At 56.9% G+C, this 57671-nt stretch carries 45 protein-coding genes and 11 pseudogenes (2 of these 56 cut by a window edge); 29 read left to right on the top strand and 27 right to left on the bottom strand.

Annotated elements, in window-relative coordinates; all coding sequences use genetic code 11:
* Positions 1–444: the 3' portion of an amidohydrolase family protein gene (locus tag NO363_RS00905; protein ID WP_256686174.1), read on the top strand. Its footprint begins 351 nt before the window's first position; the window shows 444 of its 795 coding nt (coding positions 352–795); its start codon lies off the left edge, out of view; the stop codon is at positions 442–444.
* Between the two features lie 213 nt (positions 445–657).
* On the opposite strand, the gene NO363_RS00900 is transcribed toward NO363_RS00905, so the two are convergent.
* Positions 658–1275 (bottom strand): class I SAM-dependent methyltransferase, encoded by a 618-nt coding sequence (locus tag NO363_RS00900; protein WP_256686173.1) that lies wholly within the window; start codon positions 1273–1275, stop codon positions 658–660.
* A 404-nt stretch (positions 1276–1679) separates the two neighbouring features.
* Between NO363_RS00900 and NO363_RS00895 the strand changes: the two genes are divergently transcribed.
* Positions 1680–2564, top strand: a complete 885-nt coding sequence (locus NO363_RS00895; RefSeq protein ID WP_256686171.1) for a mechanosensitive ion channel family protein — start codon at positions 1680–1682, stop codon at positions 2562–2564.
* Between the two features lie 264 nt (positions 2565–2828).
* Here NO363_RS00895 and ddh read toward each other — a convergent pair whose 3' ends face one another.
* On the bottom strand, positions 2829–3761 hold the full coding sequence (ddh, locus tag NO363_RS00890; RefSeq protein ID WP_256686170.1) for a D-2-hydroxyacid dehydrogenase: 933 nt from the start codon (positions 3759–3761) through the stop codon (positions 2829–2831).
* Between the two features lie 354 nt (positions 3762–4115).
* Here ddh and NO363_RS00885 point away from each other — a divergent pair, with 354 nt between their 5' ends.
* Together NO363_RS00885 and NO363_RS00880 are read left to right on the top strand one after the other, a co-directional pair.
* Entirely contained in the window at positions 4116–4925 is an 810-nt protein-coding gene (locus NO363_RS00885; protein WP_256686169.1) for an aldo/keto reductase, read from the top strand.
* A gap of 163 nt (positions 4926–5088) precedes the next feature.
* Entirely contained in the window at positions 5089–6276 is a 1188-nt protein-coding gene (locus NO363_RS00880) for an orc1/cdc6 family replication initiation protein (protein WP_256686168.1), read from the top strand.
* Positions 6277–6541: 265 nt separating this feature from the next.
* Here the strand turns inward: NO363_RS00880 and NO363_RS00875 are convergent, their stop codons facing one another.
* Positions 6542–8722, bottom strand: a complete 2181-nt coding sequence (locus NO363_RS00875) for a carboxypeptidase-like regulatory domain-containing protein (protein WP_256686167.1) — start codon at positions 8720–8722, stop codon at positions 6542–6544.
* 89 nt (positions 8723–8811) lie between these two features.
* Between NO363_RS00875 and NO363_RS00870 the strand changes: the two genes are divergently transcribed.
* Positions 8812–9495: a hypothetical protein gene (locus NO363_RS00870; protein WP_256686166.1), complete on the top strand. Its 684-nt coding sequence runs from the start codon at positions 8812–8814 to the stop codon at positions 9493–9495.
* Positions 9496–9606: 111 nt separating this feature from the next.
* On the opposite strand, the gene NO363_RS00865 is transcribed toward NO363_RS00870, so the two are convergent.
* From NO363_RS00865 to NO363_RS00835, 7 genes are all read right to left on the bottom strand, one after another.
* On the bottom strand, positions 9607–10281 hold the full coding sequence (locus tag NO363_RS00865; protein WP_256686165.1) for an ABC transporter ATP-binding protein: 675 nt from the start codon (positions 10279–10281) through the stop codon (positions 9607–9609).
* A gap of 71 nt (positions 10282–10352) precedes the next feature.
* Entirely contained in the window at positions 10353–12023 is a 1671-nt protein-coding gene (locus NO363_RS00860) for a sodium/phosphate symporter (RefSeq protein ID WP_256686163.1), read from the bottom strand.
* A complete protein-coding gene (locus NO363_RS00855; protein WP_256686162.1) occupies positions 12020–15073 on the bottom strand; it encodes an ABC transporter permease in 3054 nt (1017 codons plus the stop codon). Before NO363_RS00855 ends, NO363_RS00860 begins: the two co-directional genes overlap by 4 nt.
* Before the next feature lie 119 nt (positions 15074–15192).
* Positions 15193–15717 carry a metal-dependent hydrolase gene (locus tag NO363_RS00850; protein ID WP_256686161.1) on the bottom strand — a complete coding sequence of 175 codons (525 nt, stop codon included), beginning with the start codon at positions 15715–15717 and terminating at the stop codon, positions 15193–15195.
* Positions 15718–15792: 75 nt separating this feature from the next.
* Positions 15793–16959 carry a ferritin-like domain-containing protein gene (locus NO363_RS00845; RefSeq protein ID WP_256686159.1) on the bottom strand — a complete coding sequence of 389 codons (1167 nt, stop codon included), beginning with the start codon at positions 16957–16959 and terminating at the stop codon, positions 15793–15795.
* Between the two features lie 442 nt (positions 16960–17401).
* A complete protein-coding gene (locus NO363_RS00840; protein WP_256686158.1) occupies positions 17402–17758 on the bottom strand; it encodes a type II toxin-antitoxin system PemK/MazF family toxin in 357 nt (118 codons plus the stop codon).
* Entirely contained in the window at positions 17751–18026 is a 276-nt protein-coding gene (locus NO363_RS00835) for a hypothetical protein (protein WP_256686157.1), read from the bottom strand. The genes NO363_RS00840 and NO363_RS00835 overlap by 8 nt, the downstream gene beginning before the upstream one ends.
* A gap of 166 nt (positions 18027–18192) precedes the next feature.
* Between NO363_RS00835 and NO363_RS00830 the strand changes: the two genes are divergently transcribed.
* On the top strand, positions 18193–19077 hold the full coding sequence (locus NO363_RS00830) for an MOSC domain-containing protein (protein WP_256686156.1): 885 nt from the start codon (positions 18193–18195) through the stop codon (positions 19075–19077).
* 52 nt (positions 19078–19129) lie between these two features.
* Here the strand turns inward: NO363_RS00830 and NO363_RS00825 are convergent, their stop codons facing one another.
* The gene (locus NO363_RS00825) at positions 19130–20074 is read right to left on the bottom strand and encodes an NADP-dependent oxidoreductase (protein WP_256686155.1); all 945 of its coding nucleotides are present in this window, start codon (positions 20072–20074) and stop codon (positions 19130–19132) included.
* 188 nt (positions 20075–20262) lie between these two features.
* On the opposite strand from NO363_RS00825, the gene NO363_RS00820 reads away from it, so the two are divergent.
* The 3 genes from NO363_RS00820 (at position 20263) to NO363_RS00810 (ending at position 24018) form a co-directional block, all read left to right on the top strand.
* On the top strand, positions 20263–20568 hold the full coding sequence (locus NO363_RS00820; protein ID WP_256686153.1) for a hypothetical protein: 306 nt from the start codon (positions 20263–20265) through the stop codon (positions 20566–20568).
* 446 nt (positions 20569–21014) lie between these two features.
* Positions 21015–22337 carry a glycosyltransferase family 2 protein gene (locus tag NO363_RS00815; RefSeq protein WP_256686152.1) on the top strand — a complete coding sequence of 441 codons (1323 nt, stop codon included), beginning with the start codon at positions 21015–21017 and terminating at the stop codon, positions 22335–22337.
* 511 nt (positions 22338–22848) lie between these two features.
* Positions 22849–24018, top strand: a complete 1170-nt coding sequence (locus NO363_RS00810) for a glycosyltransferase 87 family protein (RefSeq protein WP_256686150.1) — start codon at positions 22849–22851, stop codon at positions 24016–24018.
* Positions 24019–24425: 407 nt separating this feature from the next.
* Here the strand turns inward: NO363_RS00810 and NO363_RS00805 are convergent, their stop codons facing one another.
* Positions 24426–24728 carry a hypothetical protein gene (locus tag NO363_RS00805; RefSeq protein ID WP_256686149.1) on the bottom strand — a complete coding sequence of 101 codons (303 nt, stop codon included), beginning with the start codon at positions 24726–24728 and terminating at the stop codon, positions 24426–24428.
* 277 nt (positions 24729–25005) lie between these two features.
* On the opposite strand from NO363_RS00805, the pseudogene NO363_RS00800 reads away from it, so the two are divergent.
* Positions 25006–25990: pseudogene (locus NO363_RS00800) on the top strand (IS1595 family transposase).
* Positions 25991–26386: 396 nt separating this feature from the next.
* Here the strand turns inward: NO363_RS00800 and NO363_RS00795 are convergent.
* From NO363_RS00795 to NO363_RS00785, 3 genes are all read right to left on the bottom strand, one after another.
* On the bottom strand, positions 26387–27598 hold the full coding sequence (locus NO363_RS00795; protein ID WP_256686148.1) for a glycosyltransferase family 4 protein: 1212 nt from the start codon (positions 27596–27598) through the stop codon (positions 26387–26389).
* Between the two features lie 91 nt (positions 27599–27689).
* Positions 27690–28643: an NAD-dependent epimerase/dehydratase family protein gene (locus tag NO363_RS00790; protein ID WP_256686146.1), complete on the bottom strand. Its 954-nt coding sequence runs from the start codon at positions 28641–28643 to the stop codon at positions 27690–27692.
* A gap of 62 nt (positions 28644–28705) precedes the next feature.
* Positions 28706–29728, bottom strand: coding sequence for an NAD-dependent epimerase/dehydratase family protein (locus NO363_RS00785; protein ID WP_256686144.1), 1023 nt, complete (start codon positions 29726–29728; stop codon positions 28706–28708).
* A gap of 491 nt (positions 29729–30219) precedes the next feature.
* On the opposite strand from NO363_RS00785, the gene NO363_RS00780 reads away from it, so the two are divergent.
* The gene (locus tag NO363_RS00780; protein WP_256686143.1) at positions 30220–32025 is read left to right on the top strand and encodes a hypothetical protein; all 1806 of its coding nucleotides are present in this window, start codon (positions 30220–30222) and stop codon (positions 32023–32025) included.
* A 465-nt stretch (positions 32026–32490) separates the two neighbouring features.
* On the opposite strand, the gene NO363_RS00775 is transcribed toward NO363_RS00780, so the two are convergent.
* Positions 32491–33798, bottom strand: a complete 1308-nt coding sequence (locus NO363_RS00775; protein ID WP_370525573.1) for an IS4 family transposase — start codon at positions 33796–33798, stop codon at positions 32491–32493.
* A gap of 180 nt (positions 33799–33978) precedes the next feature.
* Between NO363_RS00775 and NO363_RS14190 the strand changes: the two are divergent.
* Positions 33979–34660: pseudogene (locus tag NO363_RS14190) on the top strand (IS6 family transposase).
* A 302-nt stretch (positions 34661–34962) separates the two neighbouring features.
* On the opposite strand, the pseudogene NO363_RS00760 reads toward NO363_RS14190, so the two are convergent.
* The 3 genes and pseudogenes from NO363_RS00760 to NO363_RS00750 form a co-directional block, all read right to left on the bottom strand.
* Positions 34963–36339, bottom strand: a pseudogene (locus NO363_RS00760) (IS4 family transposase).
* Between the two features lie 616 nt (positions 36340–36955).
* On the bottom strand, positions 36956–38017 hold the full coding sequence (locus NO363_RS00755) for a glycosyltransferase family 4 protein (protein ID WP_256686137.1): 1062 nt from the start codon (positions 38015–38017) through the stop codon (positions 36956–36958).
* A 227-nt stretch (positions 38018–38244) separates the two neighbouring features.
* Positions 38245–38544: pseudogene (locus NO363_RS00750) on the bottom strand (ISH3 family transposase); the annotation flags it as partial.
* A 46-nt stretch (positions 38545–38590) separates the two neighbouring features.
* Here NO363_RS00750 and NO363_RS00745 point away from each other — a divergent pair.
* Positions 38591–39034: pseudogene (locus tag NO363_RS00745) on the top strand (helix-turn-helix domain-containing protein); the annotation flags it as partial.
* 262 nt (positions 39035–39296) lie between these two features.
* Here the strand turns inward: NO363_RS00745 and NO363_RS00740 are convergent.
* Positions 39297–40427 carry an ISH3 family transposase gene (locus NO363_RS00740; RefSeq protein WP_256687989.1) on the bottom strand — a complete coding sequence of 377 codons (1131 nt, stop codon included), beginning with the start codon at positions 40425–40427 and terminating at the stop codon, positions 39297–39299.
* 149 nt (positions 40428–40576) lie between these two features.
* On the opposite strand from NO363_RS00740, the gene NO363_RS00735 reads away from it, so the two are divergent.
* Positions 40577–41620: an IS630 family transposase gene (locus NO363_RS00735; protein ID WP_256687988.1), complete on the top strand. Its 1044-nt coding sequence runs from the start codon at positions 40577–40579 to the stop codon at positions 41618–41620.
* Between the two features lie 9 nt (positions 41621–41629).
* Here NO363_RS00735 and NO363_RS00730 read toward each other — a convergent pair.
* Positions 41630–41953, bottom strand: a pseudogene (locus NO363_RS00730) (ISH3 family transposase); the annotation flags it as partial.
* A 136-nt stretch (positions 41954–42089) separates the two neighbouring features.
* Between NO363_RS00730 and NO363_RS00725 the strand changes: the two are divergent.
* Positions 42090–43280 (top strand): CDP-glycerol glycerophosphotransferase family protein, encoded by a 1191-nt coding sequence (locus tag NO363_RS00725; protein ID WP_256686135.1) that lies wholly within the window; start codon positions 42090–42092, stop codon positions 43278–43280.
* 82 nt (positions 43281–43362) lie between these two features.
* Positions 43363–44370 (top strand): annotated as a pseudogene (locus tag NO363_RS00720) (IS630 family transposase); the annotation flags it as partial.
* A 3-nt stretch (positions 44371–44373) separates the two neighbouring features.
* Here NO363_RS00720 and NO363_RS00715 read toward each other — a convergent pair.
* Positions 44374–45433: pseudogene (locus tag NO363_RS00715) on the bottom strand (IS630 family transposase).
* A 50-nt stretch (positions 45434–45483) separates the two neighbouring features.
* On the opposite strand from NO363_RS00715, the pseudogene NO363_RS14125 reads away from it, so the two are divergent.
* Positions 45484–45606, top strand: a pseudogene (locus tag NO363_RS14125) (IS630 family transposase); the annotation flags it as partial.
* Between the two features lie 83 nt (positions 45607–45689).
* A complete protein-coding gene (locus tag NO363_RS00710; protein ID WP_256686131.1) occupies positions 45690–46508 on the top strand; it encodes an IS5 family transposase in 819 nt (272 codons plus the stop codon).
* Between the two features lie 198 nt (positions 46509–46706).
* On the opposite strand, the gene NO363_RS00705 is transcribed toward NO363_RS00710, so the two are convergent.
* The gene (locus NO363_RS00705; protein WP_256688001.1) at positions 46707–47195 is read right to left on the bottom strand and encodes a hypothetical protein; all 489 of its coding nucleotides are present in this window, start codon (positions 47193–47195) and stop codon (positions 46707–46709) included.
* A 55-nt stretch (positions 47196–47250) separates the two neighbouring features.
* On the opposite strand from NO363_RS00705, the pseudogene NO363_RS00700 reads away from it, so the two are divergent.
* The 4 genes and pseudogenes from NO363_RS00700 to NO363_RS00685 form a co-directional block, all read left to right on the top strand.
* Positions 47251–47397, top strand: a pseudogene (locus NO363_RS00700) (IS5/IS1182 family transposase); the annotation flags it as partial.
* Positions 47398–47484: 87 nt separating this feature from the next.
* Entirely contained in the window at positions 47485–47667 is a 183-nt protein-coding gene (locus NO363_RS00695; RefSeq protein ID WP_256686130.1) for a hypothetical protein, read from the top strand.
* A 406-nt stretch (positions 47668–48073) separates the two neighbouring features.
* Positions 48074–49156 (top strand): glycosyltransferase family 4 protein, encoded by a 1083-nt coding sequence (locus NO363_RS00690; protein ID WP_256686129.1) that lies wholly within the window; start codon positions 48074–48076, stop codon positions 49154–49156.
* 455 nt (positions 49157–49611) lie between these two features.
* Positions 49612–51111: a flippase gene (locus tag NO363_RS00685; RefSeq protein ID WP_256686128.1), complete on the top strand. Its 1500-nt coding sequence runs from the start codon at positions 49612–49614 to the stop codon at positions 51109–51111.
* A 121-nt stretch (positions 51112–51232) separates the two neighbouring features.
* Here the strand turns inward: NO363_RS00685 and NO363_RS00680 are convergent.
* The 3 genes and pseudogenes from NO363_RS00680 to NO363_RS00670 all read right to left on the bottom strand — a co-directional run bounded on the left by NO363_RS00680 (position 51233) and on the right by NO363_RS00670 (position 53146).
* Positions 51233–52202 (bottom strand): annotated as a pseudogene (locus NO363_RS00680) (IS1595 family transposase).
* A 192-nt stretch (positions 52203–52394) separates the two neighbouring features.
* Entirely contained in the window at positions 52395–52850 is a 456-nt protein-coding gene (locus NO363_RS00675; protein WP_256686126.1) for a serine integrase family protein, read from the bottom strand.
* Positions 52793–53146 carry a recombinase family protein gene (locus tag NO363_RS00670; RefSeq protein ID WP_256686125.1) on the bottom strand — a complete coding sequence of 118 codons (354 nt, stop codon included), beginning with the start codon at positions 53144–53146 and terminating at the stop codon, positions 52793–52795. Before NO363_RS00670 ends, NO363_RS00675 begins: the two co-directional genes overlap by 58 nt.
* Positions 53147–53646: 500 nt before the next feature.
* Here NO363_RS00670 and NO363_RS00665 point away from each other — a divergent pair, with 500 nt between their 5' ends.
* Entirely contained in the window at positions 53647–54021 is a 375-nt protein-coding gene (locus tag NO363_RS00665) for a recombinase family protein (RefSeq protein WP_256686122.1), read from the top strand.
* A gap of 2 nt (positions 54022–54023) precedes the next feature.
* Positions 54024–54335: a serine integrase family protein gene (locus NO363_RS00660; RefSeq protein ID WP_256687987.1), complete on the top strand. Its 312-nt coding sequence runs from the start codon at positions 54024–54026 to the stop codon at positions 54333–54335.
* 96 nt (positions 54336–54431) lie between these two features.
* Here NO363_RS00660 and NO363_RS00655 read toward each other — a convergent pair whose 3' ends face one another.
* Positions 54432–54698, bottom strand: a complete 267-nt coding sequence (locus NO363_RS00655) for a helix-turn-helix domain-containing protein (protein ID WP_256686121.1) — start codon at positions 54696–54698, stop codon at positions 54432–54434.
* 182 nt (positions 54699–54880) lie between these two features.
* On the opposite strand from NO363_RS00655, the gene NO363_RS00650 reads away from it, so the two are divergent.
* The 5 genes in view from NO363_RS00650 to NO363_RS00630 are tightly spaced (each overlapping or abutting the next) and all read left to right on the top strand, a layout consistent with a single transcriptional unit that may run on beyond the window.
* Positions 54881–55288 carry a hypothetical protein gene (locus tag NO363_RS00650; protein ID WP_256686120.1) on the top strand — a complete coding sequence of 136 codons (408 nt, stop codon included), beginning with the start codon at positions 54881–54883 and terminating at the stop codon, positions 55286–55288.
* Complete coding sequence (locus tag NO363_RS00645) at positions 55285–55686, top strand: DUF8112 family protein (protein ID WP_256686118.1); 402 nt, start codon at positions 55285–55287, stop codon at positions 55684–55686. The genes NO363_RS00650 and NO363_RS00645 overlap by 4 nt, the downstream gene beginning before the upstream one ends.
* Positions 55686–56570, top strand: coding sequence for a hypothetical protein (locus NO363_RS00640; protein WP_256686116.1), 885 nt, complete (start codon positions 55686–55688; stop codon positions 56568–56570). The genes NO363_RS00645 and NO363_RS00640 overlap by 1 nt, the downstream gene beginning before the upstream one ends.
* Positions 56567–57307: a DUF8168 family protein gene (locus NO363_RS00635; RefSeq protein WP_256686115.1), complete on the top strand. Its 741-nt coding sequence runs from the start codon at positions 56567–56569 to the stop codon at positions 57305–57307. The genes NO363_RS00640 and NO363_RS00635 overlap by 4 nt, the downstream gene beginning before the upstream one ends.
* Positions 57304–57671 carry the 5' end (the start) of a hypothetical protein gene (locus tag NO363_RS00630; protein ID WP_370525599.1) on the top strand. Its footprint extends 532 nt past the window's final position, so 368 of the gene's 900 nt are visible here — the first part of the coding sequence; the start codon lies at positions 57304–57306; its stop codon lies beyond the right edge, outside the window. Before NO363_RS00635 ends, NO363_RS00630 begins: the two co-directional genes overlap by 4 nt.

Raw genomic sequence — 57671 nt, 5'->3', positions numbered from 1 at the left:
TACGAACTCTGTGCCGAGTACGACCGGCCCGTGCTCCACCACGCCGGCACCGCGCCGATGTTCGGGGACAGTCCACACGTCGGGATCGAACGGTTCCGGGAGTTCCGCGACCGGTTTCCGGAGGTGCGAGCCTGCTGTGCGCATATGGGGACCTTCGAACACGAGGCGTTTCTCGATCTCGCCCGTGCCGACGAGAACGTCTATCTCGACACGAGTTTTGCGATGGCGACGGTCGTCGATCGCCACGTCGAGTTCGATCCGGCCACCATCGATGACGGCGTCTTCGAGGAACTCGCCGGCCGGATCATGTATGGTTCGGATTTTCCGAACATGCCACACGCCTACGAGCGGGAGTTCGAGGGACTACTTCGGCGAGAGCTCTCGGAGGCAGCGGTCGACGCGCTCTTTCGGGGTGCGGCGGAGCAGTTCCTCGGCGAGACATGACCGTCGCATACGTCTACATCTCGAATTCCTAACTGAGCCTGTACGACTACGAACGCCGCGAGCAATAGGACACTCAGTATCATCCAAGGTGGGACCGCATATACCGGCGCGCCGATACCAATCCAGGTGGAACCGGAGACCGACTCCGATTGTGCCGCTTGCGGCCAGTCCCATGAGGATATTCCTGACCTCGAAATCCATGCGGACACCATCTCACAATGCCTGAAATGTACGAATCGTATCGCGCTTGCTTGGTTCGTACGAGAGTTGAGCGAACCCGAGATCGGTGAATATTCGCTTCCAGTTTCGGAAATAAAGTGGAAATTCGTCGTTGACGTAGCTCACTTGTGCATCTTCTCGGCCACGCTGTGGGCCGTTGCCCTCGTTCTCGGCGGTTATCAGCAGATTGCTGGTGATACGAGCCAGTTCCTCGAACACCCACGTGTTCTGCGGTTGAATGTGCTGCAGGGTTTCGACCGAGTAGACGAGATCGAAGTCGTTGTCGGCAAATTCGGGGACGATCTCTTCGATCAGCCCCGTGTGAAACGTGCCTGTTGCAGCGAGTTCGGGATACTGATCGGCCATCACGGCAAACGACTCGTCGTTGATGTCGATACCGGTGAGGTTGGTGAACCCGTTCTCACGAAGATGGGTGAGATGACGGCCGGAGCTACAGCCGATCTCGAGAATCGCGGCGTCCTCAGGCAGGTAGTAGTCACACGTCGTGGCGAGAGTCTCACTGACGGTGTTCGCGCCGAGCTGAGCGTAGTATGTCGGCGAAAATTCTCCCGAGCGTTCAGCCCAGCCACGATGGTTATCATCCGGTTCCACAGGGATTCTCTGGAGTCCAGAGGTAAAACTCCATCTTTGCCAGCCAGCTAGTGGTGCTTGATGAGGTCTTTGCCGCCGGATTTCAAGAATGACACATTATCTGATAGAATCAGCGTGCGAGATATAGAGCGTGTAGTCAGCAGTAGCCCATTATGACAGTTGTATATCCATTTGAACACCGGAATCTGAGGAATTCTGATAGTACGATTTGTTTCCGTAGCACGCTGCGGAGACACCCTCATCTGAGGGTTGGATGGTCTGAGTTGCCATTGGCTCCAGACGGACTACTCTGCCAACCATAACACACTTGACAGATACGAATTTCATAGCTGGTTGTAAACAACTGTGTTGTTGGAAACAGAAACATTCATGACTGGCCTCTGTGATTGTCGGCACGCGATCACATGATACCACTCCAACAGGGGTTTTCACTCGACCCGCAGGCGTTGCTTAACCAGTATGGACCCGCGCTCGTAAGCGCCGCAGTAACAATCATTCTGTTCCTCGTTGCGTTCGTTGTCATCTACTACGTTGGGAAGGCACTCGTCGTCCGAGCGCTGCGAAGCGCCCTCGATAGTCGTGGCGTCGACGAAACCATCACCAGTCTCACTATCAGTACCGTCGTCGCGATCACTGCGGTAGTGGCGCTTGCAATCGCCGCTACAATCGCGGGTGCAGGCGTCGTTCTAGCCGCGTTTGGGACACTTGCTGGCGCTCTCGCTCTGGCGGTCGGCTTCGCCGCACAGGATCTCATCTCGAACTTCGTCGCCGGGATTTTCATCATCCAGGACGAGCCGTTTCAGACGGGCGACTGGATCGAATGGAACGATAACGTCGGGGTGGTCGAGGATGTTCAGTTGCGAGTGACGAAGCTCAATTCCTTCGATAACGAAGAGATGACCGTCCCGAACAGCGATCTCGTGAACGCCGTCGTGACCAACCCGATGGGTAACGACGAACTTCGCGTGGGGGTCGATTTCGGTATCGAATACGACGCCGATATCGAAGATGCCCGCGAAATCATCGTCGACGTAGCACAGAACCTCGATGGGGCACTCACGAGTCAAGAACCCTCGGCACCCGTAACGAGTCTCGGCGATTCGGCGGTGGTGCTCTCGGGACGTCTCTGGATCGACCCGAACAAGACGGGATACGCTCCAACAGTTGCAGCGTTCACTGAGGCCGTCAAGAAACGCTTCGACGCTGCCGGTATCGGTATGCCCTACCCCTACACAGAGGTCACCGGCGATATCACTGTCAGCGAGGACGTGGAGTTCGAACAGGCGTAGCTCGCACACCTCACTCGAAGCACCGATTTCAGTTGCGTCATACCGAATTCAATATCTTTGTTGTGTTTTAACATTTTTCTATCACAAATAGCTTGAGAAGATAGTGAATCTGTACAAGTAAATTCACGAAACTCGGAAATTTGCTCAAAGAGTTGCCAAATATTACATTTTGTATGTCGATGAATGCGATTTCCTGACTGATACGCACCTTGTATGCAGTAGTCAACGGGCGGCGGAACTGAGTCAAATGGGGGAAGCCGTGGCTCAAACGACCTGGTTGGTGAGTGATTCGTCGGCGTCGAGTCGGCGCAGATTCTCACGAACGAGCGCGGCCACCCGCTGGTAGTACTCGCGGTTCGCTGCGGCCGCATGCGAGGTCACGATCACGTTGTCCATCCCCCACAACGGCGATTCGTCCGGGAGCGGTTCGGTCTCGAACACGTCGAGTGCCGCCCCGGCGAGTGACGCCGATTCCAACGCGTCGACGAGTGCCGACTGCTCGATGACGCCCCCGCGGGCGACGTTGATGAGGTAGGCATCGTCGCGCAGCATCCGAAACTCGGATTCGCCGATGAGGTCGGTGGTCCGGTCGGTCAGCGGCACGGCAAGTGCGACGAACCGTGCCTCGGCGACGGCCTCATGGAGATCGTCGGGCGGATAGACGGTCTCGACGTGATCGATGGGTATCGGCGTACGCTTGATCCCGGTAACGTCCATGCCGAGTGCGTCCGCTCGCATGGCGATGGCCCGCCCAAGCGTCCCCAACCCGATCACACAGAGCGATTCACCGTCAAGGGTGAACGCGGCGTCCCATGGTGGATACGCCCACTCCTGGTGGAGTTGGTTCGTGCGCTGGGTGTGCAGCCCGCGGGCGAACATCAGCATGTAGCCGGCGACCGTCTCGCCGACGCTATCACCATGGATACCGGCGCTGTTCGTGAGCAGCGTTCCCCGATCGGCGAGTGCATCGAACGGGAAGTGATCGACGCCGGCTAAGATCGAGTGGATCCACGCGAGATCGGCCTGCAGAAACGACTCCTCGTAGTCGAACGTGACGAGCGCATCACAGGCGGCGAGCTCGTCGTCGGTCTCGACGATCCGGACTGTGGGCCCGGTATCGGCGAGTGCGTCCCGCAACACGGCCGGTGGAAAGAGTTCCGCGACCGAGGTATGAACACCGAGTCGTTCGATCGTCATCGTCGGATGACTCCGGGGTGTGAGCGCCACCGTTCCCTGAGAGCGTCACTGCCGACGGTGTCTGCGGGTGGCCGTTCTGTCGCGGCCGTCGAGGCACCATACGAGTTCCATGCCATACCGTGTCTTCGCGGGGTGGGGTCTAATAGACTCCCTCGAGACAGGCACGGAGGGTGTCCGGAAAAAGGACGGTCGAGCGTGGCCCGTAGCGTCGTTGTGGTCGAGACGCACGGATAATGATGGTGAGAGCCGATACGATGCACACTGCCGAGTGGGGCGACGGTGGAGCCGGTTGCCGTGAGAACACACCGTCGCCAAACACCAGCGTCAAGCGAGCAGCGAACGAAGTTCGGGACGATGCCGATCGAAGATCTCCCACGGATCGGACTGGGAACCTACTCCGAGAACGACCAACCACAGTGGACCGACAACGTGCGAACGGCGCTCGATGTCGGCTATCGGGCGATCGATACGGCCCATGCCTACGGCAACGAACAGTACGTCGGCGAGGGGATCGCCTCGTCGTCGGTCGACCGTGAGGACGTCTTCATCGCGACCAAAACCGTCCACGTCGATCTCCCATCGAGTACGGACGACGTGAAGGGGGCGATCGACGGCTGTCTCGACCGGCTCGGCGTCGACTACGTCGATCTACTGTACGTCCACTGGCCGTCGGGAGAGTACGACCACGAGGCGATTTTGCCCGCCTTCGATGAGGCCTACAACGCGGGGAAGATCCGCCATGTCGGCCTGTCGAATTTCACGCCCAAACTGCTCGATGAGGCGCGTGACGTACTCGACGCGCCGCTTGCCGCCCACCAGGTAGAGATGCATCCACTACGGCCCCAGGAGGAGCTGCTCGCGGACGCCCAGCGTCACGACCACTGGCTGGTGGCATACTCACCGCTCGCTCAGGGGAGAGTTTTCGAGGTGCCCGCGATCGAGGCGGTCGCGGACAAACACGACGCGACGCCGGCACAGGTGTCGATTGCGTGGCTCCTCGCCAAGGACAACGTCGCCGTGATCCCGAAAGCGAGCAGCGAAGAGCACATGCGGGACAACCTCGCCGCCGGAGAGATGACGTTGGACGAAGCGGACATCGCACGGATCGACGCCATCGAGCGGCGCGAGCACCTCATCGATCCCGGCCACGCGCCCTGGAACTAGGCACGGGCTCGGAGAGAGAGAGTACATTTCGTGTGCTCTCGTTTTCAACCGGCCCTTGCAGGCAGAGACAGCGGTTGTCGGCGATGTCCTCGATTAACGGGGAAACAGACGAATCTCACGAAGTAAGGTTTTAAGTACTAGTGTATGTAGTAGGTGACAGAGCATGCCAGGACCATTTGCTGATATTACGGATACTATTTTCTCGAACAAGGAAGTCCTGAACGAAAGCTATCAACCAGAATCGATTTTGAAGCGAGAGCAAGAAATCGAGGAGTATCGCTACGCACTGCAGGACGTTCTCTTTGGACGCGATCCCGAGAATGTCATGTTGTATGGAAAGGCTGGGCTCGGAAAGACAGCTGTGACGACGTACATGATGGATGCCCTCAACGATGAGGTGCAGTCACGAGATGAAGCAGATGATCTCCATATCCACAACGTGAACTGCAACAGCAAGACACTCTTTATGATTATCCGCGTGCTTGTGAACAAGCTTCTTCCACAGGATGCAAGTCGGTTTCCAAAGCGGGGGCTCGGAACGGGCGATGCCTTCGAAGAGCTCTATCAACAACTCGATCGTGTCGGTGGAACCCACCTGTTCGTTTTTGATGAGATCGACCACCTTGATGAGGTCGACACGTTGTTGTATGAACTACCACGGGCTCGGTCAAACGGGCATCTGAGCGATGCAAGAGTCGGCATCATTGGAATCAGTAACAACTACACGTTCCGAAAAACCCTCTCCCCAAAGGTGAAAGACACACTAATGGAAAACGAGATCTCGTTCAGTCCTTATGATGCAACAGAACTCAAAGCAATCCTCAAAGACCGTGCAGAGCAAGCGTTTGTCGAAGACGGATGGGAGCAATCCGCGGTTGGAATGGCATCAGCGATTTCGGCACAAGACATGGGGAATGCTCGCCAGGCGATCGATTTGCTTCGTGTCGGGGGAGAGGTTGCCGAACGAGCAGGCGATAGCTGTGTGATTGATGACCATATCGAGACTGCTCGTGAACTCGTCCAACGTGGACGACTCGCCAATCGAATACGAGACCAGACGGATCATTCGCAGTATGTCCTCGAGACGATTGCACGCCTCGAGAAACGTGATGATACTCCGGCGCGTTCCAAAGAGATTCGAGAGACGTATGAACAGGTTGCAGAATCCTGGGCAACGACGCCACTGACATCGCTGAAGAGTATACAGGATCATCTCGCGGATCTCCACATGTTGGGATTTCTGCAACGCGACAAGCGAAATCAAGGACGGAGTGGTGGGCAGTACTTCGAGTATCAACTCGACCTTGATCCAGAACTAGTCATCGAGACGCGCGAGGAGATAGAAGGATAGCACACGAAATGTACTCTCTTTTCGTCTTCCTAGTCTCCGCTTTCCACCTTGCCGATTGAGCTCAATAGCACACAAAATGTACTCTCTAATGGTTTTCTGATATCCGCCACGTTCCGTGTTGGTTGGCCTCGATAGCACACGAAATGTACTCTCTTTGTGTCGACCAACGTGATACGGACCTGCAGTACTTGTGGTGGAGAGCACACGAAATGTACTCTCTTTCTGTGCCCACGATCAATCCCCTATCGTCAGGGTAGTTCAGATATCACTCCGATCTCGAATCAACATCTGAGTCCGGGTTCTCAGCCGATGCTTGCTCGTCCGGATCGGTCATCGTCTGGGCATCGTCAAGCGCCGAGGAGGCCGTGTCCGTCGAGACCGATCGCTGGGAGAACGTTGCGCGCTCGTAGCGTTCGGTCAGTCGTCTGAGCGCCCCGAGCTGTCGGTCGCCGAGCCCACGATCGATACACGCATCGAGGAACTCCCAGTGGGTTCGTGCGCCCCCGAGTTCGGGATCGCGACCCAGGACTCGTCGAACGGCCGTGTACGCGAACCCGACGGCACCGTCGGCATCACCCGCGGATAGCTCCTCGCGGGCCGCCCTGAGCAGCGCTCTGAGCCCTTCGCGCGGGTCGTCGGTGCTGTCTGTGGCCCCACTCGCCGACGTCGACGAGGCATCGTCCGTGTCGTCTTCGGTGATGCCGAGCCATCGCCGGAGCACCGAACCAAGGGCGCCGAGCACGACTACGATACCGAGCCCGAGCAACAGCTGATAGCTGATCGGGAGCGTCCTGAAAGCGGCCACGAGCTGTTCGATGAGGCCGGTCGTCTGGGCTGGCACCATCAGCTCGATGGTCGTGTGACGACGCGACGATTCGAGGTTCGTCTCTCCACCCTCGAAGGTCGCACCGATCGTCGCCATCGTCGTGCCCGTCTGATCGGCGAAGACGCCTTCGGGCACCGTAACGTTGGCGTCGTAGCTGCCGTTCTCGTCGGTCGTGACGGACGTCGTCGAGTTGTTCAGCCCGACCGCTACCGTTTGGTTCGTGACGGGCGTTCCGTTGGCGCTGAGTTGGCCCTCGACGTGGACGATCGGCCCGCCGACGGCCGAGCCATTGACCGACTCCTGAGTGGCGTTGAGCGACAGCTGCGTCGGTGTCCGCGTGATCGTCACCGGGATCGACGTGTTCGTTCTGGCGACCGACCGGTTCTCGAGGGGCATGGAGACACGAACGCGTTGCCGGCCGGGGGCAACGTCGGCCGGGAGCTCGTGAGCCATTTTGAAACGGCCCTCGGAGCCCGTCCGGACGCGGCTGCCGTCGGCGAGGGTGAACTCCTGGCCGTCGATCGAGACGGCGACCGGTACGGAGCCGACGCCGCTGTCGTTGACGGCGACGCGACCGGTGACCGACAGCAGCTCGTCGAAACCAACGGTCTTGGGGGTCGTCTCCGCCTGGAGCGTCGGCGTCACCTGGCGAACATCGATGGGGACGGTTGTCCGGTTGCTCCGATAGATCGACAGGGTCGACGGTCGATAGCGCACCGTCAGCCGGCGCGTATCGAGCGGGAGCAACGCCGGACGGTAGGTGATGACGTACTGGCCGGCCTTGTCAGTGGTAGTCCGTCGGAGTCGGTTGTCGGCCTCCAATACGACGGTACGATTGGCAAGCGGCGTGCCGTTGGCCGTTCTGAGATAGCCGCTCACGACGAGTGAGTCGTTGAACGTGATCCGGTTGTCAGCCGTCGAGGCCGTGACCGTCGTGTTCACGAACTGCTCGACGCTGAGCGTGTCGGCGACCGCGGAGACGTTTTCGGTGGTCTCGTTGGTTGTCGCGATCGCCGCCGAGAAGTTCTGTGTCGTACCGTTGTCGATCGCGCGGTAGTCGTCGGTCAGTCGAGCGCCGGTTTCGTTGATCTGTTGGGAGAGCCGTTGAGCACGACGGGCGAGCCGGCGGGCACGCTCGGTCCGGCCGCTTTCGCGTGCAGTGCGGTACTGGTCGACGGTCTTGCGAAAGCGCTGGACGTCATTTGTGTACGATGTCTGATTGTCCCTGGCTTCCTGGAATTCGTCGGTGTTGTTGGTCTCCGAATCCGAGCTCCGGGTGACGTTGACGTATTTGCCGAGCCAGTCGGGGTACTCCTTCGATCGGTTGCAGGCGTCGTAGTTGCCGACCTCAAGCCCCTCCGAACAGTCGATGAGCGTCTCGCCGAGCCGATCGGAGAGCGCGCCCTGGAGCTCGGAGACGTTGCCGTCGTCGTCGACCGCTTGCGGGTCCTCCTGCTGGACGCTGGAGTTGTTCGCGACCTGGCGGATCCCGACGTCGTCGGTGTGTCCGAGCGCCGTCCCGACCGGCAAAGCGATGGCCGAGAGAACGACGATGGCGATCACGAGACCGCAGCCGAGGGGCGTCAGCGATCGCGTTCTCGTCCGTTTCTCGGCGGTCACACTCGATCCACTCGGTGATCGGGTAAAACACCTTTCGTTCCCCCGAACCAGCAGTATTATATCACCGCCAGCGACGCGTATCCATGTTAATGGTGAAGATACGTTCCCGTTGGCTGTCCGAACGGCTCTCGACCGATCGCTCGAAACGACGGATGCTCGCCGTCGGTGTGATGGTGCTGCTGGTGGCCCTCGCCGGCTGTGGCGGCAGTCCCGACAACAGTGAGACGACCGGCGTGACGTCGGGCACGGCCACGCCGGCCGACGGCGTTGAGATGGGGCCCGGAACCGCCACCGAAGGCGATGGTGAAGCCACGTCCACGGCCGCGCCGGCGGAGACCGAGGCGGTGAACCTCTCGGTCGCCCCCGCGAGCGCGAACACGACGAACGCTACGCTGCTCGTCCGGGCGACGGTCGACGAGGCGTCGGCCAGCGACGGACTCGAGAACGTCACGGTCGATACGGGTGGCGGGCTCGATCTCGGTAACGTCACGACCGCCGACGTCGACACGGCCGGGATCGACACGGGTGGCGTCCTGCCCGGCAACGAGACGAGCGAGAGCCTCGCCGCCAACGTTGATGAAGTCCGACGCGCCGACGACGGCCGAACGCTCACGATCGCACTCGATGGCAACGAAAGCGTCGCTGCGGGCGACGAGATCGTCGCCGTCATCGACGGCGGCGTCACGACGACCACCCCCGGCAACTATTCGTTCGACCTCACGATCGACGGCGGGCCCACACGGACTGGCAACTACACCGTGGCGGCAGCCTGAACTCCCTCCCTGCTCGCGGCATACGCCGCTCGCTTGCGGTGGGGTGTTCAGCTGGATTCCCCGACGATCGGTCGGCGACGCTCTGGCGGCGATCGTCGTTGTGGAACCGTATTAAGCGGGGTCACCCGACGTCGGAACCGTCGTGCCGTTTTCGAGGGCAACGATCTCGTCGAACGCCGAGCGCAGCCGCCGGTCGTGACTGATCGTGAGCAGCGCCGTCTCTGCGGTCTCGTGGATGTCGAGCAGCAGTTCGAGCACCCGATCGGCGGTGTCCGGGTCGAGCTGGCCGGTCGGCTCGTCGGCGAGCACGATCGCGGGCCGGTTGGCCAGCGCACGGGCGATCGCGACGCGCTGTTTCTCGCCACCGCTGAGGGTGGCCGGATACTGCTCGGCGAGGTCGGCGATGGCGAGCTCGTCGAACAGCATCCCCAGCCAGTCGGCGTCGCGCTCGCCGGTGTGGTCCTGGGGCAGCGCGGCGTTCTCCCAGGCCGTGAGATCCGCGACGAGCTGGAACTCCTGGAAGACGAACCCGAGCGTCTCGCGCCGGAGGCGGGCCCGCTCGGACTCCGATAATGCGTCGGTCGCTGTCTCCTGGATGGTGAGCGTCCCGCTCGTCGGGCGGTCGAGCAACCCGAGCACGTCGAACAGCGTCGTCTTCCCGGCGCCGCTCGGGCCCTGGACCAGCGTGCGCCCGTCGGACGGCACGGCGATCGAGACGTCGTGTAGTATCGCCTCGGTACCGCGCGTCACGCCGATGTCGGTCGCGTCGAGGGCGAGGGAAGCCATTGATCGACGTTCGACCAACGGACGCATAAACCCACCAGAGATCGAACTACTCGACGGCGGCTTGCTGTGATTCAACACTGTGACGACGACGTGGTCGGTCGCGTCAGCGAGAACGGATCGGCACCGCTGGTGGTGTAGACGAGGTTTCGGTCGGCGAGCCAGTGGCGATAGCGGGTCGGCGGGATCGTCGCCGGCGCCAGCGGGAACAGATGTGCGCCGCTCGTCGTCCACGACCGGGCCGACAGCACCGGACAGTCCGGCGGCGAGCCGCCGGTCAGCCAGCTTCCGACCGGGGCTTGCGAGGCCTGGGTACGGCCGGGGTAGTAGAGCGACCCGATCCGCGTCGACGGATCGTCCGATGTCCACCGTCCGGGGACGTGTGTCGCAGTGAACGACGCGGCGGCGAACTCCTCGTGGGTCGTCGTGCTCGGATACGTCGCCGTATCGAGATCGACGAACGCGAGCGGTGCGGTCAGGGCCGCACTCAGTAGTAAGAGGGTCACGGCGATCGTCCGCACCGACCCGAGCCGACCCGGGAGTCCCAGCCGCCCGAGCGAGAGTCGCCCGGCGGCCGGGAGTCCAACGGCCGCCAGCGCGGCGAGAACGAACACCGGGAAATGGACGAACGTCTGCGTTCGCATCACCGTCCCGTAGAACTCCGGCGTGAGCGAGGCGGTCAGCGAGAAGAACGTCTGGACGGCTGGCGCGGCAAGCAGCGCGACGACGACGGCACCGTCGCCCGCATCGGCCGTCACGTCGGGCAGTCGAGAACTCGCCAACACCACCGGGACAACGAACAACGACGCGAGCGCCAGGATCGGCAGCGGCGTCGTCACCGTCCCCGGAAAGACCGGCACGAAGACGTTCGCGACGAGAACGGCATAGCCGACCGCGACGGCCCCGAGCAGCCCCGCCCGCTGGAGGCGTGGCTGTGCCGAGCGTACCCAGAGGACGCCGACGACCAGCACGATCAGCCACGCGATGAACAGGCCTGGGAAGGCGAGCACGCGCCCGACGTACGGCACGGTGAGGCCGACCCGTGCCGCGACCTCGTAGTAGAGCGCGAAATACGCCCAGAACCCGCCGACAAAGACGAGCCCGACCGTCGCCAGTCGCGTGCTCGGCACGCGGAGAAGCTGGGTCGCCAGCACGCCGAGAAGCGTGAGCGCCGCGATGAGCGTGCTGAAGGTGTGCAACAACGGGAAGGCAATGGCGATGACGGCGGCTGCAACGATCCACGCCGGCCGGCGCGTCCGGAGGGCGCGATGGAACGTGATCGCGAGCAACGGAACGAGCAACAGTCCGATCGCCTCCTCGTCGGCGACGCCGGTCCGCCGGAGATAGAGCCCTTCGGCTGCGAGCCCGAACCCGGCGACGACGGCGGCACACCGAACGCGACGACCCGAGAGCGCGAGCCGGCGTCCCAGCCGCCGGACGACGGCGACGGCGGTGAGACAGGAGCCCGCACCGAGCACGGCAATCACCGGCTGTGCCATCGTGACCGGCCGGCTGTCGGTGAGCGCACTGACGAGCGCGAGGCCGCCGGTGAACACGAAGTTGTCGGCCCGCAGACGACCCAGTGGGAGCTGGCCGCTGGCGAGCGTGTCCCGCGCGAGGGCGGCGTAGTCGAACCCATCGAGCGTCGCGGGGAAGGGACTCCAGTACAGCGTGAGCGTCCGGAACGCGAGCGCGACGGCGAAGACCGCGAGACAGACGACCACGTACCGGTGTCGCCGCTTCATCGGTCATCCTCCCGCGTCGTGGGCTCGGAGACCGTCCCGTCGAGCAGGTCGGTGGGCGGACGGGTGAGAAACGGGAGCGTCGCCAGGACGGCTCCGAGCACCGACAGGGCGAACGCGCCGACGGCGGTGCCCAACAGTACAGGGCCCGGGATCGCCGTCGAGAGCCGGATCCCGAACAGCGTGAGCAGATCGAGCTGTCCGAGCAGCCGGACGGTCCCGACGCCGAGGGCGAGCGCGACGGCGACGGCCGGCACCGAGAGCAGACAGACGTCACGGAGCACGGTCGTGAGCACGCGTCGCGGGGACGCGCCGGTCGCCCGATGGATGCCGATGGCACGCCGGCGGGCGTGGATGACCTGTGTGAAGGTTGCAGTCGTCGTCCCGATCGTGGTGAGCGCGGCGAGCACCAACATCGTCACGAACAGCAACTGGACGTTGCCGAACACGCTGCGGATCGCTTGCCCGATGCCGGCACCGCCCGAGTACTGGCCGTTGCTCGCGAGCGCCGAGAACAGTCGCTGGTCGCCCTCGACGGTGTACTCGCTCCGGGCGAGCGATCCGCTCGATTCGTTCGACTGCAAGCGCACGGTGTAGGTGCCGGGGGAGGCCCGCTGCTCAGAGCCGCCGAACAGCTCGACGGTCACTTGCGTCGTCGCTCCCGGTTCGAGCGTAACGTTTCGCTCGCGGGTCGTCACCGGCGACGTCAGCGTGAGTCGCCGCGTGAGCGTCCGGTTCCAGGGGTTCGCGACCGTCACGGTCGCCTCCGGGCGTTCGAGCACGCTTCCCGTCTGCGGCGTGATCGCAAGACGGGCCGAGGGCCTGCGCTGGGCCGACGTCGTGACCGTCAGGTTCTGTGTCGCCGCCGGGCGCTCACCCTTGCTCGCACGCAGCGTGTATTCGCCGGGTGCGGTCGGGAGCGTGACCCGTGCGACGCCGTTGTCGCCGGTGGTCCACGTTCGGTTGGCGACGGCGACGGATGCGTTCTCGACGGGCTGTTCGGCCGGCGTCACCACGGGTACGTACAGCGTCGCGTTCGGCGGGGCACGCCCCGGTAACTCGGTCGGGAGCCACAGCGAACGACGTGGAAGCACGCGTACGGACTGCGTGTAGCTGTCGACGCGCAGCGTTCTGTTGCCCGCCGTCGGCAGCCGGACCGGAATCGAGATCTCGTCGGTTGCCTCCGGGCCGAGCGTCACCGAACGCGTTCGCGTCCGATTGCCGACGCGGACGGTGATCGGCCGCGTCACGTTCGTCGCCTCGAGGTTCTCGACGTTCGCCGTGACCGCGAACGAACGGTTCGCCTCGACGACACGGGGTATGGAGACGCCGGTCACGCTGATCGCGTCGCCGGCGCTCCCGGTGTCGTTCGCTCCGGCGCCGTCGGGGAGGGCGGTTCGCTCGGTCCGGATATACTGGACGGTCCCGGAGTCGAGCGCGAGGTGATGGGCCGTCGACAGCGGCACGACGAGCTGGTCGTCGGCGACGCCGGTGGCGTCGAACGTCCCGACGACGGTGACGCGTGTCGTCGCCGGCGAGAAACTCCCACCGAGCGGGAGCGACTCGCCGACATCGATGTCGAGCGTCGTGGCGAGGTCGCTGCCGACGACGGCCTCCGCCGAGGTTCGGGGCGGACGTCCCTCGACGAGGCTCGCGTTCGTGACGGCGGCAAAAGCCGTGTAGTTGGCCCCGAGTCCGAGGAACGGCTCGCCATCGAGCGCCTGTGGCAGGATGATCTCCGGGCTCGCGGCGACACCGCGCTCTCGAAGCACGGGGACGTAGTTCGTATCGATGCGGCTGTTGAGGACGTGTGGCGCGTCGGCCTCGGCGATCGTCCCCTCACTTTGGGTCGACAGCGGCGCGACCGCACCCATCAGCGAGACGACGAGCACGACGACGACAACGAACACGGCGAGCGTCAGCGCCGTCGGCACGATGGCGCGGCCGGCGAGCAGCGTGGGGCGCAGCGCCGCCCGGCGGCCGCCCGTCGATCGATCGCTCTGTGTCCGTCCGGTTGTAGCCCCGATCCGGGCCGGCGGCGCGGTGGCCGCGGACCACGCCGCCAGGACGCCCGCGAGCACGCCCGCAAGCACGAGTCCCGGGAGGATGACCGCCAGCGCGGCGATGGCGACCGGCGTCAACGTCGGTGTCAGCGATATCGGTAACCCGGCAAAAACCGCCACGTTGACGACGGCGTTCGTGGTGATCATCCCGACGGCGTAGCCAAGCGCGACACCGATCGTGACGATCAGCCCCGCCCGAACGCCGAACAGCGCGAGGATCCGCCGTGGCGTGCCGCCGGTCGAGCGGATCACGCGGATCGCCCGCCGGCGGTCCCTGACGGTCATTCGGAGCACGTTGTAGACGACCACGACGACGAGCACCGCGCTACCGAGCGTCGCGGCGAGCAACACCGCCAACAGCTCGCGCATCCCGGCGAACAGGAACACGAGCGCGGCGACAATCGGCGAGCCGGTTTCGGGCACCGACAGCAACCCGCTCGCCGATCGGGTGGGATGGATGACGAGCGCCTCCGTGTCGCCGTCGCTCACCGTTCGCACCGTCGAGGCGTTCGCGACGTACCACTCGGTCGGGAACAGCGAGGCGTTCGTGGCGTGTGGCCGAACGGTCAGGCGGGCGGGGCCTGTGGAGGTTGCAAATCGCTGTGCGGTCCGCGTCGCGACTGGCCCCTGAACGGTATCGTTCGGCGCAGGGAGCGTCGCTCGCTGCCAGCCGACGGTGGTGTCACCGAGTTCGTTGGTCGTGTTCGGCGGGACGCCGACGAACCGCTGTAGGGAGTCGTTGTGACGCAGCGTGGCCGTCGGCAACACGATCTCGTCGGTTGTCGCGTTAGCCTGTGCGGCCCCATAGGAGCCCTCGTACGACACTGTCGCCGTCGTGTCCAGCTCGTCGGCGATCGTGGCCGTCTGTGCGCCGGCCGCGGCCAACAGGAGGGTGGTCCCGACCAGAAAGGCGGTCGTGACCGCGACCACGACGACGGTGAGCCGATCGCGGCGAGACCACCGGGAAAGCAGCGTGCGGGTGTAGCTCACGAACCGGTGGCCTCCAGCATCGTTCCGATCCTCTGTCCACAGCGGTATATTTCTACCCTCTTCGGCCGATAGCAACGATCGGACATAGTCGCGACGTCACGACCGCGCCGGACGGTCGGTCAACGAGAGAACAGCTCTCGCCCGGGGGCGCCATCTTCGATCCAGACGACGTATAGGATGGCCAGAAGCGTAATCTGTGTCAGAAGCCCGGGCGTGAAGGCGAAATCGGGGATGTGCGTGAGGAAGGTTCCCTCATCGCCGAACGGTGGCGGTGGGAGCAGTGGCCAGCCCAGCGAGGAGAGATAAGCGTACTCGCCCGACAGGAGGAAGCTGTATCCGTCGCCGATCAGATGGGAGCCGTAGCTGACGGCGAAGGCAACGCCGAGATCGAGACGGCTGCGGCGGCGATAGTAGTAGCCAACGAGCGCACAGACGGCCACCATCGCGAACAGCGAATGTGCGAGCGTGCGACCGCTCGGGAGGAGGTGAAACGTCCACGCCAGTGGCTTATCAATGAGATCCGGCAACTGCGTCCCGAGCAGAACGAGCAACACCGTCGTGCGATCCATCTCCCATCGTGGGACCACTCGCATCAGCGCCGACACGAGGAGGTAGCCAAACGCGAGATGGCCCCAGGGCATCATCATCGGTGAGTGGCGGCGCGGCTGGATGATCGTTGCGGTCGTCGCGACCGACGTTCCGCAAAAAGGTGTGGATCGCTATTCGACGCGGATCTGACCGCGGATCTCGCCGTCGGGGTTCTGTGTCGTGTGGACGTTGACGTACGCCCCCTTCTCGGTCATCGATCGGAGCTCCTGGGCGGATTCGCCCTCGAGCGGCCCGACGAGGTCCGATTCGGTGATGGTGCCGCTTGCCAGCTGCCCGTCCTCGCTGACGCCACTTTCCTTCGGTCCGAAGAGGAACGCGACGACCGGCCCGTTTTCGCCCTCGTTGCCGAGATGGATGTGGGCGGCCGTGACGTTCTCGATGTTCTGGACCGAGAGCTCGTACTGCAGTTTGGGGCCATCGCTGCCTTCGACGAGTTCCAGCGTCGCCTCGCCGGTGGCGTCGGTGTCGACCGGCGGTACCTCGTTCTCGCCGGCGAGTTGCACGTTCGACTGCTCGATGACCTCCGCGTCCCCGCCGCCCGAGTCGCCCGCACCGACGATGAACTGCTTGGCGATCGGGAGCACCTGGTCGCGCGTGCGAGCCGGGTTGAACGCGTTCGGTGCGGGCCGCTGGAGATGCAGGAGCTGGAAGTAGGTCTGGTGGTTGGCCTCGACCGAGTGGATGCTCAGCGCAGCTTCGAGTACGTCCTCGCTGTCGATCAGCGGGGCCGCGCCGGCGTAGGCGGAGACGCCGACGGCCTCGAGGCGGTCGGCGACCGCGACGAACTCGGTGATCGACGAGTAGGGGAACTCGTAGTCGGCGGGTTCGACGGGCGTCCCGCCGAGGTCCTTGATCGTCTTGGTGAGTGCTTCGACGTGGGCTTCCTCGTGGTCGCGGGTGTCTTGGATCTGCTGATAGACCGAATACTGCAGCGTCTCCCGGTCGAAGTAGTTCGCGACCTCGGAACGCTCGACCTCGTGTTCGGAATACTGGTCGAGGAAGTCGTTGTAGTAGGCCGCTTCGAGGTGCTCGAGCGTGAGCGCGTAGTTGAGGATCTCGACGTCGCTTGGGTTCCAGTCGGATCCGCCGCTCCCGTTGGAGTCGTTCCCGTCGTTGGCCGCAACGGTGCCCGCACCGAGCGTGGTCAGGGCGGACGCGGCAACGCCAGTTTTCGCCGCGTCGGACATGAACGAACGTCGCGAGCGGATGGATTCGTCGATACGACCGATGAACTGTAGCAGGTCTCGTCCGTTAGATGGGGTTGTATCGTCTGTCATATGTACCACTCCGAGTGTGCCAACTCGAAGGTCGAGGGGCAGCATTAAAAGTGTATGGGTGATTGATAAAAACACGTGATGGTTCGAGCGATAATATGCTCGGACTCTACGACTACTGTAGGATATCAGGCGCGGAGCGGTGAGTTGGTTTACTAGACGTTCTCGTCGGAAGGAATTTCGGTTCCACACTCCCGACACTGGTTCGGTTGCCAAGCCACAGTCCGGACGATGGACTGTGTCGCATCACACTGCGGACAGTGTTCTTCGCTGTCCGGCGTCTTTCTGTACCCCATCGGTGTCTATCTGTTTGACTGGCTTGTAAAGAACTTGGCGGATGTTTTCGCCTCTTCCTCGTTAAGCTGAGTGATTCAACACCGGAACTAACCGGATTCGAAGGGGTAAGGGTGCCGCAGGTGTCGTCGCGCAATAGGCGCAGGCTCCATCAATCGAGACCGAGTTCGAGTTGTAGCGCACTATCGATCTCACGCATGACGGAGGCTGGAAGCTGCCCGGCGACGAACTCGATTCGTTCGGAGATATCGACCGTTCGAATCTGGTCGAGACGCACCGATGAATCCTCGTTGAAATCGCTCTCGTCAGCGTTCACCAGCACCTCGAAGGGGTAGCCACGATGGGTGGTTGTTGCGGGGGCGACAACCGTGGTGTGGGAATTTCGGTTGCCGACATCGTTCTGAACAACGACACTCGGGCGTGTCTTGCGGATTTCGTGACCACGTGTCGGATCCAGTGCGACAATGACGATATCGCCCCGCCGCACCACCGGCACATCATCACTCATGAGTGTCGGGATCGTAGCCTTCGACACCAGGAGCCGGTCCGAGCGAATCCCACGCTTCATCGGACGCATGCTCCCAGTCGCGGGTAATGTCGCCAGCAGATTCGCTCGCGTCGCGGTAGGCTGCTGCAAGCTCCTCTTCGTCCGGCCGGTCGGTTTCAATCGCAACGACGGCAACCGTGACGCGCTTGTTTGCATACTCGGTGCCGAGATACAGCCGGCCTCGGTCGTCAGCTTCTTTGGTACGAATATCGTCTGATTCGACGTTCATTCTTATTGCCCACTATTGCCCACAGAGGGTTAACTCTATCCCACTATAGCCCACGATTAGATCTCGTAGGGTTCACCCATCGGCGGCTTCGGCCACAGTCCAATACGTTAACAAATGTCACACACTGAGACAACATCTAAGCGAGTTCGGACCAGTATATCCTGTCATGGCAGCAGTTTCTCGAATCAGGCTGTATCCAGTCAAATCGTTGTCCGGGGTCGACGTCGGGAGCGTGTTGATCCGTGATTCGGGGCGGTTGCAGTACGATCGCGAGTATGCCCTGTTCAGCGAGGACGGCACCTACGTGAACGGTCGACAGAACAAACTGGTTCACAAGATCAACACCACAGTCGACCTCGCGGCAAACACGATCGACTTCGCAATCCACGATACGAACCGGACGTTTGCCTGCGACCTCGATGGCATCGACAGCAATCCGGAGTTAGAGGCGTGGTTGACTGACTTTTTCGACGAACCGATCACCGTCGAACGAGCTGCACAATCGAACTTCACTGACACCGCGGGCGGTATCGCTCCGATCCGAATCACCGCCACGGGCCCGACTGTCGTCGGTGAGGAAACACTGGCCGACGTCGCCTCCTGGTACGACGACCTCGATGCCGACGGGATTTTCCGGCGACTGCGAACCAACATCGCAATCGATGGTGTCGAACCGTTCTGGGAGGACAAACTCTATTCGGACACGCCGGCGACACGTCGCGATCCGGGTACTGGCGTGGAGTTTACGGTTGGCGACGTGACCCATTATGGGGTTATGTGTAAGCCACGCTGTGTCGTCCCCTCCCGGGATCCCGAAACTGGTGAGCGAAAGTCGAATTTCACGGCGAAGTTTATGGAGCAACGAAAGGAGCGATTCCCCGACTGGGCTGATGCAGAGACGCTGGGAACGAACATGGACCGCGAGGATGCAGACGATTATTACTATTTGACGGTCGTCACACGACTGCCATCACACGAGGCCGGCAAGGAGATCGCCGTCGGTGACGAGATCTCGATCGAGGGGGAAGTGCCCCTCTTGCAGACGCATTAGTTCTTCCTGCGTTTGCCCATTTTATCCGACAACGGCTTCGCCATCGAAGTGCTTAGGTGTCGCTGTCGGGTTCGAGGACGAGCTTGCCACGCGCGTGATCGCTTTCGAGTTCCTCGTGGGCGGCAGTTGCATCCGCGAGCGGGTAGGTGTCTGCAATCGTTGGCGTGACGGCTCCCTCATCGATCAGTGTGGCGATCTCAGAGAGCGTGTCACCATCGGCTTCGACACCGACTTGCTGGCTGTCGACGCCGTAGGCGTCGAGTTGCTCTTCGGGTGGGGCATCGAGCAAGGGCGTGATGGTCCCGCCCTCACGCAGGACCGACAGCGAGCGCTCGCCCGTTTTACCACCGATCGCATCGAGCACGAGATCGACCGGCTCGTCGATCGCGTCGTCGAACTGGGTAGTCTCGTAGTCGATGGCCTGGTCGACACCGAGATCGGTGAGGAACTGTTGGTTGTAGCCGGCAGCGGTCCCGATGACGGTTGCCCCGTGCTGCAGCGCAAGCTGTACGGCGATGTGGCCGACACCGCCGGCGGCCGCATGGATCAGCACGCGGTCGCCGTCCTGTAGGTCGCCCTGTTCGAAGAGCGCTTGCCATGCTGTCAACGCGACCATGGGGACGCCTGCGGCGGTGGTGTGGCCGATGGTCTCCGGTTGTGGAGCGACGTCTGCCGCAGGCACCGTCGCGTACTCCGCGTAGGCGTTGCCCGCAGCCGGAAAGCGGGCTAGACTGTAGACACTGTCGCCGACCTCGAAGTCGGTGACTGCGTCGCCAACGGCGGCGACGGTGCCCGACAGATCCCAGCCAGGGATCCACGGCAATGGATACTCGATCTGCCCGTACCGGCCGGCAGTGTCGACCGGGTTCAGGCCGGCTCCGCGAACGCGCACGAGGAGTTCGTCGGCTGTGGGTTCGGGCCGCTCAACGGATTCGTAGCGAAGCACGCTTGGGTCGCCATGCTCGTGGACACGGATCGCCTGCATTTCCTCGGCCATTGTTCTCGGTGGTTGATACAGTTCGATGCCCGATATTCTTATTGGGAAATGATGTATTTTCTACTGCTTGTGAGTCGAGGGAGTGTTTCTGACTATCGAAGGTCGTTGCCGCCATGAAATCATCTTCGATGGTCTATGAATAGGCTTATCTCCGATGAATTGTTGCTTCGTCATGATGGTAGTTGTCAATGAGTGAATCTACATCCATCCAGACCGAGCTTTCGGATGAAGAATACGACCACTTCAAATCGCTTGCCGACGAGCGCGGACTCTCACTCACTGCTGCACTCAGAGAAGCGGCTGAAGTATGGATGGAGCAGCAACAACGGACCAATCCGGATGATCCGCTGTTCGATATTCTCGCCCAGCTTGATCAGGAACCACTGCCGGAGAACCCACGCACGAATGCCGCCACAGAAGGTGACTTGATCGATGACTGGGATGGGGCGACAGTCGGGATTCGGTGCAGTGAAAATCCCAGCCGCGAGGAGTAGGTGACAGCGGAGAGCGTCGTCGACAGACGCAGCCACTAGATCGTTCACGGACCAACTAATATTATCAGTTGCAAGCACAACGTATATAACCGATGAAACTATGGACAGCGAGAAACAGTTCCATATATGGTGGTGAATTGATGAGGAGGCTCAGACTAATCAAACAAGTGCCCCAGGTTACAGGGCGCAACCATGATTCCGGGATCTAATGGCACTAATGCACTCATTGTCGGTCAAAAATAGTATCGGTCGCGTCTATAGTTCGCCCAACGGCAATAGCCGTAGATTCGTCCAATCGATCAATCATCATCGATCCGTATCGATAATTCAATCGAGGCTGATTGGAGGAGACAGAATCAGTGAAGGTTTCCTATCGGGTAGTGGTATTCGAAACTGCTTGGACAGACGAGCGTGTCGGCCCGGACCAGTGACTGACCCATGATGTTATGAGCGAATACAAGGCGAGCGAAGAACAGCGCGACGAACACAGCTCTGGGACGGCGAGAGAACAGCCTGCAATTGGTGTTGTTTTTGAGCCCCAATCTGTCGATGCGATTGCGCGGATCGTACTGCGAGCAACCCAGCAGGGCCAGCAGGTGCTTGTTCTCAACCCGAACGAGAACGATCGGCTTCGAACGCTCGATTTCATCCATACAGCGAACGTCCATCTGATCGATGTCCCACACTCGGCTGAAGAGGACACCTATCACCAGCAACTGGAAACAGCAGCGCGCACGCTCGGCCTTCCGGGCGTCATCATCCATGATGAGCCAGACGATTATATCGATCGTGAGGCAACGCTGTCGGCGTTCAATGAGTCCGGATACTCTATCGACGCCATCCCACAGTTACAGCCTGACAGCGGTCAATCAACAACGCTCGTTGCGATTCCCGCCTATAACGAAGCAGCGACGATTGGCGAGGTAGTTGCAGAGGTGCTAGAACACGAAGAGGACGTGCTGGTAATCGATGACGGGAGTACGGACGCTACTGTCGAACAAGCACGGGCAGCCGGTGCAACGGTCCTCGAACGCGAGGCCAACGGTGGCTACGGAGCCGCGCTGAAAACGGCCTTTCGGGAAGCGTACAAACAACGGGCCGAACAGCTCATTATTCTCGATGGGGACGGCCAGCATGACCCGGCGGATATTCCTCGCTTGCTGGCTGCACTTCGCGACGATGGTGCAGACATCGCCATCGGTAGTCGGTTCGCAGCTGACTCGGAGACGACAGTCCCGTTCTATCGTCGTGTCGGGCTCGCCGTGATCAATCTGCTGAGTAACCTGAGTCTCGGGGTCGTACGATCGGCCTCGTGGATCGACGATACACAGAGTGGCTTCCGGGCGTACAATCGCCGCGCGATCGAGTCGCTACTGGCTGACGACGAGGTTGGCGACCGGATGAGTGCGAGCACGGATATCCTCTATCACGCACATCACAACGACTACGCGATCGAGGAAGTCGGGACGACGATCGACTACGATGTCGAGAACGGGAGCCAGCACAATCCGATTTCACATGGGGTTCATCTCGTGATGAACATCGTCAAAACAGTTGAGCGCGATCGCCCGATCACGTTCTTGGGAGTCCCCGGCTTTCTCTCCGCGTTCGTTGGGCTTGGCTTTGGCTACTGGACGATCTCGAATTTCATCAACTCGGGCAGCTTTCCAAGTGGGCTCGCAATCACCTCGATGTTTTTCGTTCTGATCGGGATATTTGCGTGTCTCAGTGCGGTCATGCTGCATGCGCTGAGTACACAGATTCAGTGATAAACCGCCACAATCAGCAGCAGTCCACGAGCTTGCCGAGAAAACAGGAGTCGAGGCCACCAGCGAAGCAATACAGCTGCTCGATACAGTCTTCGTGGAGCACCCCGACAAAAGACACGTGCTCGTGGTTGTCTACGCCGAGCGAGTGCCGAACTGATTGTCACATCTGTCCCGAGCACTGGTCAGAATGCTAAGTTTTAATTCGCCGTAGTTGATGGTACGTATATAGATGGCCGTGAATGCAGATAGTGTTGAGGAACTGGCTGCTCGATCCGCAGGGGGTACGATAATAGCCTCACCGATTGTTGGAGTTCTGTTCTTTAGACGTTTCGGGCACAGGGCTGCTGCAAGAGCTATTTGCTCCCTTTGTTGTCTTTCTATGTTCTTCGCTGGAGTAAGCTTCTGCGCATTCTTATCACAAATCCGATAGGAATTGTCTGCCGGTACGATGGCTGTTTGCCGACAACAAGCAAGCGATTAAATGCCACCCCTTCAGTTTTCGTGGTGAACAGTGATAGCATCTAAACGAAGAATCACTCGGTTAGTTCTTGTCTTCGGCATCCTCGCAGGTGTGGCATCAATATTCTACCAGTTGTCAATATTGGATTTGGGCTTCGGCGGTGATTTCAAGGTCTATTATTTCGCCGTGAAGGACTGGTTAACAGGCGGTCCCGTATATGGGACCGATGTGGGAACCTATCCACTCCCATTCCTTTACCCGCCGCTAACACTCCTGATCCTCCTCCCATTAGCGATCTTTCCAACGTGGGGGATGGCGTATTTAGCCGTGGCAATTCTCCAGATCGGAGCTGGAATTTTACTCTCACAGTTGATAGTGCGCTTTCTCCGACGCTACGATGTGAAACTGTCTTGGGTGGATTCTGTACTACTGTCCCTATTTTGCATCGCATCAATCCTCACAATTGGTGGTATTCGGAACGGAAACATCAATGTCTTTCTGACATTATTCGTGACGTTAGCTGCTGTCATGGCCTATGAGAGAAGAGAAATTGCTGCCAGCACCCTTTTTGTCTTTTCGACACTGTTCAAACTATTCCTCCCACCTTGCGGAATATGGTTTGTCGCCAAGAAACGCTGGCGTGCTGTTGTCGGTTGTGTGGTGTTTGGAGGGGTTGCAGTAGTGCTGAACCTGCTGGTCAGTGTTGGAATGACCGAGAGATACGTAGCAATGGTATTCAGTTATTCCGAGGGCCGCGTCCCTGCTGAAGGCATCCCTGTAGACGCGATAGCTGTCTCGCTTCTCCGTCCATTATCGCAACTATTGGACTTTGGAGGGTCAGCTCTATCAGTAATAGCAATGATGTTCATGCTCTGCGTTGTAGGTTATTTAGCCTATGAGACTGACGGCCTGATTGGTGATATGCACCTTCTGTTCTGGGTTTTACTCATCCCAACGATGGTGGCTTACAAAGAATACCTTGAGTTCGTGATTTTTCCGCTATTTGTACTCCTATATATCGTTGAAAACACAACCGAGTACGTGATTTTGGCGGCGGGTTCACTGTTGATCATCTCGAACTTCAGATTTGAAATCTATTCCGCGATTGTCAGTGGCCCACTATTGGAACTCGGAGAACTTCTCTTTACAGTTGGGAGTGTCCCGCTTTATGGTATAGCGGTCATGCTATTGGGAGCGGTCTACCATCACCATAGCAAATGATAGTTGCGAAATGGTTGATTTCGTCCCATTGATTTTCATATAATTGTTCGTCGCAGAGGGAGCCAACGGGAGATACCAGTCATCATTTTGCGTGTCATATAGCATAATTCCCATATCGTATGCGATTTTCGCCTGCCCCGAACTGCCCCAAGGGTATCGAGTTCTGGGTTTGTAGGGGACCCGTGAAACGCCATTGATGATATTCCGTGGGTTATTCACATCAATAGTCGTATCTTTGTTAAGTGCAACAGTTATATTGTTACTGGACGAATAAGACGGGTTTGAAGTGTCATGTAGCAAGTCTCCAGCGTTGTTTTTCCATTATTTTAATATCGCTTCTTCTCACACCATTGCCAATCTCAACTCCGTGACTCTCATTACCTCTCGCATTAAATTCTAAAGAATTGTTAGTATGATGACCTCCACCTATAGCCGTCTCTACCAATGCCCCCTTTAGCATTATCAGCGACTATTGCCGTCATATCAATATCAGCATTTATACCGCTACTATTGTCATAAAACTTTACTCCATACCTATCATTATGCGCCGAATAGATTTTTTCGAAATGAATATGAGAACTCGTCCCAGTACCGATAGTAATCCCCGACCCTCCCATATCTTCGGGGAGACAGTTCTCAATCTGGAAACCAAAGGCTTTCGTCAGATGGAACCCGTCTTCTGCAAATCCTACGGGGAATACTTCTCTCATATGAGCGTTTGTGATTCTGTTTGCGCCACTGTAATCCGTGACCAAGAAATTCCCTGACGAATTTTGGTTTTTGCGCCCATTATATTGAACCGCTTGGATGAATGGGAAAAAGGGTCTGTTCATCAACTGGGCCGAATTGAATAGCATCGACGTTCGCTCCCACTCCCATCGCTATTATTGTAGCATTCATCCCTGCCCCCGTCAGAGCGATGCCATCATAATCCGCTCTTGCCGAGTCTAGTGAAACAGTCACGTAGGAACTACAGCATCCCGCCGTATGCTAGTGGTTATGTTCCAGCAGACAGCTTTCGGCGGGATGCTACAAGACGTTGTTGAGCGGCAGGCAATAGTGTTCCGCCCGAGCCGCTCGACACCATCGTCGAGCGGCGCTGCAAGCACGCGTGGGAACAAGCTCCCTGTTCTAAATGTGATGAAACAGTCCTCCAGACTCGGGACGGGAGTCCCCGAGTCTGGTGTCGCAACTGCCGCTATAGCTTCACATACACCCGAAACACACCGTTCGCAAACAGCGGCCTCACTCCTGGGGAACTCATACTCATCTTCATCCTCTACGCCGATACCTTACTCAGCATCAACCAGATTGCCCAGCTGTTCGGTCCCTGCTACGACACGATTCACGCGCAACTCCGCGAGGGGGAAGCCGCATTCGAGCGCGGCTTCCCCCTCGTCTGGGAACGTATCCAACACATCGTCGAAGGACCCACACAGATCGACGAAACTGGCTCGAAGTGCTCCGGTTACAAAGGACAGTCGCCGCCGCGGGACGGCCTCTCCCGCGGTGGCTCCGGCAATCCTGGCCGATCACGCTGGGAGGGTGCCCTGGAGACAAACTGACGCTCGTCGCGGCGTGCCGCGACGTGCTGCGTGTGGTTTCGGCAGAAGAAGGTTCTGCGTACGACGAAAATCTCGAGCCAGTAATCGAGGAAGCAGGCGATCTCTCCCAGCCGCTGGGAGAGATCTGGACCGACGAGTTACCCGCCTATCAGCAGATGGACCACGAGCACCGAACCGTCGTTCATGACGATGAGTACGTCTCAGACGAGGGTATCCACACGAATCAGGTCGAATGCCTTTGGTCCCTCATCGAACCGTGGCTGGAGAAGTTCCGTGGACTCTCCAAACCAGGATTAGAGCAGTCCGTTCGAACCTACGGGTTCGTACGGACGTTGAATCTCGTCGGAGCACCGCTACACGGCCTTATTGACTGCTTCATCCTCAACGTGTTTCATCAGACTCGGTAAGAGAGTCATAATCAAAAACAAATGATGAAGTAAACTCATAACGCCCTGAAAGAACATGGATATGGCATTTCCCTTTCTCGTAGTTTTGATGTCGTTAAACAGGGCGTGAACGTCCTTGTTGGCGTTCTCGAAGTGTTGTCCCGTTTCAGGAGCAACCGCCTTGTAAACTCCATCGTCGTTTCGCACAACATAGTCGGCAATGTTGGTGGACTGGGTGACAGATAGCTCCTCGGCATGTGACGATACGGCTACTGCTGCTCAACCAGGTTCTACGTGATCCCACGAGCCAGAACAACGGGGAAACCGACGGCTGGATCGGATGCCGATGCAGCGAGCTTCTGGGATTTCGAGCAGTTCCGGGAGAGAATGAAACGTTCGAGCCAGGGTATGAATCGACTATTCGGCGCGGGTTGAAGACAGCGTCGGGGATTCCTCCGATAGAGTATGTTCGTGAGAGAGAAGCTCGAAATACCGGTCGAGAGAGTGATCTTTCGTGAATCGGTTTTCGAAACTCGAACGGGCGTTCTGACCCTGTTCGGCTAGCAACTCTGGATCCGACTTCCACGTTTCGAGCGCGGCTGCTACTCCCTCTGAATCGCCCTGAGAAACACGAATCCCAGCATTGCATGTGTCAAGAATCCGTGCTTCATCGCTTTTCGGTTGGGCAATGAGAAGCACTGGTTGGCCCGCAGCCAACGCTGTATATAGTTTACTCGAAACGCAAACACCTTCTAAACTTTCTTCAACGGAAACAAGCGAGACATCGCCAGCCGTAAGCGAGTATGGGAGATCATCCAGCGGTTGGTAGGGCATGAATTCCACCGTATCGCCGATGAGTCCGAGCTGATCGGTCAGTTCTACGATACTGTCTTTGTTGTCGCCCTCGCCGATGATGAGAAGCTTTGTGTCGTTTTCGAATTCTGTTGCTGCTTTGATGACAGTTTCGAGATCGTGATTGTCCCCGATGTTTCCCGAATAGAGAAGCGTGAATTGCTCGTCAAGACCGTGTGTTTTGCTAAACCAGTTTTCATCTTTCGTTTTTGGCTCGATGAATTCCTCGTCTTCCCAGTTGTGAATGATTGCAATTTTTTCTACATCGAAGTCCGCACCCGCGACGCGACTGATCCGATCGCGCATCGCTGGACCGAGGGCGACGATATGCTTTGCATCGTGGAATACTGCTGCACTCAGACGCGACCAAACCCGATCGATGACTCCTCCGCGTTTGAAATAGCCTGTTTCGACCGTGAAATCGGGATAGAGATCGTATACGATATAAGTGTATTCCCAGCCACGAAGACGACAAACAGGCCACATCGCAAGCGGTAGGAATGGCGGGTTCGAGACGAAGACGAGTTCGCGATTGTCAGGCGCGTTGCTCAGCAGCAAGGCGAAAAACATCCAGATCGTAAAGACGATCCAGTTGAATCCTCGACGGATGAACGACGATTGGCGGAGTTGAGGTGCGCGAATCCGATTGATCTCGACTCCTTTATAGAACTCATGTGATGGTTGTGTTTCGTTCGCCCCACTATGGTAGTTCGGTTGCCCAGTGAAGACAGTCATGTCAAGCCCGCGCTCTTGGAGGCCAACCGCGAGATCCGTCATCAGCTGTCCGGTCGAAGCAGTGTCGGGATGGAAATACTCCGAGACAAGGACGTACTCTGTATCGCTTTCAGACATGAGATTCAGAACTATGCTATCGCTCGTGGAGGAGTGTTTCGAGGTTCTCGCGGACGTACTCTTTGTCGCGGGCGTCCACGTACCAATCGAGCGTGTTCTTGATCCCCTCCTCGACGGTGTACTCGGGTTCCCAGCCGAGGAGTTCGTTGGCCCGAGTGGTGTCTGCGGCACGATGACGGACCCCCTCTGGTTTATCCGTCATATAGTTGATCTCGTCAGGTTCCCAGTCGAAGTAGTCAAAGACATACTCGACGGCTTCGTTCATCGTCACGTACCGGCTGATACCGGCGTTGACCGCAGTTCCATCGGTGATGTTCTCAGCAGCGAGTCGGAGTGCGCGCGTGATATCTTTGACGTAGGTGAAGTTGCGAGTTTGGTCACCGTCGCCCCAGATCTCGAAGGGATCTTGGCCGGCGTATGCTTTCGCCATGAACGCGACGATCGCGTGGGTTTCGTTTTCCCGAGGCCCATACGCAGTGAAGATCCGAACGGCGCTCGTATCGATATCGTACTGTTCCTGGTAGGCTTGCAGCGACCGTTCGCCCATGAGCTTGGCCCATCCATACATCTCGTCGGCGTATGCGCCGCCACGTTCGTCGAAACTCACCATGTCTTCGTGGAGGCGCTGGCGTTCCTGTTGGATGTCGGTTGGATATGTACAAGCACTTGATGCAAAACAGATCCGCTCGACGTTGTTTTCGGCGGCAGTCTCGTAGACGATGTTGTCCAACGCTAGGTTTGTCGCACAGTTCGCTGGGTAGTTCGAGATATATCCGCGTCCGCCGTGGTCCGCCGCGAGGTGGAAAACAGTATCTACGCCTGCTGTTGCCTCGTTGGCGAACTCCCAGTGTTTAAGATTGCCTTCAAGAAGTTCGATATCGTCAGCGACTGCTTCTAGGTTTTTCGGCTTCCCACTCGAAAGATCGTCCGCGATACGCACGTCGGCACCTGCTGCGACGAGATCCTCCACGAGGTGACTTCCGATGAACGATGCTCCACCAGTTACCAGAACTTGCTCGCCAGCCCAAGCACTCATTTGTTAGCATCACCATCTGCGAAAGCTGGTTGTTTGGAACTTTCGAGTTCCTCTGCTGCCCACTTGTAGACAGTCTCAAGTCCTTCCTTAAGCGGCGTAGATGGCTCCCAATCGAGTTCTGCCTTCATTTTCGCCGTGTCTGCCGCGTACTTGTCTGTCCCCGTGGGTTTCGAGAGATCATGTTCAATGGTGAGATCTTTTTCACTAATGGCGATAATCATCTCCGCGAGTTCGTTCATCGAAACGACTTCGCTGCCGTTCCCGATATTGATCGGTTCGCCATCAGCCTTCTTCTCGATAGCGTGGAGCAACCCTTCGACGAGGTCCGTGACGTAGATGAATCCACGCTCCTGCGTTCCGTCGCCGAATAGTTCGATTGAACCGCCGTTGGGTTCCTCAATGACCTTTCGGCACAGCGACGGAATGACATGACTGCTATCCGGATCGAGGCTCTCGCGCGGTCCGAAAGCATTGAAGATGCGGGCGCTTGCTGTGTCGAGATCAGTGTCAGTCTGGTAAGCGTCGCAAGCTACCTCGCCGAGTACCTTTGCCCACCCGTAGGTACTATGCGGGTCAGCAGGGATCGCTTGGTCTTCGGTGAATCGGTTGAGATCGTCGTGTTGTTGGCGATAGATGCAGGCGCTCGACGCGAAGAGAAATCGGTCCACGTCGTTGGTGTCCGCGGCTTCGAGCATATGCTGGTTCATCAGTACGCTCGGTGCGAGACCGTTAACGTTCTCTCGTTTTATATAGTGGATACCACCAACACTCGCGGCAAGATGGAACACGTAGTCGATATCCTCGGTGGCTTCGACACAGCCTTTGTGAGTGGTAAGATCAAGCGAGCGGAAATCAATGTCGTCAAGAAGAGGCTCGATCTTATCAATATCACCACGCGAAAGATTGTCCGCGACACGAACGTGGGCACCGCGATTGACGAGTTCTTCGGTCAGAAATGACCCGATAAATCCTGCACCACCGGTCACGAGAGCTGATTTCCTCTCCCAGTCGATGCTCATGTTGTATGTAAGGGATCGGTCGTACAGTTTAATAGCTTGTTATCCGGATGAGTGGGCTCTGGTGAACCGTTAGACAGCACCGGGATGGACCGTTAGAACGAGGGTTTTGAAGCGGGAGACTTCGAAATGCTATGCCCTGTTGATTTGATTGATAGACGGCGAAGGGGAGGGGTGGATAAATGCAATTCTTAGCGTCTCTATCCGTCAATTCGACGTGACGCATGATGCAGAAGCCTGACTCTGCGGTTGTGGAAATTATCAAATTCGATAGAAATCATCAAACGGATCGGGGTATCGTCGGCGATACCTCTCAGACATCTAACAGAGAAATACTTTTTTCGCACGTTGTCGTAACCGCTCCATACCGCAAGAGGGCGTGTCCAATTCCCCCTGAATTCAGCGATAGAACTGCCAGACGGAATCGCCGATCAACAGAGCAAGTACAGAGAATTTAAATGACTTGGGATATCTTTGAACGATACGACGATGGTATGGATCAATACATGAAACGTACTGCTACGCGTCGCTGGAAAATCGTTATCATCTGCTGTAGCCTTTTTTTGATGTCTGTAGCACTGACCCCTCTAGCCCATACCTTCGATATCTCGGTATATGCTGGAATGCCGCTTCCAACCCTGGTTCTATTCGGAATACTCATCTGTATCGCAGTAACTGCGTTGAGCGCTTCGATTATTATTACTGACTACCAAAGAGGACTCTGGGGAGGATTAGCGGTAGCCGCAGTCGCCTATGCTGGGTTTTTTCATTTCTCTTTGGCCCGAGGATACGTTCTCACAACGGGATTTGGACTTGACACCCTTGTTCATCTAGGCTACATAAGTGATATTTTATCTTCGGGTGAAATACATAATTTCCAGTATCCAGCGACTTACCTTCTGTTTGCGGAGGGATCACTACTTACAGGGCTCCCATCACGAATCCTCATGTGGACCGTTGCATGGGCGTTTTTTATGTTATTTATCCTATCGACAATCATCTTTGTACAGATAGTAACAGGAGACAGTCAATTGACCGCAGCAACCGGTCTCGCATCACTTGCTCCTATTTTCGGTGCGTATCGAGTTTCGATTATGCCATGGCTCTTTGCATATTCATTTCTGTTTATAGCGCTTGCAGCGTTGGAACGGTACAGCACAACGAATAGTGGGCGTTGGCTCTTTTGTTTACTGTTGGTGTCTACTGGGCTGGCTGTCTTCCATCCATACACGTCAGTTATTGCAGGCATTACCATCTTAGGGTACGCAGTTCTGAAGCGGCAGTCCAATATCTCTGGGTTCGATCGGAACCCGACTTTGGCTACCATAATTTCGTTTATTTTGTTGGTTGGAATTCCTATTATATTTAAAACTGTGAACAGTTATATCCGCGGTGCAATTGGTAATCTCCTCATAACAGAAACTGGCGGTGGGGCTACGATAGCACAACAAGCATTGATTACAGACTACTCACTCATTCATTTGATTACACGTTTCATCCTCCAAAAGTGGGGAGTGTTACTTTTGTATTTCGGCGTGGCTGGTGTAGCAGTGCTATATTTATTGCATAAGGCTTTCCGAGGCAATACAAATTTTTATGAAAAATACGTCTCATCCCAATATATTATTGGCGGATTGATTAGCATCTTATTGCTTTTTGTTAGAATTTTTGCAGCTAATATCATTCGTGTATCTCAATATCTCATCATGTTTAGTGTACTTGCTGTTGCGATTGCAATACTGAAAGTCAGCCAAAGAATTCGCACTCTAACGTCAACACGGGTTGCCGTTGCTATGTTGTTGATTATGTCGACTCCTGTGATTGGTCTTGACTTGGGTACTACGTATCAACCTAACGATCATATCTCGGAGAAGACTGCAACGGGTTACAACTGGCATCTCGACACGAAGAATATGAATAAACAAACAGCCCTTCGTGGGGATCGAGACAAACTTGCTAACTACTTTTATGGTCACGCTCGAACAGTTAATGCGCTCAAACAGGGCAATTATATCAGGAGTACGCTTAGTCTACCGAGAATGCTGGGTTACAACGAATACACATCTATCTCGAAAGCAATAGGGGCTAACAACTCAATCTATCTTGTGACACGGACCGCTGACCGTCGCTGGTATCATGCTGAACCAAAGTGGCGCTACAAAGACCTGAACTACTATACTGCAGATGAACTTCAGAGGTTGAAAAATGACAATACTGCCAACAGAATATACTTTAATGGTGGCTTATCAGTTTGGGTAGTTGCTGCGCCAAGCACGAACACATCTGGTTCAGGTTCGTGATCCAGCACCGTTCGATCCAACAAACCATCGCATTTCGCCCATTTCACTCTCGATCTATAGGGATCTGCACGATTCTCGGAGCTCTTTTCTCAGGATATTCCAGCAATAGGGTGGTAGATCATTGCCAAGCGGTCGACAGCGTTTCGGTACGGATGAGAATCTATGAACACTTCTGCGATTTTCTATAGATACCCTAGATCAGCCAACCTTGATTCCATATTCTGTTGTGGAACCTGTTGCTCTTCTTCATTTTAGAGCCACTCGATCTTTGACTCCGCCACAGCACGCAGATCGTCGTATTTTCCGCTTTGGGACTCAGACAGTTCGTTATCCATCTTCGGGTCCTCCTTAGTGTTGTAGAGTTCCGACGTGAGTATTTTATCGGCCTGAGTATCATACCGGTGGATATCTTGCCAGCTCTCATTTCTCAGGCTCGCAGAAAATATAGGACGATTACATTCGTCTTTAGCTAACTCCAGCGGTGGATTGAGCGGCGGTAGCGAACCGTTCCTGTAGGATTGGGCGTTGTTGATGGATCTTCCGTGCGTCGGCTGCCATCCGCTCTAACAGCGGCGGTGGCGAGTAGCCGAGATAGTTGCTGAGTCGCTTGAGGATCCGCTGGGCGTGCGACCGGAAGGTCGCCGCCCAGCGTTCCGGGGGGAACACCGCCTCATCGTCCGCGTGCTCAATCACCAACTCCAGCAACTCGCGGCTCACCAACAGCGTCAGCACCGCCGCATACAGCAGAATCTCCACTACCGCAGGGTTGGCCGTGTCGAACTCGTCGAGTTCGTACAACGTCTTCAGCTCACGAAACAGCAATTCCACCGCCCACCTGCAACGGTACATCGTAGCTATATCCGCCGGCAACAACCACTTTCGCGGGAGATTCGTGATGGAGAAGTGGTAGTCGTCGGCGTCCTCGTTACGGACGCCGACGACGCGGAACCGCTTCGTATCCCACGAGCGCGTGCCCGCGTACAGCCCGCGTCTGAACTCCACCTCAACCTCGACGTCGACGTATTTGCGGTGGAGATCCTCCGCGATCTCGAAGACCTGCTCGCCTTCCAGCTGAATGGCGCGACCGCGCCATTCGCGCAGTTCTGCGACGATCTCCGGTTTCGTATTCCGCTTGAGGCGGCTCACGAAGTAACCGCCGTTCTCGTCGATCCGAGCGAAGCGACGGAACTTGAAGTACGCCAAATCGAGGATCAGCAACCGTCCTTTCAGCCACGATCCGGTCTTGAACTCGGTGCTGTCGTGGGGACGTTCGCCGGTGATGGAGAGCTTCTCGATGGTTCGATCGGTGACGTTGTGGAGCAGGTGGAGCTTCGCTCCAGCCTGCTCCTCTCGGCGACCTCGGTACTGTTCGCGTAGAAACCGATGCAATCGCAGAACGGTTGCATCGGCAATCATTATGTCCCTGAATTGGTCGAACTCGTCACTGACAGTGTGGGGGACAGCAACCTCGTCGAGCGCGAACTCGACGAGGTTGCGAAGGTACGCGGCGAACAGCGGTGTCAACCGCTGATAGAAACCACCGGGTGAGAGCGTCTTGTCCGCAGTAGCGTTGTACGCGCGACGGAAGGCGGCGAGTGTTCGGCTCTCGCCAGCGGCGAAGCCGAACACGAGCGCCCAGACCATCGCTGGAACCTGGAACTTGCTGTCGCGTTCGACCACGCCGACTGCCTCGGCGTGGTCTTCGAGAGCCGTCGATGGAAAGAGCGTAGTGAGCCGCTGTTCAATTCGGCCCGAGGAGGGTTCGTCGGTCACACCGAACTCCTCCTCATTCCGTTCATGAACCGACTTCGATTCCAGCCGTAGTCACGCGGTTTAGCGCTTAGCTAAAGACGGATGAGGACGATTAATATTCATTGTCCAAAATTCCTAGAGGTTGGCACTGTTAACTTAGTCGGCTGAAGTGGGTGAAGTTCCTCCATACATGATAGGCCTATGATAGAGGAACTCCGGTTGGCAGATGAGGACGCCAGCACTGTACTGCTTTTGGACGGGGAGCGCACGCCAGCCGGCCTGATCCGGCTGGCGTGCGCGTTGCATGCCTCAGTCGCCTCACTTGCCGAAATCCGCGACATGCTCGGCTGGTTCGGCGTCGACCGCAGCCGCCCCGCTATCCGCAACTGGTGCCAGTCATTCGCCGAGTCTCACGAGCAAACGTTCACCGCCGAACCTGACCGCGTTGCTGTCGACGAAAAACAGGTTCAGCTGGCCGAAGAACGTGAATTCTGGCTGTATGCGGCGATCGATATCGATTCGAAAGTCGTGCTTCACGCACGACTTTCTCAACACCGTGGAACCAACCCAGCAACGTCGTTTCTCCGCGAATTGAAAGAGAAACACCGCGTCTCGACGCGGTGTTTCTCGTCGACGGTATAGGCTACCTCACCGCCCTTGCAAAGACCGATCTGGGCGGTCACCTCGATTACACTGACCGCAACATCGTCGAAAAGCTGTTTCAGACGTTCACGATGCGGATCGCACGGTTCCACGAGACATGGAACGGCAGTCAGCCAAGCGCCAGCGCTGGCTGACTGCCTACGCCTATTACTACAATCACCTCCGGAGTCACCAAGCTCTTGACAATCAACCGCCGATCGAAGCTGCCGGTCTAAGTTAGCAGTGCCTGGAGGTTGGATCTTCATTAACACCCTGAAAAACAGATTGTCCGAGGCATTCAGACGGCACCTCATCGCAAAACCAGTCTGCAAGCACTGGTTATCGCCTTAGGTCCGAATGAGCGTTCTACGCGGAATCTGGCCTGCTGATAGCTGTAGATATTCTCAAAAATAGGGAACGAAGGGGCTAATCAAGATCGATATTGCTGGAGTTAACTGATTTTAAGTCGGTTTCCTTTCAGAAACGCGCCGAATCGGCAATGTTGCCACTCAACACGAAGCTTCCCGGCTCGGCTGACGACCGTCAGCCGGGCCGGATCGTCGCCAGTTCACCCGCGTTTCGCAGGCTCGGATCGACGCTTCCGTGAGCCACTCGCTCCGTGAGCGCGTGGCGATCGACGTTTGGGTCGATCGCTCCCTCGACGATCGCGGACCCGGCTCCGTCCCACCCATACCCGAGCTGTTCAGCCAATATCCGCAGCAGATCACCGCTAAACAGTTGGATTCGCTTCGAAAACCTCACCGGTTCGATGCGCTCTTCCTCTTCGACTGATCGCTGTGAGGCGGGCCCGAGCCGTGCTCGTACCCGCCGGAGCCGATACCGACTCACCAGCACCATCAACAGCGCTGCCATCATGAAACACTCCACCGCTGCCTCCCGTCGCACCGTCATCTCGTCCAACTCGAACACTGATTACAGCTCGTCGATGACCGTTTCCACGCTCCAGCGATTGCTGTACAGCGCCGCGAGTTCTCGCGGCGCGTACGCGTCTACCGGGAGATTCGTCGCATACAGGTGATAGTCGTGATCAACCTCGACTTCCTCCGTGTGGTGATCATCCTCGTCGTCTTCGTGGCGGACGCCGACGACTCGTACATCGTAGGGAAGGTGCGGATCGTTCCGATCCGCACCGACTGTCCCCGTCGGATCGATGATCTGCCGATAGAGATCGGGCAGCAGCTCTTGGAGGTGCGTGCCCTCCAGATTGATCGTATCACCACACCAGGTCCGAAGTTCGTCGATGATTTCGGGGTTGGCGTCGACATTGAGTCGGCTCACGAACCAGCCGCCATTGCGGTCGATCCGTGCTAACCTCGCGTAGTCAAGGTAGCCGAGGTCGAACAGAAGCAGGGAATCATCGACCCAGTCATCAACCTGGAGCTGCGTGGTTTCTTGGGTACGAGCGTCGGTGATCGATGAGAAAATCGGTGCCCGCGAAGCGAGTGATTCGATCACGTGGAGCTTCGCTCCAGCGTGATCGTCGCCTAATCCGGGAAACTCCTCGAAAGCCTCCGCCGAGAGCGTACAGATGGTCCCATCCGAGATGAAGACATCTCGGAAGCGCTCGAAGCGGCTTTCGAGCGCTGATTCCGTCTGCCCAAGCTCAACGCCGATGTAGCCGCAGATGTCGGTAAGTAGCTCGGTGAGATCAGCTGTGACCCACTGCTGGACGGTTGAGTATGCTACGGAGTCTCCCGTGAAAGCCTTGTAGAGGTCTTGAACGGCAGCAAGAGATCCGTCGGATTGGGTAGTGCCGATGACGAACGACCAGAAGAACGGGAAGGCGTCGATGAATCGGTTGCGTTCAACGAGGTCGGTAGCGCGAGCGTGCTCGCGCACCGACCGTGGTGGGAGCAGATACCGGAGTTCTTGACCGAGAATATTGAGCCATCGGTCCATGATTTCCGGCTGACGCGGGAGACGGTAGCGCCTGCTGGTTCGGACGAATCCTTAGGCGATAACGAGTGGCTATCCCTAGAGAGCGTGAGGAAAGTATGGGGCGCAAGAGACCGAGCAGTAAACCGTGCGAGAGCACGTGTATGTGATTGGTCTATGGGCGAAGGAAGCCGAATACTGGGCGTTACAGCCCGGCTGCCGCCGCAGGCGACAACCGAGAAAGCCCGCATAGGTGTTTCTCTTCCTCACGCGCTGGCGTCCCGGAGTGATCGCTACCAGATATACAACCAAGAGGAGGTGTATGATTCGATAGGAGTACCTGCGTGAGAGACACTTGAGTGATATCTCTCCACTGCGGTTAGATCGCAATCATGAGCAACTGCTATCACTACGAGACCACAGACAGCACCGTTCTAGCACCGACCGCATGAGGATGGACAGCACCGCCTTCCGGCGATTCTCGGATCAGGCGTATCAGCAGATATTCTACCCAAATAACTATATCGATGGCGGTGGTTCGTTCAGCCAGCAGAGATTCCATAAATCTTCAGACAAAATACTGACTGATCGCTACAAATCTTCCGTGTGACGAATAAACGTCCTCGCCTTGCAATTATTGCTAATTCTTAAAGTACAATGTCTCGATACGGTTGTAAGTAAATTCGAACAACACCTTCCGGTCAGGACTTCGAGAGGCCGAATTGTCATCTAGGACCAGTTCAACTCGATCAGCGATAACTTCCGGTGAACGCTCCGTGACAACATATCCTTGTGAGTTATCCGTAATAATCTGACTTACATCACCGACGTCTGTTGAGACGACCGGAAGACCGCAGGCACGTGCTTCCCGGACCACATTCGGGCTTCCTTCATGATCAGACGTGAGTAACAGACAGTCGGCAAGGTTCATCAAATCCGCTAACACGTGGTGTTCAACGGTGCCACACAGGTTGACGAACTCGTTTAAGCCTCGTTTGTGTAGCGACCGCTCGAGTGCTTCTCTTTGTCCACCGTCACCGGCAATGACCAAGAAACACTCCCGACGTCTCTGTACCTCGACAAATGTATTCAAGAGTAACGGTAAATTCTTTACTTCTGATAATCTTCCAGCAAAAAGGAGGATGTCGTCGTCCAGTTCATAATCGCTTTGATGACGGCACTCGGCCTGCGATCTTGGATTGAAAATGGTTCCATCGGCACCGACCGGAATCACAACGAATCTGTCGTCAGGTAGGTCGTGTTTCTGGAGGAGGTACTGTTTCGTAGACTGGTCGACACAGATCACCTGATCAGCAGATCGTATTGCAATCGATTCGACCGCGTTGTACAGAGAAACCACCCACCAGGGTCGATGTAAACTCATCTCCAAAGTGTCTTTTCCGTGGCATGTGACCACCATTTGTGCGTCGGATCTGAGCAAGTAGAAGGGGAGCAGCTCGACGGTCCGCTGCGTGTGTACAATACTCGCGTTCGGGAGTTGTCCAATTAACCCGAGTATGGTGAATCGGAGTAGAAACTCGAGGTCAGATCCGGTCAGAAGGGATATTTGGATGTCAGCGTCGGAAGTCATCCGGATAGTAGAGACTTCCCACCCGTTCGTCCGTAACATGGAAACGAGATTCCTTGTGTATGTGTCTCGTCCGCCGGGCGTTCCTTGATCAACTACCACTACGTCGGTCACGTCTACCAATAGGGAGGCTGCCACAAAACATTTACACTATAGTCAGTACCTCACAAAGTTCGCCACCTGACTCGTTCTGAGATGTGAATTTGATGGAGGATCGGTGTCGAATAGCTGCTGGGGAGGACAGTTTGCTACCGAGAGTATCAAACCTGTCGCAGTCGGCGGCGGAACGCCGCCGACGCGACGGTGTGGCCACTCACCGAACGGCGATCCCGATCGGTGGATTACCGCTCGAAGCGGTCGTCAGGTGGCTTATTCGCGAGGACGGCCCGACGCACCGCGAGGGCCGTCCACGCTGCCCGCGTCACCATGCGGATGAACTCCTCAAACGACCACTCCCACAGGCGACGCCCGCCACGGCGAGGCGTCGCCACGTACTCCCAGTGTAAGTACCGCCAGGCGTTCTGAAACAAGAGGCTGATCACGACGAACAGTAGCCGTCGCGTCGGATCCGTCGTTGTCGTCGAGATCGTCGTCTCCTCCGCGAGGCGGTAGCTCGCTTCAATGCTGAAGCGGCGACTGTATACCGTATGCCGGAAGTTTTGATACGCCAGCGAACTAGTCGCCGATATGGCCAAGGAAGGGAACAAGATTCCTGACCTCACGAAACGTCGAGTCCGCGAGCAACTCGCGGACGAGACAGATCCGAAGGCGATCAAACGTCTCACCGCTGCTCGCGAGTATCTCGAAGGATTCTCTCCAGCTGATATCGAAGCCAAATACGGCTGGGACCGGCAGACCATCTACAACTGGTTGAACCGCTTCGAAGAGCGCGGCTTCGACGCCGCGCTCTACGATAAATCTCGCCCAGGACGTCCTTCCGAACTCAGCGATGAACAGTTCAAGCAGTTCACTGCTGTACTCCATGAACCTCCTGAAGAAGCTGGATACGACGACCCAGCGTGGAGTAGCGTTCTCGCCCAGCACTACCTCACCGAGACATTCGATGTTGCTTTCTCCCATCGTCACGTCTGCCGACTCATGAACAAGGCCGGGGTCTCACTAATGCTCCCGGAAACTTTTGAAAGTGGAGCGTGATGTGCGGGTAATGGGGAATTCACGTCGAACGAAGATCCAGCGCCATCTTCGGTAGTTCCCGACTGTGTTTTCGTGATTTCGCGTTCGCATCTGGTTTGACGGGTGATCTGACAACGAGAGCAGTCTGGTGAGACTGAAGCAGACACTTGCGCACCTGAGCGTCCTTTACGGCGGTTCGATCGCCCCATTCAGCCGAGAGCTGTTGCTCAGGATAGGCGGCCCAGCGGCCTGACTTCGGTCAGGCCGCGGTCGGGCCGTAACCCGGAGGCAGACCGACACCGTTGGTCTCCCACGTGTACTGCCAGCCTAGATCAGCGCTTAGGTGATCTCTGATCCAGCCACACACCAATTCGAACGTGAACTCAGTCGGAAGGTCGCGCCCGCCCTGCCGTGGGCGGGCGACGACCGTCCAGCGCACGATCAACCAGAGATTCCGCAAGAGGAAGCTCACAGCCACGAATACGAAGCGAATCAGTGGGTCTGGTGTGGCCGTTATCGCTCTCGCTTCGCGGTAGGTGCGGTAGCTGGTTTCGATGGCTGAGCGCTTCCGATAGAGCGTTTCGACCTGTTTGGGCGTGCGATCGGTGAGATCGCACGCCACGTAGCCACGGACGACTTCGCCGTTCTTGCCGCGGTCGCCGTTCTGGTAGGAGACACAGACCGCGTGCGGAAACTCAAGCTCTCGGTCTTTGTCCTTGTACATCGCGTATTCGGTCCAGTAGGAGGCGTGCGTGTCAAGTTGATCGCGCAGTCGTTCGCCTTTCTTCACGACTGGGAGAACGACAGGAGCAGTGGCACGAGCGCGTCGAATGACGCGCTCTTGGTAGTAACCGCGATCCGCGAGAATAGCATCGACCCCGAAGGGTAACTGGTCGACGCGGTCGAAGACGCGCCCGACAGCGTCGGCCGCGTCCTCGTCGCTCGTGACGGGCGTTATAGCGAGTGTGAGTGGCTTCTTGCTGTCGAGGACGAACGCGGTACAGTATCGGTGGCACTTGGTGGTACCGTCGCGGGGCTTCATCGAACAGATCTCGATTGGATCGGTGAGACACGTCCCGTGATAGGGGTTGTCGACGAAATCGATGATGACGATCCTCGACCGGTCAGGGTCGAGGATCGTCGTGGCGTGTTCAGCAAGAAGGTCGTTAACGACCTCTTCGAGAGCGTCCGGTTCGATGGTCCGGAGCCAATCCATGATAGTTTCGTCGTCATCAGGTGTTTCGTCAGTGTTTTCGACGACGTGATGAACGGAAGTGGCGTCGGTAGCGGCTCGCTCGACAGTTTTCCAGATCACGTCGGCGTCGAGGGGCGAACCCTCGACGCCTTCCATAGGTAGTGCTGAGAGGAGATCAAGCGACAGCGTTTCCATCTTGTCGGCTGAAATCTGCTCGTCTGGTTCGGTGAGTTCTTCGTGCACATCTCATCGAGCCAGACTCATTCTGAAACGACTACCGATTGAGCTTACAGTAAGGATTACGGTAATCACAGTCGGGAACTACCGATCTTCCAGAGGGGCAGATCGACGAGTTACTTCGGGAAGCCGAAGACGATCACCGTCTTCGGCGGATCGGTTTCGTCAAGAATCTCTACCGAGGCGATACCGTTCCAGAGGCTGCTGATCGAGTAGGACGATCACCAGCGACAGGAGGCCGGTGGGCAGAAGCTTGGAACAACGGCGGACTCGATGAACTCATGCCGAACTTCGGGGGCGGCAGGCCCCCGAAGCTCGATGAGGATGAACAGGACGAGCTGATCGAATTACTGCGTGACGGTCAGCCTTGGAAATCGCAGGAAATTCAGCACCTTCTCGCCGAAGAATTCGACGTCGAATACCACCCGAACTACCTCGGCACGTTCCTGCGGAAACTCGGTCTATCGTATGCGAAGCCGCGGCCAAAGCGTCCACACCGCCCGGAAAATCCAGAAGAGATGCTCGAAGAGCGCGTCGGTGACGCGCTCGACGAGGATGAGCAGCCACACAACAAACGCGCGGGCGAAGATGGAGAAGGATGGATTGTCGACGACGATGTTTGCACCGACGGCGGTACCGTCGTCGGATTCTTTGATGCCTCACAGCCCCAACCATACGATAATTCGCGGCGTGTCTGGTACGTCGACGATCCACACATCGAACGACCGTTGGTCAAGACCGACGATTCTGCGGTGGGGTTCTACGCGCTCAACGGTGAGAGTCTCGTAAAATTCACCGAAGACGAGACGAAAGAACGGATCTGCGAGGTATTGGAGACGATCCGCGAGCAGAATCCCGGCAAGCGGATTCTGCTCGTCTTGGACAAGCACGGTTCGCATATCTGTGAATACACGCGTAAGCGCGCCCATCAGCTCGGAATCGATTTCATCTTCCTCCCGTCTGGATCACCACATCTCAACCCGATCGAGAAAGTCTGGGACCAACTCAAGTGGACGATGTGCCCAATCATCGTCGAAAATGAGAGCGAATTCAAGGATCTCGTACAGGATGTGTTCGAGCAAATAACGCACCGAGTCAGCTACGCAAAAAGCTGGTGTGAGAAGTTCTTTGACTTTCAAAAATTGTCTTAGTCATTAGACGACCTCCACCTGCTCGGGGAGAAGATCGAGGATATCGCGTTGGAGCAGAAGATTACCGACGGAAGCGACGGCATCGAAATCGAACTTCGTGCGGAGGTGATAGAGGACGTCAGTGCTGGAGGGAGCGTCTTTGCTATGCTTGCAGAGTTCGGAGATAGAGGTCCCGTCGGCGCACGCGCCGACGAGGACCTCGAAGATATCATCGGGATCGATTTCGGCATTCTCGCCGAGGTTCAGCGAGAACGCACCGGTAAGGGTGTTAACGAGGAAATTAAGGAGCTGGTCTTCGTGGATTTCGCCGTCTGCTTGCTCGGGATCATGCACATCTCCAGCAAGTAGACGTTTCAACTAACCGGCTTTGCGAGGTACTGACATTCAGCTTGCGGCAGCCACGGACGGGAAGTACCGACTGTAGACTCTTTTTCCCCATGTTTATATTTGGCGAACAATATTCCTATATATGTCCGTAGCTCAACGGTTCCTCAAGTTTTCTTCCTTCGCTATTGTTCTCGCCATTTCATACTTGTTCCCTAGACGGGAATCAGAGTGGGTGTTCATCGCTGGAGAAGGCGATCGATTCGCAGAGAACTCAAAATATTTATTTCTCTACTGCATCAAAGAACGAGATGAGATATCAGCTAGCTGGATCGGGACATCTGAAGGAGTCGTCTCAGAACTCCGAGAAAGTGGTTTCTCTGCCTACAAACATGATTCTATACTTGGCCGGTTCCGTCTTCTCAGAGCAGGGGTTGCAATTGAAACCCATGGTCCCCAATTTGGAAAAAATCTTGGTGGCGCAACTGTAATCGATACCCATCACGGAAATGCGCTAAAAAAGATGGGTACCGATGTAAGCGAAGCAAATCTCGGCGTTATGAAACGATTAAAGCGATATCTCTGGGACTCTTTTGTTGGCCCGTCGAATTTTGTCGTCACAAATATAGGTACGCCTCTAGAAACATTCCGAAAAGCCAAAAACCTAGATAGCTCTAAATTCATTATAGCACCATACCCACGGCTTGATGTTTTCTATCAAGAAGATAAAAATTTTAATATCAGAACTTGTACGCAAGAATTGGATAAGATTTCATCGATGTCCGAGCAACATGATATTATATTCTATACACCAACGTGGCGTAACGCCTTTGGCAAAGAAAATGGATTCTCTTTGTCTAATATTAAGCCGAATTTCGAAAAAATTGATCGACTTCTCAAACAGAGAGATTCTTTCATGTATGTATCGTCTCACCCACATGATGAATTGGATATCCCCTATGATCAATACGAACGGGTATTTTTGCTAGAGAATGGTGATGACCTGTACCCGTTTCTCCAATATTGTGACATCCTCATTACCGACTATTCATCAATATTCTATGATTTTACTTTTGAGGACAAACCCATTCTCTTCTATGCGCCAGATCTTGAACAGTATAAATCGACACGAGGATTATATTTTGATTACGAAGAACACGTTCCTGGTCCGGTCTCTGAGTCTACAGACGAACTTTGTGCTGACCTGGAAAGCGCACTTAATGGAATCGATCGCTATGAAAAAGATCGCGCAGAGTTACAAGAGGAATTTTTCACGGATTGCTACGAATATCCCTCCTATGACGCGTTCTCGTCAATCTGTGATGAAATCAGTTAATCTGGCTATTTCAGTACCTCACTCAGTGTAGCTTCAACCGTTGACCTGCTAGGTTATGCTCTCTCGGCGCATCTCTACTGGAATGGGAACGAAAAAGCACGTTGTCGATCTCTCTGACGAAGACCGCAGAACGCTTGAGTGGTTCATTTCGACCGGCGAGCGAAAGGCCGAGGACAACACCCGTGCCCGGATTCTCCTGAAAGCCGATGATGGCCTCACTGATTCGCGAATCAGTGAGCACGTCGGTTGTCACTGGAAAACCGCCTACAATACCCGCAAGAGCTACGCCGAACGAGGGCTCGTGGCGATTCATCGCCGCAAGCCCGACCGTGAATACACGCCCAAGCTTGACGGAAAAGCCGAAGCTCATCTCATCAAACTCGCCTGTAGCGACCCTCCAGAGGGCCACTCACGCTGGACGCTACATCTCCTCGCCGACGAACTCGTTACCCTCGACGAGATCGACTTCGAGTCGATCTCTCACGAAACCGTTCGTCAGCGTCTAAAAAACACCCTAAAACCGCATCTCTCTGAATACTGGGCGATCCCGCCCGAACAAGACGCTAACTTCGTCTACTGCATGGAAGACGTCCTTGACCTCTACCACGAACCATACGACAAGAACCGCCCAGTCGTCTGTTTCGACGAGTCCAGCAAAGCGCTTCGCGGCCACGAACGCGACCCGCTCCCGGCGGAACCGGGAGCGGTCGCACGCGTCGATCATCACTACCAACGTAACGGCAAACAGCGTATCCACCTCGCTACAGAACCGCTGACTGGCTGGGTTGACGTCGAAATCACTGAGCGCAGACGCACTACCGAGTGGATTGACCGGATGGTCGAACTCGCCGACGAGCACTACCCGGATGCGGACTGCATCCGGGTGGTGCTCGACAATCTCAACACGCACAATCCGGCTGGCTTCTACCGGTTCTTCCCACCGGAGGAAGCCCAAGCGTATCTTGATCGCTTCGAGTTTCACTACACCCCGAAGAACGGGAGTTGGTTGAACATGGCCGAGATCGAACTGGGGGTGCTCAAACGCGAATGTCTCGACCGGCGGATCTATCACGCAGCGACCCTCCGGGAGTGATCAGCGTAGCTTTTGGACATCTGGGAGAAACGTGTCGATCCAATCAACCGCAAAGCTCAGCTGACGGCTCAATCGAAGAAATTTCTCGGTGAGGAACTCTCGAAAGTGATCTTCGTCCTCGTAGATCTCCGGTGAGATCTCTCGTTTGAGACTCTTCCAGAGCGGTTCGATCGCGTTCAACGTCGGCGAATACGGCGGGATGAAGACGAACTCGATGCCGAGTTCGTCGGCCCGTTCCTGCGTGAGCTTCGCGTGATGGGATCCGTAGTTGTCCGCCACGAGCAGAATCCGACCGACCGGGTTCTGCTCACGGATCGTCTCCAAGGCCTCACAGACGGTTTCTTTGATGATTCGTTCACCGAACGAGATCGTACTCTTTCCAGTGAGTGCATAGAAGCCGAACGAGCGCCACGGAGCTGTCACCAGCGGTTTCTCGATCGTTACCGTTCGGTCGTACGACCACATTCGCTGAGAATTGTCGAACGGCTGCGGCCACGCTTCATCGAAAGAACCCCAGCACGACGGGATCATCCTCCTGTTCATCGGTATCCTTCTCGCCGAGCGCCTTGGCGAGGCGCTCGGCGAGTATCTCATCTGCGTTCTCGGGACTACGTGGATCCATCGGGCGTGGTTTAGCGTAGTGCATCCCGCTCGTACGCAACTTCCGGCTCAGGTGAGCTGGATCGTACGTGACGCCATATCGTTCTTTGATGAGTGTGTGGATCGCTCGCGGCGTCCAGGGCTGACCTTCCTTGAGGATGTCACAGAGTTCGTCGAACTGTTCGGGAGAGAGCTTCGGCGGCCGACCGCCGCCGAAGCCCGGCCGAAGGCCCTCGACACCAGCTTCGTTCCACGCGCGTGCCCACCGCCGCGTCGTGGATCGGGAGATCCCGACGCGGTCGCCTGCTTCCTCGCGCGTATCGCCAACGTAGAGGTTCTTCACGTAACACAGCCGCCGGACGAGACGGGTCTCGTCTGCCTTCTGAGCATCTGCAATCGCTTGATCAAGCTCACCTCCCGTCAGATGCCTCACCAACAGACCTCGCCGATTGTTCTTCATCACCGTAGAGAGGCTCTCTAAGGGTTCAACTCTTTCGCAGACCACTCCCGGAGGTCGCTGCGTGGCAGGTGGATCGCAATGCGGCTGACCGACTCATCGACTGGCAGTTCACCACCGATGACGCCCGGATCAAGCTACGTCGGCTCTACCCTGTTCCGCTCGAAGAAAGCTAGCAAGACTATGCTTGAAGCTACACTCAGCCGGTTTCCCTGGTGTTTTCGTGAGACTTGTGGGGATTTGGACGCCCTCTTGCGATATGAAGTCGAAACGACCGCTCGCGCGACAGTGTAAGCGCCTTGGCAAACAGCACGTCGACGATCCAGACGTACCCGCTGCGCCGGATGGCGACAGCGGGTACGCCGAGTGGGTCCAGATCGCGCTGATTCTGATGCGCGTCGAACTCGACAAGAGTCTCCGTGAGACCGAGGCGTGGTTCAATGATTCAACCGTTATCCTCGACGAATTCGCCCTCGAACGAGCACCGCACTACAGTTCGTTCTGCCGTTGGGAGCAGCAGTTTCAGATGCGTGAGCTACGCCGCCTGCTCCGCACTTCGGCGGAGCAGGCCGGCTGGAGTGGTGAAGCAGCCATCGACGCCAGTGGCTTCCAACGCGATCAGACCAGCCACCACTACCGCAATCGTGCTGATTACTCTTTCCAGTCGCTGAAAACGACGACCTTGGTCGATATGAACACGCTGGCGATCAGGGATGTCCACTACACGACGCGCAAGAGCTGGGATGGTCACATCGGAATGCAGGTCTTCCGCCGGAACGCGGAAGACCTGCGGGTCTTGGCCGCGGACGCGAACTACTCATGGAGCGACCTCCGCGAGGAGTGTCGCGGTGAGTCAACGCGCCCGCTCATCAAGCACAAGGAGCACACCCCGCTGAAACAGGCACACAACGCGCGGATGGACGCTGATGACTACCACCAGCGGTGGATGGGCGAGACCGGCTTCTCACTACTCAAGGAAGACGACGGTAAGAAGCTGCGCTCTCGAAGCTGGCACGGCCAGTTCCGAGAGCTCACTCGCAAGTGCATCGTCCATAATCTGTCGCAGGCGGCGAGTTAGGCTCGCCGCCTGCTCTCTTTCTCCAGCGTATTGGTCAGAGGCATCGCCGTCATCACCAAGAGAAGTCCGAAGATGATGCTCTTCTGGGTGTTCACAGAACGTCATCGGCGACAGCTACTGCATCTTCTGATCGGAGGATCGTGCGTTTCTCGCTGTGGAGTAGCGGTCTACTGACCCCACCCCGCCGCTGTCTTGCGTTCAACAGGGCAAGTCATCTTCAGCGTGATCGTAGTTCCACTCAGCATCATCATCCTGCTGGTCGACAGGGATATCGGTACCATCGATCCGATAGAGCTTGCCGAGCGGAACCTGCTCGGCAAGCTCGTGAACCAACGTGATGAACACGTCCTCGGCAACGAGCGCGAAGTCAGTGATGAATCGCTCAAGCGTCCGCCGTCCCGGCGGACGCGTGAATCCACATTGCCGCCAGACATCCTCGTTATGGAGTTCTCGGGCCATTGGACGCGGACCGTAGATATCATGGTAGAAGCAGTGAAGGAGACCTTTCAGGAGCTCCGGGGGCCGGTGAACCCGTGTTCGCCCCCTCGGATCGAGGGCGAACACGGGATAGCTGACGAGAAACGAGAGATCGAGGTGTTCGAAAAGCGCTGCTGTCTCAGTCTCCAGTGCTTTGAAGACCTGTTCGCCCGTCGCGTTATCCGGTAGGATGGATTTGGAGGTAGACACGTCAGATCCGTCCTACCGCAATCCATGTGAAGACTTCTGCGCCACCGCCGTCTGTAAGGATCTCGGCCTCGGGACCCCACGGGTCCGAGGCCGAGTCAGAGTCGAATCTCACGTCTTCTTGGCACTGTGTCTTCGGCTCGCTGTTGCACTCACGAATCACCAACGAGACAACGACATCGCCAGTCCAACCATCACGCTATGAGAACCATTCTCAGTACCTCACAAAGCTAGATCACTGATATTACCGTAAATCGCCACGCTTTTACTGTAATTGAGCGGAGAACGAGGTATGCCTCCAGAAGGCTACAACGCGATCACAGTTCCTGATGAGGTCTTTGAACAGGTAACTGAGGTCATGATCGAGTACGATTGTGACAGCATCGCCGACGCGGTTGCGACCGCGTCAGCAATCGCACTTGAACACGATGAAGCAGCTCTGGCTCAACTTCTCGCTCAACGACTCGCCGAATAGGCGTCAAAACCGCACGACTGCACCGTTACAGTAAACATCGGGCAAATTACGGTAATATCAGAAAGATGGCTTTGTGAGGTACTGATTCTGCGCCACCGCCTTCTCCGTCTCGGAATCGGTGTGTCTTCCGTCACATTCGCTGGGTATGACTGAATACTGGAGACCGAATTGCCAGTGTACTCTCTGCTCTGCTCGCCAATTGTTATGAACAAACTCTCGGACAGTCGACTCTCGGAGGGCAATTTAAATAGTCGAATCGGAATTATCAATACCTCTGCAACTTGGATCCTGCTTCCGAAATTCATTTGTAGACAACACAGCAACTCGTATCTATGCACCTAATGCTTCTTGGTTGGAACTTTTATCCCAACACCAGTACTGAAACGATAATATCTTCACATGAATGATGAGTATTAATATACTCTCGATATCAGATCGTCGTCCAGAAAATACGGTTGAGCCGTTGCGAATTGCTTCTTCAAGTGGTTTTCATATTGACCTTTCCTCGAATGGGTTATTTGAGCGTATATTATCATTACTCGCCATCTGTGGTAAAAAGAGTGTGCGACAGAATACAGACATCATCTTACTTGATGGGGGTGGAGCTATTGCTATTATTATGTATATATTTTCAAAAGTGATAAGGAAGCAGCTAATCTTTCGATTAGGTGGTAATCCTTATACTGTAGAACGTTCTGAATTGGATGATTTGATATCTGAATCAGAATATCTCTCGGCAATATACTATTATTTATTCTATATTTCTACTATTTCAGTGCTTGAACATGCAGATGGAGTCATTACAGTTTCTGATAGTCTTAAAAAAGAGATCAGTGAAGATGCGAATATCGAAGCCGATAAGATTGAAGTGGTCAATGTGCCGATTAGCTCAAACTTCATTCAGCGGTCTGAGCCATATAATAATGATTCCCTAACCATAACTACTGTCACTAATCTTGGTTTCAGGAAAAAATACGCTGGTGTTCAGCGAAGTCTTGAAATACTACGTCCAATACTTGAAGAAAAGAATGGGGTGGAGTATATGATTGTCGGAGGTGGTAGGTATTATACCCAACTAGAGAGCTATGTGGAGGAAAATTTAGAAAATATATCTGAAAAAATATCATTGGCCGGGTTTCAAAAAGATGTTGCCCAGTCATATGCTAATTCGGACGTTTTTTTCTATGTGTCTTATGCCGATAGCTATCCTAATGTTATTTTGGAAGCAATGAGTTCGGCCCTTCCGGTTATTGCCAATAATTCATTTGGTATGCGAGAACAAGTCACTCATGATGAGACTGGATATTTGTTTGACGTTAGTGAAACAGAAATTGCTCGCACTCATGTCCGAGAGCTGCTTGAAAACAGGCAGCTCAGGGCACAATTTGGGGATAATGGTTTAGAAAAGGTTGTTGGTAGGAATGCGAATTTGAAGATTGGGAATGATTTTATTTCTTCGATGACATCACTCTATAGCAGGCACTGTTAACTTAGTCGGCTGAAGTAGGTGGAGTTCCTTTTCCATATTCTATTGATCACCGCTTCCTTCTGCAGATTACGATCCAGACACATCTGCTGTCGCCGACAAAGATGACGATAGTGAGTATGCTGAGTGACTCAAAACTGACATGCTGCTGCAATACGAGGAAATCGGGAAACTGCTCCGACACTGTGAGGGCTACTTCAACGTGATGCCCGGAATTTTTGATGTGTACGGGCTAGAGAAATCGCCGGATCACACTACATTCTGGACCTGGGATAGAGAGTTCTCAATGCGGGAGTTGCGGAGCCTGCTCCGCCATCAACGAAGCAGGTGGGCATTTCGGGTACCGAAGCAATCGGTGCTAGCGGGTTCCCGTGAGATCAGACCAGCTACTACTATCGCAAGCGTGCTGAATTCGCGTTTCGAAGCGGTCTAATACTTCAACGTTAGAAAGTTGATTCGTGGCTCAAACGCTCGATTCCCTCTTCGGTCTCATTCTCAAGGAGAGTGGAATACTCTTCGCTGGGTTCGTTCTCGGACGCGGCCTCTCGTTTGTCGGGCGACTCTTGATCGCGCGATTTCTCCCGAGCGGAGGATACGGAGCAATCTCGATAGGACTCACGATATTGACGATAGCCTCAACGATGGCACTTGTTGGATTGGACACCGGCGTCAGCCGGTATCTTCCGCGGGACGATACTGACGTATTCAAGCGAAGTGTTCTGATCGCCTCGCTTAAATTTGTCATTCCACTATCGCTCGGCGCGACGGCGGTCTTGTTCTTCGCAGCGGGTCCTTTGGCGCGAGACGTGTTTGATGCTCCTGCCACTAAGCCGGTGATTAGACTGTTCTCGCTGGCAATACCGTTCGCGGCTATCGCAAAGCTCGCGGTCGGAGCAATGCGGGGAAATCAGCGCTCGCTCCCAAAAGTCTATATTCAGAATATCGCGCTCCCTGTGAGTCGTCTCGGATTGATAGCGGTCTTCTTCACGCTCGGGTTCGCGGCGACAGGGATGGCCGCTGCATATGTCCTGTCGTATGCATTGGCAGGGATGGTCGGCGTTTACTACCTCGTTCGACACACACCTCTTTTGAAACGTCTCCGGTCCGTCTCCATCCGCCGAGAACTTCTTTCGTTCTCGGCACCGCTAATGATTACTGCGGCGGTCTCGCTTGTGTTCACCAGCCTCGATACGCTGATGCTCGGATACTTCTCCTCAACTCGTGTCGTCGGTATCTACAACGCGGTATATCCGACTGCCATTCTGCTCACGCTCGTCCAGAGCTCGGTTGGATTCGTGTTCATGCCGGTGGTTTCTGAGATGCACTCCGACGGACGGATGACTGAAATGCGCCGGATGTACCAATTAGCGGTGAAATGGATAGTCATATTTACTGTTCCGCTGTTCGCGTTTCTCGTCATGTTTCCCGGCGAAATCATCCGATTGACGTTCGGACCGAAATACGTCACGGGAGCAGTAGCGCTTGTCGTGCTCTCTACTGGGTTCTTATCGCACACGATTGTCGGTCCAAACGGCAATATGTTGACATCCCTTGGAAAAACGAAAACCATGATGCTCGACAATGTGGCCGTCGCGGTGGTGAACTTCGTATTGAACCTTATCCTCATACCGGAGTATTCCTACGTGGGGGCAGCCATTGCGACGACTGTCGCTTATTTTATGCTCAATGGTCTCTATTCCTACCAACTCTATACGCTTAACGGGGCTCATCCAATCCAAAAGACCGTGGTATATCCCTGTGTGGGGGGAGCGGTCATCGCCGTCGGCACGTACTCCCTTTCGGCGATACTTCCTATCGACGGATTCTTATTGCTGATGGTCGCCGCAATCGTATTCGCAATTCCATATCTTATTGTTGTCATCGTGTCCGGAGGTATCGAAACTGAGGAACAGGAGTTACTGTCGGTATTGGCCGAACGATTCGATCCCGAGAGGTGAGACCATCAAGAACTCACAAACGTGGGAGGTCGTCGTGGATGCCGTAGAGAACCCATCTGTTATAGAAATCCCATTTCCGCAGTCGTTCTTCTCTGTACTTCTGCGGTCGCTCTTGTGTAGATTAGCGGAATGCATTGACAGCGACGCAATCGATGAGGCTATGGATCAGTGCCCCGACGAGATTCAACGACCGGAGGAACCCATAGGTCCGAGCGGCCTGCTCCAAGCCCTGCTTGGAGCAGGCCGCGAAATTTCGCTAGCCACGGCTGCAACAACGACCAGAGACACTCAGCTTGGTTCGTATGAATTCCCTCATCTGAGACGTAGTGCTCGTCATGAACCACGGTTTGGTGATCGTACTCCATGCCCTGGTAGGCCGGTAACTCATCGGTCCAGATCTCTCCCAACGGCTGGGAGAGATCGCCTGCTACCTTGATCACTGGACCGAGATTCTTATCATACGCTGAGCCTTCCTCGGCTAAGACGACACGCAGCACGTCGCGGCACGCCGCGACGAGCGTCATCTCGTCGCCTTGTTCTCCCATCCACCGTGTCCGTCCGCCCTCTGGCGACCCGCCGCGGGACAGTCCGTCCCGCGGTGGGTCTTGCTCCTTGAATCCCGAGCAAACCTGCTGGGTCTCATCGACCTGTGTCGGTCCAGTGGTTCTGTGACCTATACGGTCCCAGACGGTGGGGAAGCCGCGAGCGAACGCAGCTTCCATGTTCTTGATCGCGTCGAAGACGGTTTTGTAAGTGTGGTCGAGCAGCGGCGCGATCTGATTGATGCTGAGGAGGGTATCAGCGTAGAGGATGAAGGCGACGAGGAACTCGCTCCCGGCGAGTTCCGAGCTGTAGAACGGTGTGCCACGAGTATAGGTGGTTTTCCAGCCACAGCGCCCACACCAGATCCGCGTTGAGCCGTCGAGAGCGTGGAGAGCATCGGCGTCACAGTTTGGACAGGTTCGAGTGGTCAAGATAGCCTTGAGTCGCCGCTCGACGATGGCGTTGAGCGGCTCGGGGCAGAACTCTATTACTCCGAGGTCGACGAGTTGCTCAAGCATCCCGCCGAGCGCAGCGCGTTCCTTGGACATGGACGACTACTGTCGGTGGGATGCCCTAACCTCCGTGACTCGGTTCCGCTGTACTACAGAAGAGCGCCGAGGAACGAAGGTGGCCGAACGACCGCGCCCTGCGCGGCTCGCTCGCACGCAATGAACTCCGGGTTCGTACAGCGTTGAACCTCGTTGGAGCACCGCTACACGGGCTTATTGACTGCTTCGCCTTCAACGTGTTTCACTAGATTCGGCAAAAGCATCGAGCGCAGTGCTCACACGCTTATCGTCGGCTTCGGCTCCAAGATACCACCCGCGTCGGGCGGGATCTTTGTCGATTTTCATGAGACCTTGCCGGGTGAGGTTCGGCATATCGCGCGCGACCGCTCGGTAGGACTCGTCATCGTTGACGCGCTCCAGCGCTCGGCGAACTTCGAGATAGCCGACCTCACCAGCTTCGCGGTCGGGGTCGAGGAGGACTTGAAGATAGCCGTCGTCGTTATGGTGGAAGCCGGTGGGAACCCGTCCGGTCCATTTGCCTTGCTCCTGTGCGGAAGCGACACCGGCCTCAACGCGCTTGATGAGTCGTCGGCGTTCTTCTTCGGCGACGGCGGCGGAGATGTCCGCGATCAACTTCCCAGTGCCATCGGGACGTACTTCGGAGATCCACCCATCAGTAATCGCCACAGTGGTTCCGGCGTCTTCGCAGCGCTCGAAAACCGCTGGTAGATGCTACCGAGGCGGGCCAACCGCGAGATTTCCCAGACGACGACGTACTCGTATTCACCAGCATCGATCGTGTCGATGAGTTCGGAGAACTGTTCGCGGCCGGGGTCTGAGCCGGAATAGCCGAGGTCGGCGTAGCGGTCGACGTCGTTCGGGTCGGCGTCATGGTCGTCGAGCCAGTTGTTGATCGCGTCGCGCTGGTGGACGGTCTCTTGGGTGTCGGTGGAGGCGCGGATGTAGGTGGCGTAGCGGACCATTTTGGAGTCGTCTTTGTTACCGGGTGCTTTGTGTATAAATGTGGGCGGGTTTGTTGCAGGCTGCAATGATCCATGTGCTTCATTACAGGGGGCCGGCGAGATCGGATTCATCTCACGCGCCGAAGAAATGACGACCATTCAATGATTGCTCCGTCGCCACAAACCCACAAACAATATATTGACGAGCCAACCAAAATGTATTGCTATATGCGGTTTAAGCCTCTCTGGAAGTATCTCCTGGCTACCGGTGGACCATTCTGAGCGGGGGAGCAAGCCAGAATAGGTGGGAAAGAAGAGAACGGTTCTCTCCACCCTGGAGAAAAGATGGCTCGCTGCGGCACAGGCGGGATCAGCATGAGTCAGCGAATCAGGCCGTTCGATTCGAAAATAAGAACCAAATTGCTGCTTAGTGGCATGGTCAAAAACTATAGTTTCTCGCCAGACTGGCGTAAAGGTGGATATCTTTAAGTCAACACCGGGGGTGCACAAAGTACCTCCAGATGACCCCGAAAACCGCCCTCTACTGTCGCGTCAGCACCACCGACCAAAATCTTGCACGCCAACGTCAGCGCACCAGCGAGTACGCCACCGACCGTCTCGGTGTCGAACCCTCCGTTATCGAAGTGTATTCCGACAAGCAGACCGGCACCGACACCGACCGAGACGGGTACCGAGAGTTGATGGAAGCCATCGAAGACGGTGACGTCGAGCGCGTGATTGCCTCGGAGGTTTCACGTCTCTCGCGGTCAGTACGAGACTTCGCCGCGACCGTCGAACGAATCGTCGACGAAAACGAAGTCGCGCTCCACATCCTCGATATGGGCATCTACCTCGATCCCGGCGACCGCGACCCCGACACGCGCGCGCGTTCTTGACCGTGGCCGCGACGTTCGCGGAGCTCGAAGCCGAGATCAAACGCGACAACATCACCGAAGGCATCGCCGCGAGCCGCGAACAGGGCAAGTGGCACGGTCGCCCGCCGTTTGGCTTCGATGTGGGTCCAGAAGGATATCTGACGCCCAACGACGACTATGAGGCGGCCGTCGTGATCCTCGATGAACTCGATAAGGGTGCGAGCAAACGCGGGCTCGCGCGCCGAACGGGCATCGCACGCTCGACAGTGAGAAAGATCGCCAACAACCGCGAGCGGTATATCGGTGAACTACCCAGAACATCGGAGAATGACTGATTCTACAAACGAAACCAATAGACAGTGATCGTTCTTGTTGACTAGAAAACTAGAAACGCAGCTAAGCTGAACACTACCACCGCCTACACTCTAAGCTCAGCCGTCTTTGTTCTCCCGTGGGTCTTCATTGTATTCGTAAATTCCCTCGGCAGGGTTGCGAACCCACCCGGCCGTCCGAAGCGTCCGCAGCGCATACTCGACCGTGCTTTTGCTCATCCCTGTGTGTTCGCGAATGAGTTTTGGATTCGCGCGCCCCCACGGACAGCCCTCGTCACGCCCTTCGAGCAGAAATTCCAAGACTCGCTCTTCGGACTTGCTCGGTTGATGATCCTCATTTACCATCTGTAGTTGTCTCGTCGCCATACGTGACCCTATACGTAACCATTTGCTATACCTTTTCCGTTAGCATACCTGTATAGCACATTTGCTACGCAAAGTTTAAGATGCTGAGAGACGTAGCCGCGATCAGAGAGCGAGGCGCTGTCAGAATCGGACTGGCCCCGCGTTGCAGCGCGGGACCTCGCTCTCGGGAGACGAGAGCATCAATGGTTACGCCCCAAACGATTGAAAACGATGTTGAACAGCTTCCAACCGATAATCGTATCCTAGACCTCGACAGTTCTGGGCCGGTCGCCCTCCCTAGCGCGACCGTCATCTTCGTCGATTCCTATCGCCGCACGGACGGCGAAGCAGTACGCTATGATGGCGACGTTCCGACCCACATCGTCAGGATCTACTCCGAGTGCGATGTCCGTAAGGTACTCGCCGGGATCCACATGATCAACGAAATCGATCAAGCGATCGATCGCGGGGAGCGCATGCCACAGGACAACGCGACGGAAGCAGTGAGTTACGCCAAGCGACGGAAGGGGATGGCCACCAATAGCAACGAGAACACATCAACCACGAAAGACACCGACCCGGCTGTATCCGACATCCGAACACCACTATGACTGTCGAACACACTGTCACCACCATTTCGACCACTCCACAACAAGTACTCTCGGGGACTGGGGTCGGCACCGGCTCGTTCGCCCAGTGTTCGTCATGTCATCATTCGATCGGCGAGGGCAGCGACGTCGCGCTAGGGGCTCATCGCCTCTCGGACGAAGCCCGATGGACCACCGCCACGATCCACTGTGCGCGCTGTCTTCCCGACCACGGCACGATCACCACGCCCACCACGGGCGCTGCCGAGATCGTCGTCAGCGGTCGACTGACACTGCGGGGTGACGCCGCGACCCAGGGCCATCGCCTCGTCTTCACCGCCGACGAGGGGCCCGCGGCCGTGCTCGATTACGCGGACGCAGACGAGGGCTCGGCGGCGTTTCGTCGAGAGGAGGTGAGCTAATGGCGAACGCTACGGACGCTGGGACACCACCATCGGAGATCCGAGACGTGTACGTCCGCCTTCAGTCGGATCTACTCGTCATTGGCGATACGATCATGACCGATCGCCACCATGCCTCGAACGGGAACTACGAAGACACGGATCCACAAAACCAGATCGGCGGCATCATTCCCGCATTCTCGCTATCGGGGTGGCTCCGTCACGGGATGGAGCAGGTCGTGCAGGAGCGCGGCGGTACCGCCTGCCATCCCGGTGAGGCCAACGCCAACTTCCGAAAGGAAGATGTGTACGCACGCGATCTCGACGCCGGGTATCACCCAAAAGGCGACTGTCTCAACACCGACGACGGCGACGGATGCGTCATCTTGGACCTCTTCGGCGGATTCGAGAATCGCCCTGGCAAGGTGATGCGCCGGCCGATCACGTTCTCGCCCGTCCGTTCGAGCGTGGAGTACACGCGTGGCCAAGCGGAAGGTCACTACCGCCGGCTGAATCGAAACGTCGTCTCACGGAACCAAGAAGACGGCCGCGAACCGCTGCGAAACACCACGATCGACGCCGTCGCGAACGTCGACGGCACCTGGCATCTGTCCTTTCGGGAGCCCAAACCCGCGTTCGTCGGCCTGCTCGTTGAATCTATCGAATTACTGAATGAAAGGAAAACGGAGTTCATGCACCAACTCGGCGGTGCCCGGAACTTCGGCGGTGGAATCGTCGACTGTGAGCTAGTGAATCCGCTCTACACCGACACCGAACTCTGTCGGGTGTTCGATCGTGGGAAGACCAGCACACAGGGGATGGACGACAAGGACGCCGAGTGGGCTGATGAGTATCTGCCCGGGTTCGCATCGGCACTCGCCGAGCGTATCGAGGCCGGGCCATGAACGACGTGATGCTCGCGGCGTTGCGCCACGACGCCCACAAGTTCACGGGTGAGAGCCATGACGATGCCCGGGAGACGTTCGCTGGGGTGGCCGTCAATCAGGCTGTCCCTGAGGGTGCAGACCACGATGCGGCGGCGCTCTCACGCCCACAGCAGATACGAGAGCGGACCGTCCCGACTCACGAGGATCGCTATCGGCTCTCGTTGCTTACCGGCGACCCCGTTTACGACCACCGTGAGTTCTCACAGGGGGTCGTCGAGAGCGACGTGCGTGACCTCCTCACCATCGAGAACGCTGCAAGCGCCCACGAGCAGTGGCTGGAAAGTGACGTGGCCGCTGAGTTCAACGAGTCCGTCTACCACCCCTACACCAGTCTGAAGTATCACACGCTCCTCGTAGCGGCGCTGCTCGACAACTACCGCAATGACAACGCGTTCGCTGCCCTCCGACTCACCGTTTCCCCACCAGACGAAATCGAGCCGTTTCGAACGATCTTCGAGGGTGAGCGGTTTACGCTTCGAATCGATGCGAACAGCAAGGAACGACCCGCCGCTCGGCTCGGAAGCCGCCCCTGGCGATCGTGGGCGGCAGTGTGGAATCGGTTGACAGCGCACCCACTTGCGACCGACCGCGACAAATACGACATGACCCTCGATGCAAATCTCCGCCGCATCCAGTCGTGGAGCACCGCACTCCAGTATCTCGAAGACTTCGCCGCGTGGAGGCCCGACCGATGACGAGGATTCAGCAGGTCCTCTGGGAACTGCAGATGGACTACATCGGCCATCCCTACTACGTGTCGGGCAATGCCATCCTGCATGCGCTCGGCCACCGGCTCGATCCCGAGACACACGCTACGCTCTCGGCGAGCCACGGCGTGTTCGTGCCCGGCCAGTTCGGTCGTTTCCCCGACGAACACAGTCAGTCGGGTGTCCGGCCGTATCTCGGCAGCGGGCTCCCCGACGTGGAAGCGTATGACGATCTCTTCATCCAGCGGCAGGCGTCACACACCTGGCTTCTCGACGGTCGTGCCCGCGACACACTGAACACCCACGACCTCCGTGTCCACGGGGGTCACCCGACGCTTGCTCACGAAACCAT

Origin of the sequence: Halococcus qingdaonensis (genome assembly GCF_024508235.1) — an archaeon.
Lineage (GTDB): Archaea > Halobacteriota > Halobacteria > Halobacteriales > Halococcaceae > Halococcus > Halococcus qingdaonensis.
This window is presented reverse-complemented; position numbering and strand designations above follow the sequence as displayed.

Bases quoted from the DNA above. Each gene is read 5' to 3' on its own strand.
- NO363_RS00645 (WP_256686118.1), top strand. From the start codon at position 55,285: ATGACTGTCGAACACACTGTCACCACCATTTCGACCACTCCACAACAA.
- NO363_RS00850 (WP_256686161.1), bottom strand. From the start codon at position 15,717: ATGATGCCCTGGGGCCATCTCGCGTTTGGCTACCTCCTCGTGTCGGCG.
- NO363_RS00830 (WP_256686156.1), top strand. From the start codon at position 18,193: ATGGCAGCAGTTTCTCGAATCAGGCTGTATCCAGTCAAATCGTTGTCC.
- NO363_RS00640 (WP_256686116.1), top strand. From the start codon at position 55,686: ATGGCGAACGCTACGGACGCTGGGACACCACCATCGGAGATCCGAGAC.
- NO363_RS00820 (WP_256686153.1), top strand. From the start codon at position 20,263: ATGAGTGAATCTACATCCATCCAGACCGAGCTTTCGGATGAAGAATAC.
- NO363_RS00840 (WP_256686158.1), bottom strand. From the start codon at position 17,758: ATGAGTGATGATGTGCCGGTGGTGCGGCGGGGCGATATCGTCATTGTC.
- NO363_RS00665 (WP_256686122.1), top strand. From the start codon at position 53,647: ATGACCCCGAAAACCGCCCTCTACTGTCGCGTCAGCACCACCGACCAA.
- NO363_RS00725 (WP_256686135.1), top strand. From the start codon at position 42,090: ATGTCCGTAGCTCAACGGTTCCTCAAGTTTTCTTCCTTCGCTATTGTT.
- NO363_RS00880 (WP_256686168.1), top strand. From the start codon at position 5,089: ATGCCAGGACCATTTGCTGATATTACGGATACTATTTTCTCGAACAAG.
- NO363_RS00865 (WP_256686165.1), bottom strand. From the start codon at position 10,281: ATGGCTTCCCTCGCCCTCGACGCGACCGACATCGGCGTGACGCGCGGT.
- NO363_RS00710 (WP_256686131.1), top strand. From the start codon at position 45,690: ATGAAGTCGAAACGACCGCTCGCGCGACAGTGTAAGCGCCTTGGCAAA.
- NO363_RS00895 (WP_256686171.1), top strand. From the start codon at position 1,680: ATGATACCACTCCAACAGGGGTTTTCACTCGACCCGCAGGCGTTGCTT.
- NO363_RS00825 (WP_256686155.1), bottom strand. From the start codon at position 20,074: ATGGCCGAGGAAATGCAGGCGATCCGTGTCCACGAGCATGGCGACCCA.
- NO363_RS00795 (WP_256686148.1), bottom strand. From the start codon at position 27,598: ATGACGGATCTCGCGGTTGGCCTCCAAGAGCGCGGGCTTGACATGACT.
- NO363_RS00815 (WP_256686152.1), top strand. From the start codon at position 21,015: ATGAGCGAATACAAGGCGAGCGAAGAACAGCGCGACGAACACAGCTCT.
- NO363_RS00650 (WP_256686120.1), top strand. From the start codon at position 54,881: ATGGTTACGCCCCAAACGATTGAAAACGATGTTGAACAGCTTCCAACC.
- NO363_RS00670 (WP_256686125.1), bottom strand. From the start codon at position 53,146: ATGGTCCGCTACGCCACCTACATCCGCGCCTCCACCGACACCCAAGAG.
- NO363_RS00655 (WP_256686121.1), bottom strand. From the start codon at position 54,698: ATGGCGACGAGACAACTACAGATGGTAAATGAGGATCATCAACCGAGC.
- ddh (WP_256686170.1), bottom strand. From the start codon at position 3,761: ATGACGATCGAACGACTCGGTGTTCATACCTCGGTCGCGGAACTCTTT.
- NO363_RS00885 (WP_256686169.1), top strand. From the start codon at position 4,116: ATGCCGATCGAAGATCTCCCACGGATCGGACTGGGAACCTACTCCGAG.
- NO363_RS00845 (WP_256686159.1), bottom strand. From the start codon at position 16,959: ATGACAGACGATACAACCCCATCTAACGGACGAGACCTGCTACAGTTC.
- NO363_RS00870 (WP_256686166.1), top strand. From the start codon at position 8,812: ATGGTGAAGATACGTTCCCGTTGGCTGTCCGAACGGCTCTCGACCGAT.
- NO363_RS00835 (WP_256686157.1), bottom strand. From the start codon at position 18,026: ATGAACGTCGAATCAGACGATATTCGTACCAAAGAAGCTGACGACCGA.
- NO363_RS00740 (WP_256687989.1), bottom strand. From the start codon at position 40,427: ATGGAAACGCTGTCGCTTGATCTCCTCTCAGCACTACCTATGGAAGGC.
- NO363_RS00695 (WP_256686130.1), top strand. From the start codon at position 47,485: ATGCCTCCAGAAGGCTACAACGCGATCACAGTTCCTGATGAGGTCTTT.
- NO363_RS00635 (WP_256686115.1), top strand. From the start codon at position 56,567: ATGAACGACGTGATGCTCGCGGCGTTGCGCCACGACGCCCACAAGTTC.
- NO363_RS00785 (WP_256686144.1), bottom strand. From the start codon at position 29,728: ATGAGCATCGACTGGGAGAGGAAATCAGCTCTCGTGACCGGTGGTGCA.
- NO363_RS00690 (WP_256686129.1), top strand. From the start codon at position 48,074: ATGAGTATTAATATACTCTCGATATCAGATCGTCGTCCAGAAAATACG.
- NO363_RS00860 (WP_256686163.1), bottom strand. From the start codon at position 12,023: ATGAAGCGGCGACACCGGTACGTGGTCGTCTGTCTCGCGGTCTTCGCC.
- NO363_RS00805 (WP_256686149.1), bottom strand. From the start codon at position 24,728: ATGAGAGAAGTATTCCCCGTAGGATTTGCAGAAGACGGGTTCCATCTG.
- NO363_RS00780 (WP_256686143.1), top strand. From the start codon at position 30,220: ATGGATCAATACATGAAACGTACTGCTACGCGTCGCTGGAAAATCGTT.